Here is a 57,671-nt window from a genome sequence, read left to right on the forward strand (position 1 = left end):
ACAGGGGAGGGGGCCCACGAGTGGGCCCACCCCCACCCGAAGGCGGGAAGTCAGGGTGGTGGTTACAGCGGGGTGGGCCCCCAACGGCGCGGCCACCACATCGGCCCCGGCTGCCACCAGCCGATCGGCGAAGAGGCCAGGAGCCAGCAACCAGCCGGCGACGGCCACCCGAGCGGCGCCCTCCCCCCGCAACCGGGCGACCTCCTCCGCAACGGCGGGCTCCGCGGTGGCGGCCCACGCCACCGGCACGGACCGCCGCAGGAGGCGACCGAGCCACCGTGCCATGGCGTGGGCCTCGGCGCGGGCGCCGGGGTCGGAGGATCCGGCGGCGGCGAGCAGCACGGCGTCGTCGTCCTGGACGCCGGCCTCGGCGAGCCGGTCGACGAGTGCGGGCAGCAGCGCGGGGTCGGCCCCCAGCGCGGGGGCGACGGTCACATCGCCGGCCCGCCCCGCGGCAGCGACCTGCGCGGGGATGTCGACCCGCACGTGGTAGCCGGAGGCGAGAAAGGCAGGCACGAGGGTGACGGGGCCCGGCAGCCGGGCGAGGGCTTCCGCGATGGTCGGCCCCCGTACGTCGGCGTAGGCGACGGCGACCGGCTGCCCGAGCCGGGCGGCGACCCCGTCGGCCAGTTCCCTGACGGTGCGGACGCCGGCGAGGTGCCGGGTGCCGTGGGCGACGAGCAGCACGGTCATATGTCGCCCTCGCAGACGGCAGCGGGGTCGAGGGCGATGCGGTAGCCACGTTTGGTGACGGTCTGTACGACCGAGGAGGCCCCCAGCGAGGTGCGCAGCCGGGCGACGGCGGCTTCGACGGCGTGCTCGTCGGTGCCGCCGCCGGGCAGGTACGGCAGCAGGTCGGCGCAGGACATCACCTGTCCGGGGTGGCGGGCGAGGGCGCGCAGTACGGCCATGGGCCCGGGGCTGACGGGCCGCAGTTCGCCGTCGAGCAGCGCGGCCCAGCCGCGTACTTCCAGCGTGTGCCCGGCGGCGGGCAGGGTGGGCGCGGAGGCGGGGAGCCGTTCGCCGAGCAGCCGGACGAGGGCGCCGACCCGGAAGCGGTCGGGCCAGTAGGCGGGGATGTCCCGTGCGAGCAGGGGCGCGGCGGTGACGGGGCCGACGCAGGCGACCTGGGTGCGGCCGCGCAGTGCCCGGGTCAGCTCTTCGGTGCGGCCGCCTTCCTCGGCGCGGGCGTACAGCCCGGCGGCGGCCAGCGCGCTGGTGAAGGTGACGGCGTCCACGCCGCCGCCCAGCACGGCGTCGATGAGCCGGTCGAGGGGGCCGGGGTCGAGGGGGCCCGTCCAGCGGTAGACGGGCACCGGTACGACCTCGGCACCGGCGCCGCGCAGCGCGTCGATGAAGTCGCGCAGCGGCTCGCCGTGCAGTTGGACGGCGACGCGCAGTCCGTCGAGGTCGTCGCGGGCCAGCAGCCGTTCGAGGACCTCGGTGGAGGATTCGGAGGCCGGGGACCAGGCTTCGCGCAGCCCTGCGGCGCGCAGCGCACCGCACGCCTTGGGGCCGCGGGCCAGCAGTTCGCTCCGGCCGAGGGCGCTGCGCAGGGCTTCGCCCTCGCCCCAGCCGTCGGCGGCCTCCATCCAGCCTCGGAAGCCGATGCCGGTGGTGGCGACGGCCACGTCGGGTGGGCGGGCCACCAGCTGTTTGGTGGCGTCGCGCAGCTCTTCGTCGTCGGCGAGCGGGACGATGCGCAGCGCGGGCGCGTGGACGACCTCGGCGCCGCGGCGTTCCAGCAGCGCGCCCAGTTCCTCGGCCCGGCGCGCGGCCGTGACCGCCACGGTGAACCCCGCCAGCGGGGGGACGGGTCCCGTGCGGTTCCGCGACGGGTCAGGTGCCGACACCGCGTCTCCTTCCAGTGCTCTCCCGGATGCTGCCTGGTGTTCATCCTCCCCCGACCAGCGTTTCCACCGTGTTTCGCCGGGTCGAGACCTCGATCACCGGGCCGGTCAGCCGCACGTCGTGGACGGGGAGCCGGACGTTTTCGGCGTCCAGGCAGCGGCCGGTGGCCAGCTCGAAGGTCTCCTTGCCGAGGGGGCCGGTGACGACGGGGACGCCGTCCCGGTCGCCGACGATGCCGTGGCAGATGACGGGTGCCCCGCTGAAGGGGTCGAGATTCCCGACGGCGTGCACCTCGCCGGTGTGCAGCCGGAACAGGGCGACGGCGCTGCCGTCGGGCAGCAGTGCGGCGCGGCCCTGTTCGACGGGGAGCGCGTCCAGCGGGCAGACGGCGGACCAGTCGGCCGTGGGGCTGGTGGTCATGGTGGTCGTGGTGTTCATGGTGCTGGTGGCGGTCATGGTGGTCACCTTTCTGCCGGCGGGGGCGGGGGTCTTCATCGGGCGCCCGCCCCGTCGGCGGCGGGCAGCTGCGGCATACCGAGGGACACCGGGCCCGGCACCGGTACCGGCTGTTCCCGCTCGACGGCGAAGGAGATCGCCGGGTCGGGGGTGTCGGGGGCGTTGACGAAGGAGGTGAAGCGGGCCAGTTTCGCCGGGTCCTCCAGGACGCCGCGCCACTCGTCGCGGTAGTCGGCGACGTGCCGTTCCATGGCGGCGTCGAGTTCGGCGCAGATGCCGAGCGAGTCGTCCATGACGACGGCCCGCAGGTGGTCGAGGCCGCCTTCGAGGGCTTCGAGCCAGGCGGCGGTGCGCTGCAGGCGGTCGGCGGTGCGCACGTAGAACATCAGGAAGCGGTCGATGGTGCGCACCAGCGTGTCGTGGTCGAGGTCGCAGGCGAGGAGTTCGGCGTGCCGGGGGGTGAAGCCGCCGTTGCCGCCGACGTACAGGTTCCAGCCCTGCTCGGTGGCGATGATGCCGAAGTCCTTGCTGCGGGCCTCCGCGCACTCGCGGGCGCAGCCGGAGACGCCCGCCTTGAGTTTGTGCGGGGCGCGCAGTCCGCGGTAGCGCAGTTCCAGTTCGATGGCGAGGCCGACGGAGTCCTGGACGCCGTAGCGGCACCAGGTGGAGCCGACGCAGGACTTCACCGTGCGGACGGCCTTGCCGTAGGCGTGCCCCGACTCGAAGCCCGCGTCGGTGAGCCGGCGCCAGATGGCGGGGAGCTGTTCGAGGCGGGCGCCGAGCAGGTCGATGCGCTGACCCCCGGTGATCTTGGTGTAGAGGCCGAAGTCGCGGGCGACCTCGCCCAGCACGATGAGGCGGGCCGGGGTGATCTCGCCGCCGGGGACGCGGGGCACGACGGAGTAGGTGCCGTTGCGCTGCATGTTGGCCAGGTGGCGGTCGTTGGTGTCCTGGAGGCTGCCGCGTTCGCCGTCGAGGATGTGGGTGGCGCTGTCGCGGGAGGCGAGGATCGCGGCGACGGCGGGTTTGCACACGTCGCAGCCGCGCCCGCGCCCGTGTTCGGCCACCAGCTGCGAGAAGGTGGTGATGCCGGTGGCCGCGACGATCTCGAACAGTTCGGCCCTGGAGTGGTCGAAGTGCTCGCACAGCGCCTTGGACTGCTCGACGCCGGCTGCTTCGAGGATGTGTTTGAGGGCGGGGACGCAGGAGCCGCAGCCGGTTCCGGCTTTGGTGCAGGACTTGAGCGCGGGCACGTCGGCGCAGCCTTGTTCGGTGACGGCCTCGGTCAACGCGCCCTTGGTGACGGCGTGGCAGCTGCAGATCTGCGCGCTGTCCGGCAGCCCGGCCACCCCTCCCCCGGCCCCCGCGCCGCCCGCGGACTCGGGGGCCAGCAGGGTGGCCGGGTCGGCGGGCAGTGCGCTGCCGACCAGCGGGCGCAGCAGCGGGTAGCCGGAGGTGTCGCCGACGAGGATGCCGCCGAGCAGCGTCCTGGCGTCGTCGGAGACGACGAGTTTGCCGTAGGTGGCGGCGACCGGGTCGTTGAGGACGACTTCCAGCGCGCCGGGCGTGGTGGCGTGCGCGTCGCCGAAGGAGGCCACGCCGACGCCGAGCAGTTTGAGCTGGGTGGCGGTGTCGGCGCCGGGGAAGCCGGCCTCGCCGCCCAGCAGCCGGTCGGCGACCGTCTCGGCCATGGCGTATCCGGGTGCGACCAGTCCGAGGGTCCGCCCCTCGATGCAGGCGACCTCGCCGACGGCCCAGACGCGGGGGTCGGTGACCGAGCGGCAGGTCTCGTCCACGACGACTCCGCCGCGCTCCCCCACCTCCAGTCCCGCGTCCCTGGCGAGTTCGTCGCGGGGGCGCACTCCGGCGGCGAAGACCACCAGGTCGGTCTCCAGGAAGGTGCCGTCGGTAAGCTCCACGCCACTGGCGGCGCCGGTCTCCGGGTCGGTGAGCACCTGCTGGGTGCCGGTGCCGGTGTGCACGGTCACGCCCAGCTCGCCCACCATGCGGCCGAGCAGCGCGCCGCCGCCCTCGTCGAGCTGGACGGCCATCAGGTGCGGGGCCATCTCCACCACATGGGTGGTCAGCCCCAGCAGCCGCAGCGCGTTGGCGGCCTCCAGTCCGAGCAGTCCGCCGCCGACGACGACACCGCGCCCGGTGGTGGACTTGTCGGCCGCGGCGCGGATGGCGGCGATGTCGTCCAGGGTGCGGTAGACGAGGCAGCCGGGTGCTGTGGCGCCGGGCAGCGGCGGGACGAACGGCCGGGAGCCGGTGGCCAGGACGAGTGCGTCGTAGGGCACCCGGTCGCCGGAGGCGGTGAGCACGGTGCGCCCGGCGCGGTCGAGTGCGCACGCCGGGTCGCCCAGCCGCAGTCCGACCCGCCCGGGGTCGTGCTCGGGCAGCCGCAGGGCGCTCTCGTCGGCACCGTCGAAGCAGGAGGAGAGGGCCACCCGGTCGTAGGCGGGGCGGGGTTCCTCCGCGAGCACGGTGATCTGCCACTGCCGGTCCGCGTCGCGGGAGTCGAGGGCTTCGACCAGCCGGTGGCCGACCATGCCGTGGCCGACGACGACGAGTCGGCGCAAGGCCGCGGACCCGGTTCCGGTTTCAGGGCGTGCGTGGGTCATGGGAGTCACCTCGGGGCGGTCGTGGCGGGAGTGTCACGGCTGGAGAGCGGGTCGGTCTCGGCGAGCCAGGCGGCGAGCTTCTCGACGGCGCCGCGGCAGCCGCCGCAGCCGGTGGTGGCGCGGGTGGCGTCGGCCAGTTCGCGGGCCGATCGGGCGCCGTCGTACCAGGCGGAGCGCAGGGCGCCCTTGGTGACGCTGTTGCAGCGGCACACCATCGCGTGGTCGGGCAGCGCCTCGCCGGTCTCGCCGCCCCCTTCGGGCGGCAGTGCCCGGCCGAGCATCAGGGCCAGCCGGTCGGAGGGGGCGGGGGCGCCCTTGTCGTAGAGCTGGACGAGTCCGGCGGCCGCGTCGGGCACCCCGAGCAGGATGGCGCCGGTGACCCGGTCGCCGTGCAGCACCAGCTTGGCGTAGCGCTCGCGGGTCGGGTCCTCCAGCCGCAAAACCTCGGGGCCGCCGTCGGCCGGGGCGTGCCCGGCCAGGCCGTCGTCCGTCACGAACGGGTCGCCCAGGCAGGCCAGTTCGATACCGGCCGCCTTGAGCCGGGTCACCCGCGGGGTGCCCAGGTAGCGGGCGTACGGGTCCTCGCCGGTGAGCCGCGCGGCCAGGACGCCCGCCTGTTCCCAGCCGGGCTGTATGAGCCCGGGTTCGGCGTCGGCGCAGTCGCCGAGGGCGTGGATGTCCGGGTCGGAGGTGGTGAGGGTGTCGTCGACGGCGATCCCGGCCGGGCCCACGTCGAGCCCGCACTCCTCGGCGAGGGCGGTGTCGGCCCGTGCGCCGGTGCACAGCAGCAGCCCGGCGGCGGGCAGTACGCTGCCGTCGTCCAGGTGCAGCCCCTTGCCCGGCTCCCAGCGCACCGCCGTGACGCCCAGCCGCTGTTCGACGCCGGTACGGTGCAGTGCGCGGCCCAGCACCCGCCCGGCGGGCGCGTCCAGTTGCCGGTCCATCACATGCGGCGCTGGGTGCACGACGGTCACGGCGACGCCGCGTGCCACCAGCGCGCGGGCCGCCTCCAGGCCGAGGACGCCGCCGCCGAGCACGGCGATGCGCGCGCCGACGGCCCGGGCCCGGTCGGCGAGGCGGCGCAGCCGGCGCGCGTCGGCGAGCGTACGCAGCGCGGTGACGCCCCGCGCCGACGCGCCGCTGTCGCCGTCCGCGCCGTCTTCCCGCAGGCCGGGCAGCGGGGGTACGGCGGTGCGGGCGCCGGTGGCCAGCACAAGCCTGTCGTAGGGGAGTTGCCGCCCGTCGGCGGTGGCGACGGTGCGGGCCGCGCGGTCGATGCCGACGACGGTGGTGCCGGTGGCGAGCGGGCTCGCGCCGCAGCGTTCCGGCGCCAGGTCGGCCTCGGTCAGCGAGCCGGACAGCAGCCCCGGGAGCAGTACCCGGTTGTAGCCGCCGACGGGTTCGGCGCCCAGTACGGTCATCCGCACCCGCCTGCTGGTCGGGTCGCGTCGCAGCGTCTCCTCGTGCAGCCGTGCGCCGACCATGCCGTTGCCGACGACCACGACGTTCAGCGCGCGGTTCACGCGGCCTCCTCCCGGCTCGCGGTGCCGCGCCCGTCGGCGCGCTCCAGCCGTACGGCGCTCAGCTTGAACTCCGGCATCCGGCTCACCGGGTCGAGCGCGGGGTTGGTCAGCGCGTTGGCGGCGCCGTCGCCCGGGAAGTGGAAGGGCAGGAAGACGGTGTCGGGGCGCAGGCTCGGTACGCAGCGGGTGCGGGCGAGGGTGGCCCCGCGCCGCGAGACGATCCGGGCGGTGTCCCCGTCGCCGAGCCCGGCGCGGCGGGCCGTGTCGGGGTGCACCTCGACGTACGGCTCGGGTGCGGCGGCCAGCAGTTCGGGCACCCGGCGGGTCTGCGCGCCGGACTGGTAGTGCTGCAACTGCCGCCCGGTGGTGGCGTACAGCGGGTACTCGGCGTCGGGCAGCTCGGCCGCATCCCGGTGCTCGACGGGCAGGAAGCGGGCGCGCCCGTCGGGGTGCGCGAACCGGTCGAGGAAGAGCCGCGGCGTGCCGCGGGTGCCCGCTTCGCTGTCCGCGCCCTCGGGTACGGGCCAGTAGACGGCCTCGCCCGCGTCCAGGTGTTCGGGGGCGGCGCCCGCGTAGTCGGCGGTGCCGCCCGCCGAGGCGCGGCGCAGTTCGTCGAAGACCGCACCCGGGTCGGCGGGGAACTCGTGCGCGGACCGGCCCAGCCGCAGGGCGAGGCCGCGCAGCACGTCCAGGTCGGTGCGTACGCCCGGCGGCGGGGTCCGGGCGGCGCGGCGGCGCAGGACGCGGCCCTCCAGGTTGGTCATGGTGCCGGACTCCTCGGCCCACATGGTCACCGGGAGGACGACATCGGCGAGTTCGGCGGTCTCCGAGCGGAAGAAGTCGGCGACGACCAGCAGTTCCAGGGCGTGCAGCCGCTGCACGGCGCGGCGCGCCCGCGGTGCCGAGACCGCCGGGTTGGAGCCCATCACCAGCAGTGCCGCGGGGCCTTCGGGGGTGCCGAGCGCGTCCAGCAGCTCCCAGGCGCTGCGTCCGGCGCCGGGCAGCGACTCGGGCGTGACGCCCCAGATCCGGGCGATGTGGGCACGGGCCGCCGGGTCCTCGATGTGCCGGTAGCCGGGCAGTTGGTCGGCCTTCTGGCCGTGTTCGCGACCGCCCTGCCCGTTGCCCTGGCCGGTCAGGCAGCCGTATCCGGAACCGGGGGTGCCGGGCAGACCGAGCGCGAGGGCCAGGTCGATCCAGGCGGAGACGGTGTCCACGCCCTTGCTGTGCTGTTCGGCGCCGCGCCCGGTGAGGATGTGGGCGCGGCGGGCGCGGGCCAGGGCGGCGGCGGCGCGGCGCAGTTCGGCGGCGGCCACCCCGGTCAGCCGCTCGGTACGCTCCGGCCACCAGCGCGCGGCGCACTGCCGTACGCCTTCCCAGCCCACCGTGCGCTCCCGTCGGTAGGCGGTGCGCTGCGGCGTGTCCAGATGGCCCTCCACCAGTGCGACGTGCAGCAGCCCCAGCGCCAGTGCCAGATCCGTCCCCGGCGCCGGCTGCAGATGGATGCCTCCGCCGTCCAGCGCGGCCTGCGCGGTGGCCGTGCGGCGCGGGTCGACGACGATCAGCCGCGCGGGGTCGAAGTGGCCCATCAGCGGTGGCATGGTCTCGGCCGGGTTGGCGCCGACGAGCACCACGGCCTCGGAGTCGTCCAGGTCGGTGACGGGGAAGGGCAGCCCCCGGTCGAGTCCGAACGCCCTGTTCCCGGCCGCCGCGGCCGACGACATGCAGAACCGGCCGTTGTAGTCGATCTGCGAGGTGCCGAGCGCGATCCGGGCGAACTTGCCGAGCGCGTACGCCTTCTCGTTCGTCAGCCCCCCGCTGCCGAAGACCGCCACGGCGTCCGCGCCCCGCGCCTGGCGCAGCGCGCCGAAGCGTTGGGCCACCAGGTCCAGGGCCTCGTCCCAGCCCGCCGCGCGGAGCGGTGCGCCCTTGGCGTCCCGTACGAGGGGGGTGGTGAGGCGCTCGGGCGAGTCCAGCAGCTGCGCGGAGGTCCAGCCCTTCTGGCAGAGGCCGCCCCGGTTGGTGGGGAACTCGCGCGGGGCGAGAGTCAGTCCGCCCGCCGCGGGGCCGGGTGCGGCCTGCGGGGTGAGGGTCATGGCGCACTGGAGGGCGCAGTACGGGCAGTGGGTGGCGGTGCCGGAGGCGGAGGCGGTCGCAGCCAGAAGGTCGGCGGCGGCCCGGGTCACGTCAGGCCCTCCGCTCGGCGACGGCCGGCTCGGGCTCGGGCTGCGGTCGGGGCTCCGGTCGGCGCGCTCCGGCCGTCCGGTCGGGGCGCTCCGCCGCGGGCCGCCGTACGTACCCGGCCCAGGTCACAGCCAGGCACAGCAGATAGAAGGCGAGGAAGCCGACGATGGCAGCACTCGCGCCGCCCGTGTGCCGGTACGACTCGCGGAAGGCGAGGTTGATCGCCACGCCGCCCAGCGCGCCCACCGCTCCGGAGACGGCGATGACGGCACCGGAGAGCCTGCGCCCCTGGTTGCGGGCCTCGGCCGGGTCGGCGCCCGCCTCCACGGCGCTCTCGGCCCGCGCCGCGTAGAGGGCGGGGATCATCTTGTACGTCGACCCGTTGCCCAGCCCGGTGACGACGAACACCACGACGAAGACGGCGACGAAGGCGGCGAACGACCCCGCTGCCGAGGCGGCCAGCACTCCCCCGGCGCCCACCGCCAGCGCGAGGAACGACCAGGCGGTCACCCGGGCCCCGCCGAACCTGTCGGCCATCCGGCCGCCCAGCGGCCGGGAGAGCGAGCCCAGCAGCGGTCCCAGGAAGGTGAGCGCCGCGGCCTGCGCCGGGCTCTTGCCGAACTCGTTCTGCAGCACCAGACCGAAGGCGAAGCCGAAGCCGATGAAGGAGCCGAACGTCCCGATGTACAGCAGCGAGATGGTCCAGCAGTGGCGGTCGCGCACGGCGCTGCGGTAGGCGCCGTAGTCGGTGCGGTTGGTGGCCAGGTTGTCCATCCGCCGGTGCGCCAGTCCGGCGGCCAGCAGCAGGGCCGGGACGAACAGCAGCGGCAGCAACTCCGGGTGCGCGGCCCCGGCGGTGGCCAGCACCGCCAGTCCGATCAGCTGCACCGTGGCGACCCCGAGGTTGCCGCCCCCGGCGTTCAGCCCGAGCGCCCAGCCCTTCTCCCGCTCGGGAAAGAAGCCGTTGATGTTGACCATGGACGAGGCGAAGTTGCCCCCTCCCAGCCCGGAGACCGCCGCGCACAGCAGCAGCGCCCACAGGGGCGTCTCCGGCCGCCGCATCAAGACGGCCGCCAGCACCACCGGTACCAGCAGCGCCAGCGCGGACATCGTCGTCCAGGTGCGCCCTCCGAACCGGGTGACGGCGAAGCCGTACGGCAGCCGGAGTACGGCGCCCACCAGGGAGACCAGCGAGACCAGCAGGAACTTCTGGTCCGGGGTGAGGGTGAAGCCCGCCTCGGGCGTCATGAACAGCACCAGCACCGACCACAGGCTCCACACCGCGAACCCGATGTGCTCGGCGAACACGGACAGCCACAGATTCCGCCGCGCCGTACGCCGCCCCTCGTTTGCCCAGAAGCCCGGGTCCTCGGGCTCCCATCGGGTGATCCACCGTGCGCTCACGTCGCCTCCTGTCCGCTGGAAGGAAGACCGACGCTAGGAGCCCGCTGTTACCGCCTCCGTGTCCGCGCGTAACGCGCAGGAAAGGGAGTGCTCACTGCGGCGCGGAGTCCGATGTGAGAACCGCGGCCCGCGCCCGCAGCGCGGTGAGCCCGGCAGCGACCACCGGCTGCCCGGCGCTGCCGCGCCGCACTGCGGTCAGCACCCGCCGGGCCGGTGGTGTGCCGCCGCGCAGCGGAACCCGGGCGACATCCGGGAGGCCGGCGACCGAAACCAGCCTGGGCACCAGACACACACCGAGCCCGTGCCCGATCATCTCCAGCACCACGGGCCACTCGTCCGAGTGGTGCACCCGGCGCGGTGAGAACCCCGCCGCCCCGCACAGGGTCTGGATCAGCCGGTCCTGGTCGTGGTGGGGCATGATCCAGTCGTCCTCGGCGGCAGCCGCCAGGTCGACCGGTCCCGAACCGGCCAGCGGATGACCGCTCGGCACCACCAGATCCAGGAAGTCGTCCATCAGCGGACGCTGCTCGAAGCGCGGATCGTCGGCGGTCGGGCTGTCGGGGTGCGGGGTGAGCACGGCGATGTCCGCCTGGTCGGCCAGCAGCCGCTGATAGCTGAGCCGGGTGTCCGACTCGTGGATGCGGGCGTGGACGGGCGGGTCGGCGTCCCGCAGCTCGCGGGTCGTCGGCACCAGCAGGGAGGCCATGGCGGTGGCGAACCCCTCCAGACGGAGCGTGCGGTCGCTGCCGCCCCCTTGTGCGGCCAGCTCGCCCCGCGCCCTCTCCCACTGGGTGTGCAGCACGTCCGCGTGGCGCAGCAGCACCCGTCCTGCGGGGGTGAAACGCAGGATGCGCCCCTCCTGCCGCAGCAGTTCGGCGTCCACCTGCTGGGCCAGCTGACGCAGCTGCTGGGAGACGGCCGACGGGGACAGATGCAGCGCCCGGGCGGTGGCCGCCACGGTGCCCTCGGAGTGCAGTACGCGCAGGGTGTGCAGGAGCCGCAGATCAATCATGCGGCCATTCAAAACGATGGTGTGCACAAAGATGCGATGGACGTGCATGTTCGCCACAGCTGACGCTGTCCGTATGGGCAAACTCCGTGACGTCGGCGGCGGCCGGTGCGCCACCTGTGGCTGGCCGCTGCACGACCCGTACGAGATCGTCTCCCGCCACCCCGTCGCCGCGGGCACCGTCGTCTACGCGCGCTGCGCCTGCGGCACCCTCCGCGTCTGGCTCCAGCAGCACCGGGGCGGCGACCGGCTGGTCGTCGGCGCCGGCAGCACCGCACAGGACACGGCGGCCCCAGCGGAGGAGCCAGGTGGCCGCGTCGGCTGAACCCGCGCCCGGACCCGTCCCGGGTGTGGTGCCCGCGCCGCTGCTGGTCCTCGGCGCCGTCGTCAGCGTCCAGACCGGGCAGGCCCTCGGCAAGGGCCTGTTCGACGCCGTGGGCGGCCCGCTCGGCGCGGTGGCGCTGCGCCTGGGGCTGGCCGCGCTCCTCCTGCTGGCGCTCTGGCGCCCCCGTCTGCCCACCGACCGCCGCTCCCTGCTGCTCGTCCTCGCCCTGGGCACGGCCATCGCCGGGATGAACCTCTCCTATCTGGCCATGGACCATCTGCAGTTCGGCGTCGCCATGACGATCCAGCTCTCCGGCCCGCTCGCCGTCGCCCTGCTGACCTCCCGCCGCTGGTCCAACGCCGCGTGGGGCCTGCTGGCGGCGGCCGGAACGGCCCTGTTCGCCCTCCCGGGGACGGGAGGGCAGCCGCTCTCCCCGGTGGGCACGGCCTGGGCGGTGGCCTCCGCGATCTCCATGGGCGCGTACCTGCTGCTGAGCAAGCGCACCAGCACCACGCTGAGCGGCAGCGGCCCGCTGGCCCTCGCCGTGTGCTGGGCCGCCGTGCTGACGCTGCCGTTCGGGCTGGCGCAGGCCGGGACCCGGCTCGCCGAGCCCCCCACCCTGCTGGCGGGACTGGGCGTGGCGCTCCTGTCGGCCGCGGCCCCCTACTCCCTCGAACTGGCGGCGCTGCGCCGCCTCCCCGCCCGCGTCGTGGGCGTGCTCCAGTCCCTGGAACCGGTCGCCGCCGGCTGCGCGGGGCTCGTCCTGCTCGGCGAACACCTCACCACGCTCCAGTGGCTGGCCATCTGCTGCATCGCCCTCGCCTCGACCGGAGCGGTCCTCGGGCACTGGGCCGGTGGGCGGAACCCGAGGTTGAGCGAACCATGCCGTAGCACCCCGCCATAATGGATGAGGATCTTTTCGCGCGTACGCTCCCGGTGTCGCTGAGGAAGAGAGCTACCGAGCCGCTGCTCAGCGCCACCAGCAGCGCACTAACCGGTTGTGGTCAGTCGTGCGCGACAAAGTTTTACGGACCTGAATACGAGGGCGATCAGCAGTCATCGTCGACGCGTCCCAACGGCACGTCGGCCGAGCCGCCGTTGTTTGTACGACGCTCGGGCAGATCCAGCATCCCGATCTTCGCCAGATGTGACGTCGATGTGTCCGTGTAACCAGCCGCTGACACGCTGCGGAATCTGGCCGCCCAGCCGAGCCGATCGAGCAGGTTTCCGGGACGGCGGCGCGTTCACGCTCCCGCGACGCCGGAGCCCGAGTGGATGCCTGTCAAGCGTTGCTCAGTGCCTCCTGCAAGTCGGATGTGAACGACTGCCATGACGCAAGCTGTTTGACAGGTCCTTCTCGATCCAGCATCTGTAGGAGTCGTGCGCGATTCTCCGAGAAGCGCGCCTGGAGCTTCTTCAGACTGCGGCCCTTCTCTTCGCTGGCAACGGCGAGCGCTTGCTTCAGCAGAGCCTTGGGGTCCGCCACCGATTCGACCCGAGCCGCTTTCGGCAAGTTGAGTACCACTTTGCCGTTGGGATTCCCCGCCACCTCACGGATCGCGGCGTGATCGAGCACGAGCCACGCTTCCAGCATCCGCACAGGGATCACCGGTACGTGTGCCAGATGCGGGCTCACCTGGGCCACCGCTTCCGCGATCTCTCTGCGGCGGTGATCCGCAGGGTGGCCGTCCGCATCGCGGTGGATGACGACGAGGTCGTAAGCGTGCCCGCCATCGCTGAGACGCTGTGCGGCTCGTAGCTTGTCCTTGACCGAGTGACCGGGTTTGCTGGGCAGGCGGTTGAGGTCGGGAACCGTCACGAGAACCTCCCTGCCCGTCTCCGCGGCGATCGCCTCGATGTGGAACCGCAGGCCCGTGTCACTGGATCCCTCGCAAAGGTAGAGGGCGCGAACGGTCACGAGTCGCTCCCCTCGAGGGTCAGCCGGGCCTGTGGCGGAGTCGTGAGGTACGCCAGGATGTCGGCCTTGGTGCCATACCCCTTCTCGGCACCTCCGGCGCGCCAAGTGTCGGCCAGCGGGCGCAGCCGCAGACTGCGTGCCGTCCTGCCGCCTGCCTCGGGGACGGTCGAGGTGTCGGCGATCAGCAGATCCGCCGCGCCGACCAGCTCCACGACCCCCGGCGAGTGGGTGTTGATGAGAACCTGCCGGAACGGGTTGTCCTCCTCGTCGACCTGCTCGGTGGCGTCCACCGCCAGGTCACGCACCAGGCTCACCATGGCGAAGAGGTTGGCCGGGTGAATGCCGTTCTCCGGTTCCTCCATGCACATCAGACCGCCTGACTTCGGGTCCTCCAGGAGGACGCACAGGGCCAGGAAGCGCAAGGTTCCCTCGGACAAGCTGCGGGCGGGCAGCACCATGCCGTCGATCTCGTGAAGCTTGATGGTCAGCAACTGGCGCGTGTCGTCGGCATCCACGTCCAGCGTGCGGACATGCAGACCCGACAGGTCCGAGAGACGCCCCGCCACTCGCGAGTAGACCCGAGCGGGGTCGTCCGGCGACTTCCCGCGGGCGATCCGGTCCAGGCACCGCGGCAGATGACGGCCGTCGGGCTGCATCTCGTCGGGATCCGTGAAGCGGTCGGCGGTGCGCAGCGCGGAGGGTTCAAGCGCCAGCCGCCGCCAGGACTGCATCTCGCGCCGCGCCGCCAGGATCGTCGGATCGTCATTCTCGTTGATCGTGGACAGCATGGTCCGCGGGGCCCGGCTCGCGGGTGCGGGACGCGGCTGACCTCTGCGGCCCCCGTCGGCATGGATACGGACGACGGCATCACCCGTGTCGAACGTCGTGGAGATGTAGGGAGCGGTTGACCGGCGCCCGCGGACCACGGCATTTCGGAAGCCTTTGACGCTGTGCGAGAACCGTAGATGTGATCCGGCGTCGCGCGGTCTGATCTGGCTCAGGTTCTCGGACCGCAATGTCAGCCTGCCACCCCGCTCCCCACCGCGCGGCGGCTGGTACCCGAGCCGGAGCTCGTAGCGGAGGAACGTGGACGTCGGCTCGGCCAGTCGGCCGAAGTCGTCCTCCACCTCACTTGGGACGATCATCTCCGCGGCGAACGTCATCATGTGCTCGCCTGCCGCGTAACCGTTCCAGAACAGGTCGCGCGCATCGCCGTGCAGCTCGCCGTGGGTTCCGCGGACTGCCTGGGCAGCCTCGATCATTGAGTGGTCGGCGAGCAGACTCAGGAACTGGATCGCGTCGAAGACGTTCGACTTTCCGGTGCCGTTCTCTCCCGCGATGCAGGTGAACGGGCCGAACTCGACCCTCAGATCCAGAAGGTTCTTGAAGCCACTGACTTCAAGGCGTGTCAGCATGTGTCCCCCTTGATCATCCGGCCCCGGCGTCACCCTGGCGCAGCGGTGCCGACTGTGTTCGGGCCGGTACGCACAGGAATCATAGGGCTCAAGCCGTGACGGTCGTGCGCGTCGGCCGACGATGGTCAGCGATCCGGGCTGTCGGACCCGAGAGCTGGCAGGATGTATCCGACGGAACAGTGGATCGTGAATGTTGATGATGTACAGAGGAGAGGTCGCCGCTGTGCCTCCGACCGGTGGAGCTGATGCAGGGACGTCCTCGCTGGACAGGGCCGGGCTCATCTCTCACCTGCGCAAGCAGGTTCTGGCGATGGAGGACGACCTCCGTGAGCGCAGCGACAACGTGGAGCGGTTTCGCGCCCGCCTGAGGAGTACGTACGAGCAGACGAGGGCGTCCTTCCGCACGTCGGGCACGTACGGAGCGTGGCGGAGGAAGCGCATCACGCAGGCCGCGGTCGCGTGGGTACTGGGCACGGTGTTCGTACGCTTCTGCGAGGACAACAGACTCATCAGCCGACCATTTCTCGCAGGGCCTGGTCAGCGTCTGGTGGAGGCGGAAGAGCGACACGAGGCCTATCGCACGCAGTACGCGAAGAAGAACGACCGGGACTGGTTGCTGGAAGCGTTCACGCACGTTGCTCGTTCCCACAAGGCGATGGCCCGCATCTTCGACATGGAGAACAGTCCGCTCGGGGAGCTGTCGCCCTCGCCTGAAGCCGCGGCCGCGCTGGTTGCGTTCTGGCGACGGTGCCGAAGTGATGGATCCATCCGTTTCGACTTCACCGACCCTGAACTGGACACCCATTTTCTGGTTGATCTGTACTCCAGTATCAACGAGACCGCGCGGAAGAGCTACGCGCTGGTCCAGACCCCTGAGTTCATCGCGGACTTCGTTCTCGACCTCACAGTGGACCCGGCTATCGCAGAGTTCGGCCTTCAGGGTTTCCGCAGCATCGATCCGATATGCGGTTCGGGAACCTTCCCACTCGGAGTATTTCGACGGCTACTGACCGCATGGCGATTGAAGGAACCAGAAACCAAGGACCACGAGCTGATCTTGCGATCGCTGGAATCTGTCCACGGCTGCGACCTCAATCCGCTTGCTGTCAGCATCACGCGCTTCAGGCTGCTGATCGCCGCTGGCCGGGAGAGTGGCGAGAAAACACTGGATCATTTCCCTGACCACACCATCAATGTAGCAGTGGGCGACGCCTTGCTGGAGGGAGCCGGCACTCCCAGGAAGACGCCGCCCCTTTTCGCCGAGATGAATGATCACAGAGTCGGAACAACCGGGGATGTCGATGAATTCTCCGAACGCTGCAGCCTTTTGAGCCGAGGCTCATATCACGCCGTACTGGGGGAACCGCCCTATAACACAGTACGCGACAAGGCGATGAGTGCGGCATACCGCGAGGCTTACGTCTCACTCGCAGGTGTGGCCCCTCTTTCCGGCCCCTTTATCGAGCGCATGTTCCAGCTCGCAGCACGGAAAGCCAAGAGTCAACCCGGCGGCTACGTCGGAGTATACACGTCAAGTTCGTTCACGAGACGTAATTTCGGCAAAAAGCTTATCGAGGAGTTCTTTCCACGCGTCGGACTCACACATGTCATCGACACCTCAGGGGTTTTTGTACCAAGCCATCGGACCCCGACCCTGATCTTGGTGGGCCGCAATGACCCAACCATGCGTGATCTACCGGTGCGATCGGTTCTTGGCGTGCACGGAGAACCGAAGCAGCCAGCGGAGCCAGCCCAAGGAAACGTATGGAGATCGATCCTCGACCAAGTGGACCGCCCCGGAACCACCTCTGAATGGGTAAGTGTCCAGGACGAGCCCCGGCAACGTTTCTACCGCTTCCCCTGGACTCTGACGGGCGGCGGGGGGGCGGACCTCATGGACATGCTCTCCAGGGCTCCGCGCCAGTTGGCAGACGTTCTCGCCGCCCCGGTCGGTGTAGTTGCCGATCCAGGACAGCAAGACATCTTCGCTCTCGGCCAGTCCTGGTTCACCAGGCATCCGGACTCGGCCGCACTGGCCCGAGGCATGGTCGCGGGCAACACCGTGCGGGACTGGCGTGCGGACGTGGCGACAGAAGTCTTGGTCCCCTATGACGCGGACGGCTCGCCACTTCCACTGGACCTCACCACCGCGTGGGGGCGCCATCTCTGGACGATGAGGCAGGTGCTGCGGGCAGGACTCGGGTCACACCAGCCGTCGCGAACCGGGCATTGGTGGGCCTGGAGACGCTGGCCCCGCCTCGGCATCCAGGTGCCGACGATCACGCTGGCGTATGTGGCCACGCACAACCACTTCGCGCTGGAGCAAGATGGGAAAGTGTTCAGCCGGACCGCTCCTGTGCTGCGACTGTCCTCAACCGCGGACGAAGAGCAATACGTCAGCCTGCTGGGGATCCTCAACTCGTCGACGGCCTGTTTCTGGCTCAAGCACGTCAACTCCAGCACAGGAGCCGACGGTCTCGGCATCCCGCTCCCGGGCGAGGAATGGACACGGCCCTACACTTTCGCGGCTGCCTCCTTCCCACGGCTTCCGCTGCCCGCCAGCACTCCACTCACCCATGCACGGGCGCTGCACTCCTTGGGCCGCCTTCTCGACGCCCATACCCCGAGCGCCGTGTGCACGAGTGAACGCCCGCCCAGCAGGGAGGGCCTGGATGCGGCGAAGACTGCCGACGAAGAACTGCGTCAGCAAATGACCGCCCATCAGGAGGAACTGGACTGGGAGGTGTACAACTCCTACGGTCTGCTCTCCGCCGAGGAACACGCGCGTCTGACCATGCCTCCTGGTTCCGCTCTGCCTCCACTGCGACCAGGTGAGCGTGCCTTTGAAATCGTGCACGCACGAAAAGTGCTCGCCGGTGAAGCAGCAGAATCCTGGTTCACGCGAAACAGCACGACACCCCTCACCGAGATCCCGCCGCACTGGCCAGCCACCTATCGGAAAGTCGTGCGGGCCAGGATTGGCGCCATCGAATCACACTCGGCTATCGCCCTCGTCGAGCGCCCGGAGTACAAGCGTCGGTGGGCATCGGAGACGTGGGAAAGCCGCGAAGAACAAGCGCTGCGCTCCTGGTTGCTCGACCGTTGTGAGGACGAACGACTATGGTTCGACCGCCGGCACGGCGCTGTCCGCCCGCGTCCCCAGACGGCCGACCAACTCGCTCAGAAGCTCGCCGACGACGCCGACCTGTGTTCCGTCGCCGCACTCTATGCGGCAGACCATCTGGGAAGGCCGAAGGCAACTCTCAGCAACGTGCTGACTGCATTGCTGGCCACCGAGCACGTGCCCTGTGTCTCGGCGCTGCGGTACAACGAGTCGGGGCTGCGCAAGCGCGCCCAGTGGGAACAAGTCTGGGAACTCCAGCGGAACGAGGACAGAACAGGCGAGGCCCTTGGAATTCCTGTCCCGCCCAAGTTCACCATGCTGGACTTCCGGAGATCTGCTTACTGGTCACATCGAGGCAGCCTTGACATCCCCCGCGAACGTTTCCTGTCCTACCCCGAAGACGCCACCGAAGAGGGCGGTCTACTCCTTGGCTGGTCCGGCTGGAACGAGACGGATCGTGTTCGCGTCCTACTGGATCTGATCAGTGCGCTCGACCAACGGCCCAACCGGACCGTATACCAGCTCACTCCCCTTCTCGCCGGCCTCCAGGAACTTCTCCCCTGGGTCCGTCAGTGGGAAGCTCACCATGACACGGGGCTGCATTCCAGTCACGCCGAGGAATTCCAGAACCGTCTGGACGACCTGCGCACCTCTTACGGACTCAGCAGGCACGACGTGGCGGCCTGGCGGCCACGCAGAGAGTCTTCAACGCCGTGACACAAGAGCGTCGTTTCACCCGGCGACGTCGTGGACGGTCGGCTCTATCTCCGGGTTCCTTACGACGAGAGGTACGAGGCAAGGCAACAGCTCCGCGCACAATGGGACGCATCCATCTGCCTCTGGTATGTCGACGCGGAATGGGTCACCCGTGAGCGGGGCAGTCGGTGGCTCCCCTGAGCCGGCTGCCCCTGCTGGGCCCCAGTTCCGGCCGCATACCGCGACGCCCCCGGCCCGGCCTCGCAACCATTACGATCTGAGCCGGGGATATGGCTGCCGAGCAGCCGAAATCAGCACAGATCGGCACAGATACGAAGCGGGGATGGCGCATGCGGGAGGGCCGGTGGGTCACGGTCACCGAATCCGAGTTCCAGCACGAGCGCCGGGGGCTGGAGACCATCAGGGAGAAGCTCCCCGACAACGACCCGTGGCGGGCCTGGTCGAACTTCACCTTCACCGCCCACAGCGGCCATGTCCGGGAAGTGGATCTCCTCGTGGTCGCCCCGGGCGGGGTCTATCTGATCGAGCTGAAGGACTGGCACGGCTCGCTCGAGTCCCGTAACGGCACCTGGCTTCAGACGCAGCCCAGCGGACGGCAGGTCACGCACGGCAACCCGCTTCACCTGGCCAACAAGAAGGCCAAGGAACTCGCGGCCCTTCTCGCACAGGAAGGCGAGCGGGTGTGGGTGTCGGAAGCGGTCTGCTTCACCGACTCCTCGCTGAAGAACCGGCTGCCCGCCCACGACCAGCACGGCCTCCACACCGTCCACCAGCTCGCCCGGATGCTGGCGGAGCCCCCGCACGACGAGCGCCGTCGCATCGACAGGTCGCGGTCGCGCCGGATCAAGTCGGCCCTGGAGCGAGTGGGTATCGCGCGCAGCGACGCCGAGTACAAGGTCGGCCCCTATCTGCTGCACCGGAAGTCGTTCGACTCGGGACCGACCTGGGCGGACTATCTGGCCCGGCACAGCGAGCTGCCGGAGGCCGCCCGGGTCCGCGTCTACCTGCGGGAGCGCGGCTCCGACGCCGAGCTGCGGGCCTCGGTCGAGCGGGCAGCGCGGCGCGAGGCCGCGGTGCTGAGGCGCTTCCGGCACCCCGGTGTCGTCCAGCTAAAGCAGTACGACCCGTCCGGGCACTCGGCAGGACCTGCGTTGATCTTCGACTTCGATCCGCGGACGCTGCGCCTCGACGAGTATCTGGCGCAGTACGGCGAGAAGCTGGACATCCTCAGCCGCATGGCACTGGTCCGGCAGCTCGCCGAGACCGTGCGTTCAGCGCACGGCCGCCGGATCTACCACCGCACCCTCGCGGCCCGCGCCATCCATGTGATGCCCCGCCCCCGAGGCCGGGCGGCGGGCACGGACGGAAACGGGAACGGAAAGGGGAACGGGAACGGGCACAGCGAGGAGGCGGCCTGGCTCAACCCGTATCTGCAGATCTCGGACTGGCAGGTCGCCGTCCAGCGCGGCCCGGGCTCCGGCGCACCGAGCGGCGGTGAGCGGTTCGCACCCACCACGCTCTCGCGCGCGGGCGCCCATCTCGCGGAGGGCGCGGACCCGTATCTCGCCCCCGAACTGACTGCCCTGAAGGCCGACCCCGTCGCACTGGACATCTACGGTCTCGGCGTCCTCACCTATCTGCTGGCCACCGGCAAGGCCCCGGCCGCCAGCCAAGCCGAACTGCTGGCCCGTTACGAGGCGGGCGAGGGTCTGCGGCCGAGTGCCGTGGTCGACGGCCTCTCGGAGTACATCGACGAGCTGGTGCAGGCGGCCACCGCCTACCACGTCGACGACCGCCTGGACTCGGTGGACGACTTCCTGGAAATGCTGGAGGTCGTCGAGGCGGTACTAACCGAACCCGCCCCCGCGGAACCCGTACGGCCGGCCGAGCCCGAGAAGGACCCGCTCGAAGCAGTCGCGGGCGATGTGCTGGCAGGCCGCTGGGAGGTACGGCGCCGCCTCGGTACGGGGTCGACCAGCCGCGCCTTCCTCGTACGGGACCTGCGGGCGGGCCCTGACGTGCGTTTCTCCAAGACCCTCGCGGTGCTGAAGGTCGCCAACTCGGACAGCAAAGTCGAAATGCTCACCCGCGAGGCCGAGATCATGGGACGCCTGCGCCCCGACTCGCGGATCATCCGCCTCGTCGAGCCGGAGCCGCAGCGCATCGGCCCCCGCACCGTCCTGGTCATGGAGTACGTCGGGAACGAGCGCGAGGCCGACGGCGAACCGGCCGCGCCTGGCGAGCACAGGAGCAGGCGGCGCGAGGAGACCGTCGCCCGCCAGCTCCGGGAGTTCGGCCGGCTGTCCGTGGACCAGCTCGAGGCGTACGGCGACTATCTGTTCGGCGCGGTGGACTTCCTCGAGGGCGAGGGCGTGTGGCACCGGGACATCAAGCCTGACAACATCGCGATCCGTATCCGCCCGAACCGCACCCGCGAGCTGGTGCTCATCGACTTCTCGCTGGCCGGTTACCCAGTGCAGGAGACCAGTGCCGGGACGGAGGGCTATCTGGACCCGTTCATCGGCACCCTCACCGAGCGCTCGGTCTACGACGGACACGCCGAGCGGTACGCCCTGGCCGTCACCCTGCACGAGATGGCCTCGCGCGAACTTCCCGTCTGGGGCGACGGCAGGGTCTCGCCGCGCCAGACCGACCCCGAGAAGGAGCCGTATCCGAAGATCGCGGCCGATGCCTTCGACCCGGCGGTACGCGACGGCCTCGTCGAGTTCTTCCGCAAGGCCCTGCACCGCGACGCGGCTCAGCGCTTTCCCGATCTCAAGCCGATGCGGGACGCCTGGAAGAAGATCTTCCTGGCCATGGACGAGGCGAAGCCCTCGTCGCGCCGCTCCCGTCAGCCCGCTGCCGCGCCGGGCGGCGCGGGCAGCACCGGGCAGGCGCCGGCCGAGGCCCGGGAAGCTCCGATCCCGGCCGCCGAGGAGGAGAGCGCCGAGCAGCAGCGCGACCGGCTGGCGGCCGAGGCCGATCGCTCGACCCCCATCTCGGCCTCCGGCCTCAGCCCCGCCGCCCAGTCCTTCGTCTACGGGCTGCACGTCAACGACGTCGGTGGGCTGCTCGACTACAGCCGCCATCAGCTCGTCAACGCACCCGGCCTGGGCGCCAAGACCCGTAAGGAAGTCCTCCGGCGTATCAAGGAGTGGCGGCAGCGGCTCGCCGAGCAGCCCGCCGCCCCGCTCACCCCCGAGGGACGCAAGGCCGCGAAGGAGGAGCTGTCGGTCGCGGAGGAGGCGCTCGCGACCGCGATGGCGGAAAACGGCGACGCGGAAGGCCTGCCCGAACGCGCCCTGCGCAGGGTCACCCTGGACACGCTCGCGACCATCTTCGTACCGGAGCTGAAGAAGGACGGGGCGAACCGCAACGAGTGCGAGATGGTGCGGCTGCTGCTCCGGCTCCCCGATGAGCGGGGCGCCCTGCCCGACATCGGCGTCTGGCCCAAGCAGAAGGACGTGGCGAGAGCGCTGGGGCTGTCGGCGGGCCGTATCCCGCAGATGCTGAAGACTCAGCGCACCCGGTGGAAGAAGCACCCGGCGGTGCAGGTGCTGCGTGCCGAGATCCTCAGCCTGCTGCGGAATCTGGGCCGGGTCGCCTCCGCGGCCGAGATCGCCGATGCCCTGGCGGTACGGCGCGGCACCCAGCTCCCCAAGCGCGAGCAGCGCCGGGCGCTGGCTCTGGCCGCCGTACGCGCGGTGGTCGAGGTCGAGCAACTCGTACCGGACGAGGCCGAGTTCCAGCACGCGCCGAACCGTGACGCGGCCGACGAGGGCATGGGGGCGGGGCTCCTGGCTCTCGAGGTCGGGCCCGACGACGCGCCGGACACCCCGTCCGGGCCGGGTCTGCTCCACTACGCCCAGAAGCTGGGCAGGGTCGCCGACCGGCTGGCGAAGCTCGACACCCTGCCGACCGCGGCCACGGTGCTGGCCGAGCTGGGTGCCATCACGCCTCCGAGCACGGCCGTGGAGTGGGACGAGCGGCGTATCGTCGAGATCGCCGCGGCCGCCTCGCGCCGGGCCGCCGCGACGCCCCGTCTGGAGATCTACCCCCGCGATCTGCCACTGGTGCGGGCGCTGCGTCTCACCCAGGCCGGCCTGGTGCCGCGCATCCCCGGCATGCCGGACGAGCGGCAGCCGGGGCTGACGCCCAAGGACATCCACGAACGGGTACGGGCACGCTTCCCCGAGCTGCTGAACGAAGGGGGCGGTCACGCGCTGCCGACGGACGGGCCGCTGACGCGGGCGCTGCGGGACGCCGGGTTCGACCTGGAGCTGAAGACCCGCGAGGGCCATGGGACTCTGCGCTACATCCCGCGCCAGCGGGACGGCGGCACCTCCTATCTGTCATCCGACGCCGCCCGCCAGGCAACCGGACTCCTCATCGCCCACCGCTACTCCGACGACCCGCAGCTCGCGGGCGCGGCGGTGGCAGAGGAACGGCTGCTGGCCTCAGCCCACCGGGACGGCTTCCGGGTGCTGACGGTACGGACAGGGCTGGCGAGCCACGCGGTGCGCGAGCTGACGACTGACCGCTTCGGTGCGGAAGTCGTCTCGGTGACCGACCTCTTCCTGCAAGCCCTGCACGAGCAGGTGGACCCGAGGCCAAAGCCGACGTGGGAGACGATCCTGCGCGCGGACGCGGCAGAGCCGGGTTCGAGGGCGGCGATGCGATTCGGTGAGTACGCGCGGACGAGTTGGGGTGCGGTGGAGCCCCGGCTGAGGGAGCTGGTGTCGCGGACGCGAGGGACGTCTGCTTCCCCTGTGCTGCTGACGGACGCGGGGGCGTTCGCACGGTACGACGCGATGGCGGTCCTGGAACGGCTCGCCGACGCGGCGCGGGACGGGGGGCGCGGACTGTGGCTGCTGTGCCCGCAGAGCGACCCGGCGCGACCGCCGAGACTGGGCTCGGTGGCTGTGCCGTACCAGTCCGGGCTGGGAGAATGGGTCGAGCTGCCCGAGTCGTGGGTGGCCAACGCGCACCGGGCCGAGTCGTCGGCGACGGGTGCGGGTGCGGGTTTGCCGGGGGACGACTAGCGGCGGGACGGGAGCCGCCGGGGCAGTGGCAATGGGCATTTGGGGACAACGGGGCACATGGGAGATGTGACGACGTGATTGACGCTGCCGCGCTGCGGAACGATCTGATCAAGCAGGTCAAGGCGATCGAGGTGGATCTCGCCAAACAGGTCAAGGACGGGGAGTCGATCCTCAAACCGCTGCGGCAGGAGTTCGAGAAGGCGAGCAAGGCGGATCCGGCGACTCCGAGGTGGAGTGCCTGGCTGGACGCGCGGTTGGGTTCGGGGGCGGCTGAGGGTGAGTTGTCGGCGGACCGCGTGGAGCGGGTGCGGGCGGCGGACTCGGTCGCGGGCCGGCTGCGTGCGGAGTACGACGAGGCACGCAAGCTGGGGCGTACGGCGGCGACGTGGAACGCGTGGCTGGACGAACGGGTCACGCAGGTCGCGGTGGCGTGGGTACTGGGCACGGTGTTCGTCCGCTTCTGCGAGGACAACCGGCTGATCGCCGAGCCGTATCTGACGGGACCGGACGCGGAGCGCCGGGACCTGGCGGAGGCCCGGTACGCGCAGTACGTGGAGGAGGACCCGGACCCGACGTACCGGGGCTGGCTGGAGCGGGCCTTCGAGGAACTCGGCGCGGGCCAGGCGGGGAAACTGCTCTTCGACAAGCGGCGCAATCCCCTGTACCAGATCCCGTTGTCGCACGACGCGGCTCGGTCGCTGGTGGAGTTCTGGCGCGAGCGCGGCGAGGGGGGCGAGGGCGAGGATGCGGACCGGCTGGTCCATGACTTCACCGATCCGCTGGACGAGAACGACCCCACGAAGGGATGGGACACCCGCTTCCTGGGCGACCTGTACCAGTGGCTTTCGGAGTCAGCACGCGAAACCTATGCTCTGCTTCAGACGCCGGAGTTCGTTGAAGAGTTCATCCTCGACCGGACAATGGACCCGGTGGTGCGGGAGTTGGGCGGCAAGTTCGGCGAACTGAAGATGATCGACCCGACGTGCGGCTCGGGCCACTTTGTGCTGGGCGCGTTTCGGAGGATGGTGCGGCTCTTCGCCGAGCGGGAGCCGGGGCGGGACGTGCACGAGCGAGTGCGGGACGCGCTGAATGCGGTTCACGGGGTAGACATCAACCCCTTCGCAGTAGCCATCGCACGATTTCGTCTACTCATGGCTGGTATGGCCGCCGGGAATGTACGGACATTCGCCGAAGCCAATATGTACGACTGGCCAATTCATTTGGCAGTCGGTGACGCGCTCATCCAGGACCGTCAGCTCGAACTTGAGCTCATCGGCGAGACATCAGGAAAACGCGTTGTCGACTTTTCCTATGCCACCGAAGACGTTCAAGAATACCCACATATTCTTGAACGCGGACGCTACGACGTGGTAGTGGGAAACCCGCCCTACATCCAAGTCACAGATTCATGCCTGAACTCACTTTACCGGGAACTATATGCGTCCTGCGCGGGAACGTACGCACTATCGGTTCCATTTGCCGAACGTTTTTTCCAGCTAGGAAAATCGGGCACCCCGGACGGGCGCGGATACGGCATGGTCGGTCAGATCACGTCGAATTCATTCATGAAGCGCGAATTCGGGACCAAGCTGATCGAAGAGTATTTTGCACACAAGATCGAATTGACGGAGGTAATTGACAGTTCCGGAGCCTACATCCCCGGGCACGGAACCCCAACGGTGATCCTGATCGGTCGGAGGCGCTCTGGAGCCACACGCACCGGGAGTATTCGAACCGTACGCAGCATTCAGAGTGAGCCCAGTACGCCTCAGAAGGGTGAGGATGGCCTGGTTTGGAATGCAATCGTCGAGCAAATCGACAGGCCAGGATCTATGAGCCAGTGGGTTTCAGTGGACGACCTTGCGCGCGACCGGTACTTCGGTAAGCAGCCGTGGATCTTGGCAGATGGCGGACTTGAAATGACAGAGCAGCTGAACAGCGCATCAAATCAGCGACTACATCAAGTGGTAGACGGCATCGGACGCACAACGAAGTCCGGTGCGGACGACATCTTCTTTTTGCCTGACATCTCCACGGCCAAACGTAAAAATTTGGGAAATGCAGTCCGCAGTCTAATTACCGGAGCATGCGTTCGCGATTTCGAAATCACTGACGTAGTAACACTCTGCAATCCTTATTCTGACATCACAAACGAAACGGCGGTACCAGATACCTCCCCGCTCGTCTCCCGTCACCTATGGCCCGCACGTTCAATCCTGCGAAAGCGGAAACTCTTTGGAAAAACAATTACTGCTCACGGGCGCCCTTGGTATGCACACCTGGAAAATTACCCCAAGAAGCTGGTAGATCCGACGGGCATTACGTTTCCCTTCGTTGCCACCCACAACCATTTTGTCTTGGATCGCAAAGCACGGCTTTTCGGAAGCACTGCTCCGGTGATCAAATTGCCGAGGGAGTCGAGCGAGGATGACTTTCTCAATTTGCTTGGACTACTGAATAGTTCCACAGCATGCTTTTGGCTTAAGCAAGTAAGTCACAACAAAGGGCGACCTGGCGCTGAGCAGGCTGGAGCTGATGAGCCCTGGGAGCATCGTTTTGAGTTCACGGGAACAAAGCTCGGAGATTTCCCCCTTCCCGCCTCTTACCCCACCGAACTAGCGATTGAAATAGATTCATTTGCTCAACGCTTGACTGCCATCAGTCCTGCCGCTTTGATCGCACCCGACAGGCCTACAGTAACTGCGGATGCGCTCCGCACAGCCAAGACTGAATGGACACGCGCCCGCCGCACTTTGGTCGCTCTTCAAGAAGAGCTGGACTGGAGCATCTATGCCACCTATAGCCTCACCAAGGATGAGCTTGTCGCGCCTCGCCTCGAGATGCCGGATATAGACCCTGCTGAACGGGCATTTGCGATCGTCCTGGCTCGCAGAGCGGCACGAGGCGAAGTCAGCACGTCGTGGTTTAGTCACCACAACCACCGGCTCACGCCCATCACCGAACTCCCCGATCACTGGTCCGACGCCTACAAGGCCGTAGTCCAAAAGCGCATCGAAACCATCGAGACCTCCCGCGCCATTGGCATGGTGGAGCGCCCCGAGTACAAGCGTCGCTGGGCGACCGAGGGGTGGGATGTCCTCCAAGAGCGCGCGCTCAAGTCATGGTTGCTGGACCGGATGGAGAAGCGTGAGCTGTGGTTCTCGGACGGCCAGCCGACCATCCTCACCCGCGACCAGCTCACCACCGCCCTCTCTCTCGATGAGGACTTCGTGTCCGTCGCGGAGCTGTACGCCCCGCGTACAGAACTGGCAACCGTCGTCGCCGACCTCCTCGCCGAGGAGCACGTGCCGTTCCTCCCCGCGCTCCGTTACAAGCCCAGCGGCCTGAAGAAGCGCGAGGACTGGGAGTACGTCTGGAATCTCCAGCGCAAGGAGGATGCCGCTCCGGACGAGCCCGCCAAGCGGAAGATCCGGGACACCATCCCCGTGCCGCCGAAGTACACCTCAGCCGACTTCCTCAAGCCCTCCTACTGGCGGGCCCGGGGCAAGCTGGACGTACCCAAGGAGCGGTTCATCTCGTATGCGACCGGGGCGATCTCGGGAACGCCGAAGCTGTTCGGCTGGGCGGGCTGGGACCACCGGGAGCAGGCTCAGGCGCTCGCCACGTACTTCACCAACCATGAGGGGCTGTCCTCTGAGGAGATGACGCCACTCCTCGCGGGTCTGCTCGAACTTCAGCCCTGGCTCGACCAGTGGCACGACGAGTTCGACCCGCTCTACGGGAGTTCCCCTGCGGCCTTCTTCGCGGGCTATCGCGCGACCCAGCAAGGTGAACACGGCCTGACCGACGACGATTTGCGGGCCTGGCGGCCCGCCCCGGCCACTCGGGGCCGGCGCTCGGCCAAGAGCTGAGCAGCTATCCCCATGTGTCCTCCCCGCTCCCGCGCGGGGAGGACACACCGGCGTCCCGCACCGTCAGCGGTGCGGCAGCATCGATCCGCAACTCGAAGCTGTCGTCCAGTACCAGCACGGCAGTGCACTCAGCACCCGACGCCGAACGCTCGCTGCCCACGCTTCGAACCGTCCGCCAAGTGCCCCACGCGTGCACGCACTGACCTACGCGGACCGCTGCCGCAGCGATCTCGGTCCCATCGCGTTCCGGAACAAGGTCCGGGGCCTTCACCTCCGCCCAGACCGTTTTCCCGATCCCGCACGCGCGTCGCTCGAAGCCCCAACGAGCAGCCAGCGACTCCACAAGCAGCAGTCCGCGCCCGCCCGTCTCGTCATCACCAGGCGTCCGCACGACGGGTTCCCCTTCACCCGCGTCACTGACCTCCAGGCGGAGCAGACCGTCTCCGTTCAGCCACGCGATCCGTACGCCCACCAACCGGTCACGCGGCACACGCACTCGCATGGCGTTGGTCACCAGCTCCGAGAGGACCAACTCCCCCGTCTCCGCCGCCCGCCCCAGACCCCAGTCACCGAGCACGGAATGCAGTAGCGCACGCGCCCTGGGGACGCTGCTTCGCTGCCGAGGCAGTCGGAATTTCACTTCGTGAGGGGCACCCATAACAGCTCCCATCGGTCCGGCGAGCAGCCCGAACTCCCGGATGAGAGTGGGAGCTTGCTCAGTCGTCCAATACGTCTCTCTACGCACACGGCCGCTTGAACACATACAGCATTCAGTTGAAAGCTCTGCGTCACTGACGCTAAGCTGCACCCCGCGCGTGGCAACGTCAAGTCATAGGCCATGTCAATTGACACAGCGGCGGAAGTTGGTCACTCCTGACACCTTCCGGACCGAAGATGACCGGGTCATGGCCGAGGTTTCCAAGCCGGTGATCGAGCGATAGGAGCAGCAATGGGCAACGGCAACAGCACGCTGCTGATGTCTCGCGTAACCTTCGGCCGGGCCTTGCGTCGCCTGCGCCGCGAAGGCAAGCGCTACACGATTGCAGAGGTTGCAGCCGCGCTCGGCTGTGACGTCTCTTTGATCAGTCGCATCGAGAACGGCAAGCGTGTGTGCTCCCAGGAGCACTTCGCCCAGCTCATGGATCTCTACGAAGTGCCCCCGGATCAGCGTGACGAACTCGCCGAGTTGCACGCTGCCGCTCGGGAACGACGGCAGCCATGGTGGGCTCGATACAGCGAGGTCATCAGCGCGCAGTACGAACGCTTCCTCGGCTTCGAAGCCGTAGCCTCGACCGTCTATGAGTACCAAGTCGGCATCGTGCCGGGACTGTTGCAGAGCGAGGCGTACGCGCAGTCCGTCACCGGCGTGGGTTTCGCTTCACTGGGACCAGATCAGATCGAGGCGCTTGTCGAGGTGCGCAGCCAGCGCCAGCGGAACTGCCTGCACGAAACCGCTTCCCCGCTTGAGTGCCACTACGTGATCGCGCAGGCCGCGCTCGACTTCCAGGTGGGAGGCAGGCGCACCCACCTGGAGCAGTTGGAGCACCTACTGGAGATCTCGACGCACCCGAGCGTTGATCTCCGCGTCGTCCCTTACGAGAAGGGTGAACAAGCCGCTCAAATCTCAGCGTTCATGATTCTTCAGTTTCCAGACGAGGACGTTCCCGACGTGGCCTTCGGTGAGTCGGTCGCTGGTAGCTTGACTATGGACGACCCACGAGACCTACGCCGCCTACACCGACTCTTCCGCAGCCTTACCGATGCGGCCCTCTCCCCGGAGGAGAGCCGAGACATCATCGCTCAGACGAGGAACAGGGACAGCTGACTGATGGAGAAGATAGACCTCTACTCGATCGACCCCGCCACGCTCTCCTGGCAGAAGAGCAGCTTCACCGCCAACAACGGCCAGTGCTTCGAGCTGGCGGCCCTCCCCAACGGCGGGGTGGCTGTCCGCGACTCGAAGAACCCCTCCGGCCCGCACCTGTGCTTCACCTCCGGCGAGTGGAACGCGTTCAAGGCCGGAATGGCCGCCGGAGACTTCGACAACCTGTAGACCTTCAGCCCTCCCCTCAGGCATTCCCCCACCCGACCCGCCCCGCACACCGGCCCCCCTTCGCAAAGCAAATCGTTCCGATCGTGACGGATCACGGCCGCACCCTCCCGTTCGATCAGTCACTACCTGTGATCTCCAAACACAAGGAAGCAACGACGCCGTGAGTGCCATCCATGACGCCTCTGTGACCACTGCGCTCCAGTGGCGCAAGTCCAGTTACAGCGGAGCCAACAGCAACTGCGTCGAGGTTGCCGACGGCTTCCCAGGTGCCGTGCCTGTGCGGGACAGCAAGAATACGGATGGTCCCGCTCTGGTCTTCGGGGCCGACGCATACAGCACGTTTCTTGCTGCCATCCGAAGCGACTCCCTGTAGCCAGAGCAACCACCGACGTTCCGGGCCTCTGCACGGGAACCCGCAGGAGCCCGGCCGTTTCGTCGCGGCCGGGCTCGCTCGCCCCGGGGCGGTTCGCGGGGCGGGCCTCGCCTGGGCAGCTACCGGGGGTCCCACTAGGAATCCTCAGGACCCCGGCGCCCGGTCACGGGCCCCGGCCCGCCCCGCACACCCATTCCCTCCCCCATGCGAACCGTTACGATCGTGGACGGGCCGCAGCCGTCCGCATGACGACTGACGACAACGCACCGGGGGCGCACGGAAACCATCCGTAATCGTCGCTGCCCCGGGCCAGGGGGAGCACCCTGCTGTTCAGGCCCGCGCGCTCGTGCGCACCGTGCACACAGGACGCAGGAACCAGGAGAAGCGAGACACAGATGGCCCCGAACGCCACCGGTACGGCACCTCTCCTCCGTGACGTCATCGACATCAAGACGTCGATCTCCACCTCCGACTTCGTGCTGAAGCTCGCCGAGGCGGTCACCGAGGAAGGCGCGGCGCGCGCGCTGCGGGACTACGTCGTCACCGAACGCCTCCTGGAGAACTTCGACGAGGCGCTCAGCCTGATCAAGGCGTCCCTCGACGGGCACACCTCCAAGGCCGCCTATCTGCACGGCTCCTTCGGTTCCGGTAAGTCCCACTTCATGGCGGTTCTGCACGCCCTCCTCCGGGGCGACCCGTCCGTCCGCAGCCGTGGGGACTTCGACCCGGTGCTGGCCAAGCACGAGTGGCTGGGCACCGACGGGAAGCGGTTCCTCCTCGTGCCGTACCACATGCTCGGCGCGAAGTCCCTGGAGCAGCGCGTCCTGGGCGGGTACGTCAGCCACGTCAAGGCCCTGCACCCGGACGCCCCGACTCCGCAGGTGTACCGGACCGACTCCCTCTTCGAGGACATCCGCTCCCACCGCCGGCGCGTCGGAGACGAAGCCTTCATCGCCGGGCTCGCCGACGCCCCCACTCCCGGCGGCGCCGAGGAGGATGACGACGACGAGTGGGGCGAGCCGTTCACCTGGACGCCGGAATTTCTCGACGCCGCGCTCGACGCCGAGGAGCTGGACGGCGGTGAGGTGAACCTCAACCTCGTCAACCCCAGCACCCCGGCGGAGCTGCGCGCGAAGCTCGTGCACGACGCGAGCGTCACCTGGTTCCCCGGCTTCGCCCGGCACGCCGCCGAGGACGAGCACGGGTTCATCTCTCTCGACGCGGGCCTCGCCGTCATCGCCGAGCACGCGAAGTCGCTCAGCTATGACGGGCTGATCCTCTTCCTCGACGAGCTGATCCTGTGGCTGGCGAACCGCATCCACGACCAGAAGTTCGTCTCCCGCGAGACGGACAAGATCACCAACTTCGTGGAGGGGGCCGACTCCCGTCGCGCCATCCCGATCGTCTCCTTCATCGCCCGCCAGCGGGACCTGCGGGAACTCGTCGGTGAGGAGACCTCCGGCGCGGCCGAGACCGCGATCCAGGACAGTCTGAACCTGGCCTCCGGCCGCTTCGACAAGATCACGCTGGAGGACCGCAACCTCCCCCAGATCGCCCACGCGCGCCTCCTCACTCCCAAGGACGCGGAGGCTGCCGCGAAGCTGGACGAGGCGTTCACGAAGATCAAGCGGGTGGGACCGCAGGTCTGGGACGTGTTGCTCGGCTCGGACGAGGCGACGACCGGAGCCGACGAGGAGTCGTTCCGGCTGACGTACCCCTTCTCCCCGGCCTTCATGGACACGCTCGTCCACATCTCCTCCGCCCTGCAGCGCTCCCGCACCGGTCTGAAACTCATGGGCCAGCTGCTCGCCGACCACCGGGACGACGCCACGCTGGAGAACCTGATCCCGCTCGGCGATCTCTACCCCGTCATCGCCGACGGCGGCGACAAGCCGTTCGTGGACAGCCTGAAGGTGGAGTTCAAGGTCGCGGACAAGCTGTACCGGACCAAGCTGCGGCCACACCTTCTCGCCACGTACGAGATCACCGAGGAGGACGTCGAGCGCTACCAGCACCGCCGCGCGACCATCACCGACCAGCAGCTCCTCAAACGCTGCGAGGGCTTTGTCGGCGACAACCGGCTGATGTGCACGCTGCTGCTGTCCGCTCTCGCCCCCGGGGTGCCGGCCCTGCGCGATCTCACCATCCGGCGGCTCGCCGCGCTCAACCACGGCTCGGTGCTCTCCCCCATCCCCGGGGCGGAGGTCGGGATGATCAAGGCGAAGGTCGACGAGTGGGCCACGCACTTCGTGGAGATCAAGGCGACCGGCACCAAGCTCAACCCGGGAGTGCGGCTCGAACTGGCCGGAGTGGACGTCGACTCCGTCATCGCCAACGCGAACGTGAACAACAACCGCTCCAACCGCCAGGCCTTGGCCAGGCGACTCCTGGGCAAGGAACTGGGCCTGGAGGGGAACGGGCGGTTGGGCAGCGCGGATGATCTGACCCTCGTCTGGCGCGGCTCGAACCGCACGGCGGAGGTCGTCATCGACGATATCAACGACCATGAGAACCTGCCCGACCACGAATTCGCCCCGAGCCAGGAAGGGCTGTGGCGGCTGGTCATCGACCTGCCGTACCAGGAGAGCGAACACGGTTCCGTCGAGGCGGTCAACCGGCTGCGCACGCTGCGAGAGCAGTCCGGTACCGGAACCCGCACGGTGGGCTGGATCCCCGCCTATCTCTCGGCCCCCCGTTACAAGGACTTCCAGAAGCTGGTCGTCATCGACTACGCGCTCGCCGACCAGCGGCGCTTCGACACCCACTACGCCCAGCACCTCAACGCCGACAACCGCGCGCGGGCCAGGGTGCTCCTCGAAGAGCAGCGGGAGTCCCTGATCAAGACGGTGACGGCCGCGTTCAAGCAGGCGTACGGCTGTGCGGAGAAGAAGGCGTCCGATGTCGATGTGTCCTTCGAGGACCACTTCGAGTCGCTGCGGGACGTTCCCGATCTGAAGGTCTCCATCGGGCAGACGCTGTCCGACGGGGCCCGGCACATCGTGAAGAAGCTGCTGGCGCAGCAGTTCCCCGCGCACCCCGACTTCGACCCCGACGGCAAGAACGAAGCGGTCACGCCCGCGCAGGCCCGTACCGTGTTCGGGCATATTCGAGCGGCGGCGGAATCCGCCGAGCGGCAGGTCGAGGTGCCCTCCAAGGACCGGCCCCTGATGCGGCGGATCGCCGCACCCCTCGGACTCGGCCAGCAGGGGGAGGTCTATTTCCGGCCCTCCAGCCGCTGGGTGGACCACTTCAATCTGCAGGCCCGCGCCGGTGGCGGTCCGGGCGACCTGAGCGTGGTCAAGCTGGCCGAGTGGATCGACCGGCCCGAGCCGATGGGACTGGACACCTTCCTCACCAACCTGGTCATCGCCTCCTACGCGGAGATGGACGACCGGGTGTGGGTGCGGGCCGGCTCGCTGCTCGACCCCGCGCCCGAACTCTCCGCCATCAAGCCCCAGGACGGCCTGCGCTCCCAGCCGCTGCCGGACGAGGCGGTCTGGGAGGAGGCCGGGCGCCGGTTCTGGGACATCTTCGGAGAGCAGCCCCCGAAGTTGCGCCGCAGCCGACTGGTCAGCCACTTCGCCCGGCAGATCACCAGCAAGGCCCGCGAGTACGAGCCGCATGTGGACACGCTCGTCGAGGAGTTGGAGAAGCACGCGAAACTGCTCGGTCTGGACGGGGCTGACGAGTCCGCGTCGGGCAGGCTGACGCTCGCCCGCCGCTCGCGCGACCTTCTCAAGGAGCTGCGTGACCTCTCCGAGAGCACCGCGGGAGGTTCGGCGGCGGCCAAGCAGGTCATCACCACCTTCGCCGCCTTCGACCTGGGCGACGTCTCCGCCGGCCGCTACGGGGCATCGGTCAAGCAGGCCAAGGCCGTCGCCGACGCGCTGGTCGTCGCGGCCTGGGACATGCTGAAACTCGCGCCCAACTACGGGCCACAGGGCGAGGCGGTGCTGGAGGCGCTGCGCGGCGCGGCACGCGCGGATCAGCGCACGATGCGGCTCGAGGACGCCTTGCGCGACGCGCGGAAGTCCATCGTCTCCGTCATCGAGCGCAGCCAGGCGGCAGCCCGGCCCCAGCCGCCTGCGGCCACCCCCGCGACCCCACCTGCCACCGCGCTCCCGCTCACCACGCCCGACGCGGTGAGTCTCAACAACGGCACCGCCCAGCCGCCGGTGTCCACCAGCCACCCGCTCCCCGGTCCCCGTGCCGCCCGCCGCTCAGGCGGTGGACGGGCCAAGGCATCCCAGGTAATCGCACAGCTTCGGGCCGAACTGGACGAACTGACGACCGCCGAACCCGACGCGACAATCGAGATCAGCTGGCGGGTCGTGGAATGAGCGGAACGAGGCGTGTGCGGTGACGACCACGACGACGAGCACGAGCGCGGAGGCCACCACCAGTGCGGTACGGCTCAACGCCGCCACCATCGCCCAGTACCTCGCGTCCCAGCCCGGCCTGAGCCCGGGCAAGCGCCGGGCCGTGCTGCTGCGCGCTGCGCCGCGCTGGGACGGCCCGGCCGAGCTGGCTTGGGGCGAGCACCGGCAGGCGTCGGTGGCCACCGCGCCCTCGCGGCTGGCCGCGTACGAGCTGGTGCTGGCGCACCGGGCGCCGGCGGCGCCCGGCCCGGATGTGCTGGTGGTGCTCACCGACCGCGAAGAGGCCGAACTGGGCCCCGACCTCCTTGCCAAGGTGCACCGACACCGGGTCAACGCGGTGGACACCTGGGACGTCGTCCGGGAATCCTTCGGCGCGGTCAGTACCGACGGCCGACTGGTCGACGAGAACTGGGCCGCCGAGGCGCTGCTGGACGCCACCCCGCCGGGCGGCTGGCCGCGGCTTCGTGGCGGGGTGCTCTCCCGGGACAAGGCACTGAGCGAACTCACGCTCCGCAGGTTCGGCATCGGCCGGTACGACCCGGACCGGGACCAGCCACACGCCCTGTCCGCGAGCGGAGACGAAATCGATATCCACACGCTGCTGCAGTGGTCGCTGGCGTCCGGCGGCCCGGACCGCTATCTGGCGCTGCGCGCGCCCGAGCGCCACGGTATCGCCGCGTTCCTCGGCTCCTCGGATCAGGCGGGTCAGGCCGGACGGACACTGCTCGCCCTGGTCGAGGCCGAGCACGGGCCGGACGCCGTCGCCTTCGGGCTGGTCTGCGCCGCACTGTGGGTGCATGCCGACGCGGCGGCGGACGCGAAGAACTACCGGGCCCGGGGGCGGGCCGAGCGCTGGTTCGGGGAGGAGCCACCCGCCCAGGGAGAGGCCCTGGACGCCCTTGTGGCGGCCTTCGGCCGCTCCTGCGAGGAATTCGTCTCAGGGCTGCTGTTGACGGGACGGTCGGCCTACGACGAGTCGGCGGCGGCTGCGCGGCGCCTGTCCGGTTCCGTACACGACCGCGCGGCCTCCCTGGCGCGGCAGTTCGGCGCCGAAGAGGCCGCCCGTACGAGCCCCCTGCTGGCCGCGGGACTCGAGGCCCGTTTCACCGCCGTCGGCGAAGCGCTCCTGACCGGCCGGCAGGACCGGATCGCGCAGGCGGTGGCAGCACTCGACGACCACCGGCTCGCGCCTGAACCCGATACCCGGCCCCGCATCGAACGTGCGCGCATGGCGCAGCGGCTCACCAGATGGCTCGCGGCCCGGCCGGAGGTGGAGGACGAGGCGGAGAGCCACAGCGTGCGGGATGCCGTCAGCCAGCATGTCTCCGACTCTGGCTGGGTGGACCTCGCGCTCGACCACATCGAGTCCGGCGGGGACCCCGACGCGACGCTGAGATCCGCCTACGACGCCCTGGGTGCCTCCGTACGCGCCCGCCGTCGGGATATCGACCGGCACTTCGCCAGGTCCCTCGCGGCATGGACGGCGGGCGGCAGGCCCCCGGAGGACATGCTGACGGTGGAGACCTTCCTGCCCAAGGTCGTCGCCCCTGTCGTGAAGGCAGGTGAGCGCCGGGTGCTGCTGGTGGTCCTCGACGGGATGAGTGCCGCCATCGCCGCCCAGCTCGGCGAGGAACTGTGCGAGCACTGGGTGGAGTACGACCCGCTGCCCAAGGCGAAGGGCATTCCGGTACGACGGGCGATGGCCGCCGCGCTGCCCACCGTGACGGCCGTGTCGCGAACTTCTCTGTTCGCCGCCCGACTCATGACCGGCACCCAGGTGGACGAGAAGCGACTCTTCCCTGAGCACCGCTTCTGGGGCGAGGAGGAGGCCGCTGTCTTCCACAAGGACGACCTGCGTGGCGACACCAGCGGCGCCCCCCTCGGGCCCGAGCTGCACGAAGCGCTGAACAGTGACCGTACGCATGTCGCCGTGGTGCTCAACACCATCGACGACCGGCTTGCCACGGAGCAGAAGCTCGGAGACGGCGCCTGGCGGCTCGGGGACATAGGGCGGCTGCAAGACCTGCTGCGCTTCGCCGCCGCCCAGGGCCGGGCGGTGATCCTCACCAGCGACCACGGCCATGTCATCGACCGGCACGGGGTGCGGGTCGAGGCCGGCTCCGACCGTGTGGAATCCGCCCGGCACCGGTCCGGTGGGGGTCCGCTCGCCGAGACGGAGATTGCTCTGGCGGGACCGCGTGTGGTCGCGCCGGAGCCCGGAGGGGAGATCGTCGCACTGTGGGACGCCGACTCCCGCTACACCTCGCGGAAGGCCGGCTACCACGGCGGGGCTTCTCTGGCCGAGGTCGCCATCCCGGTGCTCGCCTTCCTCCCCTTCGGGGCCGTACCGCCGAGCGGCTGGCGCGAGCTGGGCAGCCAGCAGCCGCCGTGGTGGTCGCTCGCCCCGGCCACTTCGGAGCCGGTACCCGCGCCGTCTGCCCCGATCGGTGCCCCGGCTGCGCCCGCGAAGAAGCCCTCGAAGCGGGCGACCGAGTTGGCCAGGAGCCATGACTCGCTCTTCGACATGGCGCTGGCTCCTTCGGAGGGAGAGGATGCTCTGCTCTCCGCAAAGCCGGTCTCACCGGACGACGCACTCGTGGACGGCCTGATGGCGTCCGAGATTTTCCAAGCTCAGGTGGGACTGCTGGCCCGCAGACCCCGTCAGTCGGAGCTGGCCAGGGTGGAGAGGGCCGTACGGGCTCTGCTGGAGGCCGGCGGCACGCTTCCGATCACGGCTCTGGCGCAGCGCATCGACCTGCCCGCCACGCGGGCAGCCTCCGGCTTCGCCGCTGTGCTGCGGCAGTTGCTGAACCACGACGGAGTGCAGGTCCTGGAGACACTGCCGGACGGCAGGACCGTCCGGTTGCACCCCGGTCTGCTGCGGGACCAGTTCGAACTCACATAACTGGTCCCGCAGCGAGCGGCCGACGTCAGGTGAGCTGCCGCAGGAGCCCGACGAATTGGCGCAGCTCGTCACCGCGCCTCTTCGAGAGCGGCTCGGGGTCGAAGTGCGCGATCATGTTGCGGATCGTCCGCACCCGGTCCAGCTGGTGCACGAACTGGACCCGGTCCACTCCCGTCCAGCCGAGTGCCTGCCAATTCTGATCGGCGAGCGGGCGGAGTGCCGGGTTCTGCTGATGACCGTCCAGGAGCTTCACGTAGCCGTTGAACATCAGATCGGTTATCTGGCCGGTCTTCTTGTTGTTCGGTTGCAGTGCCCGAATGTTGTCCGGATCAAGGGCCGCACCCAGGCACTTGCGGAGCCGGAACTCGATCTCCCCCACAACGAAGAACGGCCATGCCGTGGCGTCGAAGCGCTCCGTGATGTCCGCACCGGTCACGATGCCGGTGAACTGTCCGCTGTTGTCGCGAACCAACACGTAGCCGTACTCACTGATGATGGGCAACAGGGAGAAGAAATCCTGGCGGGAGTCGGCGATGGGCGGATCGTCCACTATGGCGTTCGCCAGCACCGTGGCCGCGTTGGTCTCGTACATCTTGGCCACCGAGCTCCAGGTGACCACGCCGTGCAGGGTCGTTATGCCGTCGACGACGGGCACCTGGGAGTAGTTCTTGGTGCGCATGAGATACGTGGCCTGTGTGACCGTCGCGTTGGACGGCACACAGTCCACTCCGCCGTGCGCGGCGGGAAGATCGCCGATTCTGAAGGACTGCTGGGGCAGCGCTCCGGGCGTCAGCCCGTCCTCTTCCCCGTCTCCTTCCTGCGGTTCCGGCTCCTCCTCCGGCTCGGCCACGGATTCAAGGGGCACGACGTGCACATGCGCCCGGCCGTTGCAGTTCGCGAAGTAGGGAACGGTCGAAAGCCCGACGTCCTTCAACGTCTGCGTGATGAACAGCACGGACTGGTCGTTTCTCACACGCGTGCCGAACAGCGCGAGAAGCTCGGCAACCGGGATCATCTCGCCCCGGAGCTCGCGAAGCTGCTCCTCAGACGGTGCCTGGGACATGTCTCACTCACCAGCCCGCCGTGTCACGGAAGACGGTGCGCTTGCCCATGGCGGACCTCACCAGCTCGAGCAGCTGCTCGGCGCGGTTCTCGTAGAAGCGCTCAAAATCCCCTTCGTGCAAGGCCGACGGATCGATGAGATGTGTGGCGAGGACATCGTCGAACCACTCCGGCCGCATCCCCGACTCCAGCGCGAGCGACTTGAGATAGACGGCGGGAGATCCCACGAGGCTGCGGCTCACTCGGGCGGACAACGGCGTCTTGTTGACGATGGAGTCTGCCTTCTTCGACGCCTGACCGGGAACGTGCTTGGCGACCCACCCCTTGGGGAAAATCTGTCGCACGTCCACGTTGTACTCGAGCATACGGCCCGCGGTCAGGGGCGCCTCGGTGAAGTACCAGTCCACCGCACCCTGCTTGACCAGCAACGCGTAAATTCCCTTGTACGCCGCGCTGTTGCGGGTGGTAAGGCCATCCAGCCGATCGTCCAGGAAGGCGGCTTCGGTGATCGTGTCCGGGACAGACCCTTCCTCACCACGGATCCAGCCGATGAGCTGCTCCACGTCGCGTGTGAAGCGGCTCTCGGTCGATCCGCCGTACATCTCCCCGAGCACGCCGCACCAGTACCACTGAGAGATCCGCTCATCCGCGCCGGACCTGTCCAGCTCCTCTCCGAGCACAGCGCGGACGGCGGCCAGCGGTACCAGCTGGGTTCGGTACGGGAGGTCGCCGGTGCGGACGATGCACTGCTGCTCCAGGAACTCCCCCACCCACTTGAACGCCTCCGCCACTCGCGGCGCGAGACGCCGGAAGTCCGCCAGGGGCAGGCGCAGCAAATCGCGGCGCTTACAGGCCACCGAGCTGCGCTGGCCGGCCTGCTTCTCCTCCCAGGTGCGGACCAGGGCTACCGCCTGCAAGAAGTCGCTGCTGCTCAGGCCGTCCTCGACACCAGCCTCCATGCGGCCGAAGACGGGGTAGGAGGCAGTGAGGTCCTTTTTGATCTGTTCCCACTCGACCGGGAGCCGGTAGTAGTCGCCGCACTCAGCGACATGTTCCTGATTGCCCGCATAGGTGGCTGTGAGCAGCTCGAAGACGTTGAGTGACACACCACCGGTGTTCACGCGTTCGAATACGGCGCAGACGGCGTCCATCGTCGTGGAAGCCGAAAGCTTGATCATCGGGACCTGGAACTGCTGTACATGGTTGAGAACAAGCTGCTGGAAGTCGCTCCAGACGCTCCAGTTCGCCGAATCGACCTTCACAAACTCCTGGAGCCATTGGTTCACACGGTGTGGGTCAAACGCGATGTGGAGCGGGAAGTAACCTTCCGCGCACTCCTGCTCGATCGTGCTCAGGTCGAGGACGACCTTGCGGGCGAAGTCAGCCCTGAGGATCCGGTCCTCAGGGACGGAGACAACCGCGTCGTCACGGTCGACAGGCGCACCGATGGCCTGGGCGATGTCGATGTAGTACCAGCGCTTGAGAGGCTTGTTTCGCCCGTCAACGGTCTCGACCGGACGGTTCCGATACAGTGCCTGGTACAGGGAGGTCAAGCGCTGTTGCCCGTCGAGAAGCAGTAGCTCAGGCACGACCCCCTCCGCTCCCTCGGCCCCGTTGAGCGTCCGAGGCTTGAACTGGGCGGTGCCCCCGGTCTGCAGCGCCATCACGACGCCCAGCGGGTAATCGAGCGTGACAGTCGCGATCAGAGCCCTGATGCGTTCGTCGTCCCATTTCCAATCACGCTGGAAATCGGGTAGTTGCAAGTCTCCGGATGCGACGGACCTGAGTGCCACGCCCAGGTTGAGGCTGTCGAGCGCCACGCCGAGTCTTCTCCCCGCTTGGAAGTGAACGGTGAACATGCGATTGCATCAAGTGACCAACCATGCGTCAAGTGCGGGATAAGGAAGCCGCTACCGCCTGCTCCAGTGCGAGACTGATGGCGTGAATACAGATAGCCCCGGCAGAAGCGGCCCCGTCAGTGCTGCCCGGCGCCGTGACGTGATCGACGCCCTCCGGCGTGGGGCCGTCCCCGAAAGCGGGCTGGATCTCCTCGCAACCGGTCTACAGCGGTTCGAGCAGGCTCTGGACACAGAACTCGATGCCGTCGCGTCGGGGGCGTCCGTCTTCAAGGCCGTCAGAGGCGAGTACGGATCCGGCAAGACGTTCTTCACCCGATGGCTCGGCGAGCGCGCCAAGCGCCGTAACTTCGCTGTGGCCGAGATTCAGATCTCCGAGAACGAGACGCCCCTGCACAAGCTGGAGACCGTCTACCGACGCCTCACCGAACGGCTGGCCACCCCCGGCTTTCCGCCGAGCGCCCTGCGGCCCGTGGTGGACGCGTGGTCCTACGCGCTGGAAGAGGACGCCCTGGCCGCTGGAGCCGCGGAGGAGGAGCTGCCGGGCGAGGTCGACCGGCTGATGACGGCCAGACTCGCGGAAGTCTCCCGGCAGGCGCCCTCGTTCGCCATCGCGCTTCGGGGATACCGGAACGCTCTGGCGGCGGGTGACGAAGCCACCGCGTCAGCAGTCATGGCCTGGCTGGGCGGACAGCCCCATGTGGCCGCGGCCGCCCGCAAGACCGCCGGGGTACGGGGGGATCTGGACCACTTCGGCGCGCTGGGCTTTCTGCAGGGGCTCCTCACCGTGCTGCGCGATTCCGGGCACGCGGGGCTCTTCGTCGTCCTGGACGAGGTGGAAACACTTCAGCGGATCCGCTCCGACGCACGGGACAAGGCGTTGAACGCGCTGCGCCAGCTCATCGACGAGGTGCACTCCGGGCGCTTCCCCGGCCTCTATCTGCTGATCACGGGGACCCCCGCGTTCTATGACGGCCCGCAGGGTGTCCAGCGGCTGGCGCCCCTGGCGCAGCGGCTGGCCACCGACTTCACCACCGACCCCCGCTTCGACAACCCGCGAGCGGTGCAACTGCGCCTTTCAGGCTTCACTTTCGACTCGCTCATCGGCCTGGGGCTGACCATCCGTGACCTGTACGCGAGCGGATCGTCGAGCCCGGAGCGCATCAAGAAGGTCACGGACGACGCGTACATCGCCGACCTGGCCAAAGCCGTGGGCGGGGCGCTGGGCGGAAAGGTCGGGGTCGCACCCCGGCTGTTCCTGAAGAAGCTCGTCGGGGACGTCCTGGACCGCGTCGATCAGTTCGAGGACTTCGACCCGCGCGAGCACTACGCCCTGACCGTGAACACGGCGGAGCTGAGCAAGGTCGAGCGCAACGCCATGGCGGCTGGAAGCGCCGACGACATCGCGGTGGAGCTTCCGTGACGGACACGGTCGAGGGGCGCCCGGACCCCGTGGACCAACTGCACCGAGGTCTCGTGCACCACATCGTGAATTCCCTGGGATGGCCGCGTCTGCGCCCACTCCAGGAAGAAGCGATCGCACCGCTGTTGGACGGCTCGGACGCTGTACTGCTCGCGCCTACGGCAGGCGGTAAGACCGAGGCCGCGTGCTTCCCCTTGCTGTCGAGAATGGAGCAGCAGAGCTGGACCGGCACCTCGGTGCTGTACGTATGCCCCCTCAAGGCGCTGCTGAACAACCTGCTCCCCCGGCTGGAGACGTACACCTCATGGCTCGGTCGCACGGCCGCGCTCTGGCACGGCGATATCCCGCACACGCGCCGCAAACGGATCCTGCGGGAGCGGCCGGACGTCCTGCTGACCACCCCGGAGTCGCTGGAGGCGATGCTGGTCAGCGCGAACGTCGACCACCGGGCCTTCTTCTCCGGGGTGCGAGCAATCGTCGTCGACGAGGTGCACGCCTTCGCGGGCGACGACCGGGGCTGGCATCTGCTGGCCGTACTGGAGCGGCTGGAACGCGTCGTCGGCCGGCCGGTCCAGCGGGTCGGCCTCTCCGCGACGGTGGGGAACCCGCAGGAGCTGCTGACCTGGTTGCAGGGGTCCGGGGCGGGCGAGCGTACAGCCCGGGTCGTCGCCCCGCATCTGGGTGAGAAGACCCTGGTTCTTCCTCCGCCTGGCGAGATCGAACTGGACTACGTGGGTTCGCTGACCAACGCGGCGACGGTGATCGCAGCCCTGCACCGGGGCGAGAAGCGGCTGGTCTTCTGCGAGTCGCGCCGGCAGGTCGAGAAGCTCGGCGAGATGCTGCGCACGAAGGGCGTGACCACCTTTCTGTCCCATGCCTCCCTGTCCGTGGACGAACGGCGCCGCGCGGAGGCAGCCTTCACCGAGGCCCGGGACTGTGTGATCGTCTCCACGAGCACGCTGGAGCTCGGCATCGACGTCGGTGACCTGGACCGGGTCATCCAGATCGACGCACCCGCCACCGTCGCCTCATTCCTGCAGCGCCTCGGCCGCACCGGACGGCGCCCCGGCTCCACGCGGAACTGCCTCTTCCTGGCGGTGGACGAGGCGGGTCTGCTGTCAGCCGCCGCCCTCCTCCTGCTCTGGTCCCGCGGCTGGGTCGAACCGGTCGTCGCGCCCCTGGAGCCGCGGCACATCGCGGCCCAGCAAATCCTTGCACTGTGTCTTCAGGAGCACCGGGTCGGTGACCAGCTGTGGCGTGAGTGGTGGGGCGGGCTCGGTCCGTTCAGCGCTTCAGCGGAGCCGGTCGTACGTCACCTGATCGATGAGGGTTACGTCGACCTCGATGACGGGCTGATGTTCATCGGCCCGGAAGCCGAACGCCGCTTCGGCTTCCGCCACTTCATGGACCTTACCGCGGTGTTCACGGCCGCACCCGAGTTCACCGTGCTGTCCGGCCGCACCCAGATCGGCACGACGGACCCCGCCCTGCTCACCGATGAGGTGGTCGGACCCCGACGGCTGCTGCTCGCCGGCCGCAGCTGGCAGGTCACCTACATCGACTGGTCACGGCGTCGCTGTTTCGTCGAACCGGTGGAGGGCGGCGGCAGGGCCCGCTGGGGCGGGATGGGCTTCGCCCGCGCCGCCTCGTACGAGCTGTCACGGGCGGCCCGGGACGTACTGCTCGGTGCTACGCCACCGGTCAGCCTCACCCGACGCGCCGAAGGCGCTCTCGCGCAGGCTCGCGATGCGTCGGCCGAGCTGGTGCACCCCGCTGGCACAGTGATCACGCGTGGCGGGCGCGACACGAACGTCCGCTGGTGGACCTGGGCTGGATACCGAGCCAATGCCACCCTGGCCGCCACGCTCACCTCCCTCGCCGACCCGCTCCAGCGTCCTACGGATGCGTATGTCAGGCTGCGCGAGGACATCACCCCCCAGGAGTGGAAGCAGGCTGCGGCCGAGGGCGCCGAGCACCTGTGCCTGCCCGCGGTAGACCCCCGTGCTCTAACGGGTCTGAAGTTCAGCGCAGCCCTTCCGCAGCGTCTGGCAGAGGCGACGCTCGCCTCCCGACTGGCCGACCTCGATGGAGCAGCGGCGGCGCTCCGCGAGCCCGTGACATTCACGACCTATAGCGTGAGCGATGGTGGGTGACCAGCCTTCAGGCGACGCTGCACGAGCGTCCGAGCTGGAGAATGTGTGTAACTCTGCCGGTTCCACAACAGCAGGAAGCCCGTGCCGGCCCACCGAAGGCAGAAGCAAACTTCCGCCCTTATCCCTCTTAATGCCTCAATCGAAGGAAGTCGGGATATGTGGTGGCGCCGGCACCGGTCCCCCTGGAAGTGATGGGGTGGCCGCGGGACTATCTGCAGCGGTGGTGTGCGCACACCCTGGCCCAGGCCCTCGTAGTGTGGTGACCCACCGTGCAGGCTGCCACTCGTGCTGGTCGAGGCCGGCCCCCTCGGGGCCCACGTGACGCCGACCGGGCTCGCGTCGGTAACACCCTTCTGGGTCACCGGTCCGGTCGGCGGAGCACGAACCGTGTGCTCGGAGTGCCGCGGGAGCCATGACCGTGCGCGCCTGCTGGGCTGGAATGCAGGATGCAGCACCGACCGATGACTTCCGGCGCCGGCCCGGGTCGGTACCCACAGGAGAGTGGTACACACCGACCAGGAGACCCATCATGCAGCAGCCGCAGAAGATCAAGACGTTCCTCTGGTACGACGGGAAGGCCAAGGAGGCGGCGGAGTTCTACGTCTCCCTCTTCGACAACTCCCGTATCCGGGGCGTCACCCACTACACCGAGTCGTCCCCCGGCGAGACCGGATCGGTGATGACGGTCGACTTCGAGCTGGCCGGAGTGCAGTTCGTGGCGCTCAACGGCGGTCCCGAGTTCTCCTTCACCGAAGCCATGTCGCTCCAGGTGGACTGCGACTCGCAGGAGGAGGTGGACACCCTCTGGGCGAAGCTGTCGGCCGACGGCGGCGAGGAAGGGCCGTGCGGCTGGCTCAAGGACAAGTACGGGGTGTCCTGGCAGATCGTGCCGCGCCGGCTGTTCGAGCTGCTCGACGAGACGGCGCCGAAGCAGGCGGACGCCGTCGTCCAGGCGATGCTCGGCATGCACAAGCTCGACATCGCCGGCCTGGAGGCCGCCGCCAAGGCGTGAGGGCTCCACCCCCGCCCCTTGCCGCGGCCCCTCGCTCCGTGTGCCCACCCCGCGGTGCCGGGTACGGCCGTTTCACGCGTGCGGCCCGCTGGTGCGCGCCCTCCCCCGGACCGCGGCCGGGAGGCGTACGGCCCGGGGGACGGCCGGGCACAAACGGGCGAGCCGTCACGGACGGTTGCTTGCCGCCACCCAGCGTTCGAGTGCGGCCCGGGCCGCGCCCGAGTCGATGGACTCGGCGGCCCGCTCCATGCCCGCCGCGATCTGCTCGTGCAGCGAGGCGGAGCTCGGCGAGAGCGCCGCCAGCGCGGCGGCGGAGTTGAGCAGCACGGCGTCCCGCACGGGGCCGTGCTCCCCCTCCAGCAGCCGCCGCGCCACATCGGCGTTGTAGGCGGCGTCCGCGCCGCGCAGCGCCTGGACGGGCACCAGCTCGATCCCCACGTCGCGCGGGTCGAAGCTCTCCTCCCGTACGGCGCCGTCCCGCACGACCCACACGGTGGACGTCGCCGTCGTCGTCAGTTCATCCAGCCCGTCGTCCCCGCGGAAGACCAGCGCCGAGGAGCCCCGCGCCGCCAGCACTCCCGCGATGATCGGCGCCATCCGGGCGTCGGCCACTCCCGTCGCCTGCGCGGCGACCCGGGCCGGGTTGGTGAGCGGGCCGAGGAAGTTGAAGGGGGTGGGAACGCCCAACTCCTTGCGGGCGACGCCCACATGCCGCAGCGCGGGGTGGAACTTGACCGCGAAGCAGAAGGTGATGCCCGCCTCCTCCGCCATCTCGGCGACCCGTCCGGGCGACAGCTCCAGGTTGACGCCCAGCTTCTCCAGGACGTCCGAGGCGCCGCTGGCGCTGCTCGCCGCGCGGTTGCCGTGCTTGACGACCTTGACGCCGGTACCGGCCACCACGATCGCCGACATGGTGGAGATGTTGACGGTCTTCGCCCGGTCGCCGCCCGTACCGACGATGTCGACGGCCGGGCCGGGAACCTCGATGGTCCGGGCGTGCTCGTACATCGCCTGCACCAGGCCGGAGATCTCCTCGACGGTCTCGCCCTTGGCCCGCAGCGCCACGGCGAAGCCGGCGATCTGCACATCGCTGGCCTCGCCCCGCATGATCCGGTCCATCGCCCAGGCGGTGGCGTCCGCGCTCAGGTCCTCCCCGGCCAGCAGCGTGCTCAGTACGTCGGGCCAGGTACGCGCCGCCATGGTGTCGCCTCCGGCGGGGGTAGCAGCGCTCATGGTGACCACTTCCTGGCAATAGACCGACGCGTTGGTGCGGCCACCCTACCGAGTCCGCCGACCGGGCCGAGCCACTGTTCGGCCCGTGAACAGGCTCCCTCCGGCGCCGGGCACACAGCCGGGAGGGGCCCACGGGCAGTGCCCGTGGACCCCTCCCGATGTGGCGGATCCAGCTGTGCGAACCGGTCGGTGACGCGGGCGTCAGTGGTGCCCGTGTCCGCTCTCGATCTCCTGGTACTCCTCGCGGGTGGGCTTGGGGATCTGTCCCGACTCCCCGAAGTAGCCCTTGGAGAGCCTGGCCCGCAGCTTCTGCCCGCGGGAGACCTTCCGCTCGACGCCGTTCTCGTCCGTCAGCGGACCGATCTCCACCGGCTGGTACTGGTCGTGCGCGGTGAGCGTGTGCAGGTGCTCCTGCGACAGCGGCTCGTGGATCTCGACGAACTCACCGTGCGGCAGCCGCTTGATGGTGCCGGTCTCCCGGCCGTGCAGCACCTTCTCCCTGTCCTTGCGCTGCAGCCCCAGGCAGATGCGCCTGGTGATCCAGAAGACCAGGACGGGCAGGACGAAGAACGCGATGCGTACGAACCAGGTGATCGCGTTGATCGACAAGTGGAAGTGCGTCGCCCACAGGTCGTTGCCGCCGCCGACGAGGAGCACGAAGTACCAGGTGATCCACGCCGCACCGAATCCGGTACGCGTCGGCGCGTTGCGCGGCCGGTCCGCGATGTGGTGCTCGCGCTTGTCGCCGGTCACCCATGCCTCGATGAAGGGGTACATGGCGATGACGACGAGCACCAGCGGGAAGACGATCACGAGCGGGATGGCCACACCGAGCGCCAGCGTATGACCCCACAGGTTGATCTCCCAGCCAGGCATCACCCGGATCAGGCCCTCGGAGAAGCCCATGTACCAGTCGGGCTGGGCGTTGGTCGACACCTGGTCCGGCCGGTAGGGCCCGAGCACCCAGATCGGGTTGATGGTGAACAGCGCCGCGATGGCCGCGATCACACCGAAGACCAGGAAGAAGAAGCCTCCGGCCTTGGCCATGTAGACCGGCAGCAGCGGCATACCGACCACATTGGTGTTCTTGCGGCCGGGACCGGCGAACTGGGTGTGCTTGTGGTAGAAGACCAGGATCAGGTGTGCCACCAGCAGCCCGAGCATGATGCCCGGCAGCAGCAGGATGTGGATCGAGTAGAACCTGGCCACGAAGTCGTCGCCGGGGAACTCCCCGCCGAACAGGAACATCGCCAGATAGGTGCCCACGATCGGCACGGACAGGATCGCGCCCTCCATGAACCGGACACCGGTACCGGAGAGCAGGTCGTCCGGGAGCGAGTAGCCGGTGAAGCCGGTGAACATGCCCAGCACGAAGAGCAGGAACCCGAAGACCCAGTTGACCTCGCGCGGCTTGCGGAACGCCCCCGTGAAGAAGACGCGCATCATGTGCACGAACATCGCCGCGAGGAAGATCAGCGCCGCCCAGTGGTGGATCTGCCGCACGAGCAGACCACCGCGTACGTCGAAGCTGATGTCCAGTGTCGAGGCGAACGCCTCCGACATCCGCACACCGTGCATCGGCGTGTAGGAACCGTGGTACTCCACCTCGGCCATCGACGGGTGGAAGAACAGCGTCAGATAGACGCCGGTCAGGATGATGATGATGAAGCTGTAGAGCGCGACCTCACCCAGCATGAAGGACCAGTGGTCCGGGAAGATCTTGCGCATGTTGGCCTTGGCCAGGCTGTAGAGGCCCAGCCGTCCGTCGGCCCAGTCGGCGACCCGCTCGCCCGCGGGTGCCTTCTTCTTGCCCTCGGCAGCCGCGCTGCCCGGGGTATCGGTTCCAGTACTCATCCGCGCTCCCAGAAGGCCGGACCGACGGGCTCCGCGAAGTCGCCCTGCGCTTCGAGGTAGCCGTCCTTGTTGACGCTGATGTTGAGCTGCGGCAGCGGATGGCCGGCGGGTCCGAAGAGCACGCGCGCACCGTCGGCGAGGTCGAACGTCGACTGGTGGCACGGGCACAGGACGTGGTGGGTCTGCTGCTCGTAGAGGCTGACGGGGCAGCCGACGTGCGTGCAGATCTTGGAGAAGGCGACGATGCCCTCGTGCGACCAGTCCAGCTCGCGCTTGTCCTTGATGTCGTTCGGCTCCAGCCGGACGATCATCAAAGCCGCCTTGGCGATCTCCTTCTGGAAGTCGTGGTCGTCCTCCTCCAGGCCCTCGGGCTTGGCGAAGGTGAGCGACCCGACGGCGATGTCCTCGGGACGCAGCGGCTCGTTGGTGTTCTCGTTGACGAGCAGCTTGCCCTTGGCCCAGGCGGTGTGCCGCAGCTTGTCCTTCGGCAGCGGGCCCAGGTCGCGCAGCAGGACGACGCCGGAGAGCGGCACCAGGGCCACGGCACCGAACATCGTGTTGCGGATGAGCTTCCGGCGACCGAGGGCCGACTCCTTGGCGCCCTGCTTGAAGTCGGAGATGACCTTCTCGCGGACCTCCGGAGGGGCGGCGATGGGGTGCCGCTCGTCGACCATCTCCTCGTCGGACATCAGGGTGCGCGCCCAGTGGACGGCACCGGCGCCGATGCAGAAGAGGGCGACACCGAGGGTGAGGCCGAGCGCCAGGTTCAGCGCGCTGACGCGCCCGAGCGGCCAGACATAGACGATCTTGTCGATCGGGAAGGCCACGAAGGAGGCGATGAAGCCCACCGTGGCCAGCATGGACAGCGTGAAGAGGAAGGCGACGGTGCGCTCGGAGCGCTTGGCCGCCCGCTCGTCGATGTCCTGGATGCGGTGCTCGTGCGGCGGCAGTCCCGGATCCGCGAAGGGATCGGACTTGGCCACCTGAGCCCCGTGGGCTTCTTCCTGCGCGGCAGGCAGGTTCTCGTCTGACACGTTCTCGTCTGGTCCAGTCTGGCTACTCATGACTTCTTGGCCTTTGCAGTCCGAGCGGCGACCCAGACGGCGACAGCGATCAGCGCGCCGAGGCCGAAGATCCAGGCGAACATGCCCTCGGCGACGGGGCCGAAGCCACCGAGCTTGAACCCGCCCGGGCTCTCCGACTTCTCGCCGTTGACCTCCTTCACGTACGCGACGATGTCCCGCTTGTCCTTCTCGGGAAGCGCACCGTCGGTGAAGGACGGCATGTTCTGGGGGCCGGTCTGCATGGCCTCGTAGATGTGCTTTTCGGAGACACCGCTGAGGTCGGGCGCGAACTTGCCGTGTGTGAGGGCGCCGCCCTCACCGGTGAAGTTGTGGCACTGCGCACAGTTGGTGCGGAAGAGTTCCCCACCCCTGGCCACGTCCGCACCGCTCGGGTCGTACATGTCCTTGGTGGGTGTGCTCGGGCCGGAGCCGAGCGAGGCGACGTACGCGGCGAGCTGGTTGATCTCGTCCTGGTCGTAGACCTTCGGCTTCTTGGGCACCTGGGCGCCGGGCTGCTGGGCCGGCATCCGGCCGGTGCCGACCTGGAAGTCCACCGCCGCGGCCCCGACACCGACCAGGCTGGGACCGTCGCTGGTCCCCTGGCCGCCGGTTCCGTGGCAGCTGGAGCACCCGGTGGCGTAGAGCTTCTTGCCCTCCTCGATGGCGAGGGACTTACTCGACTCCTGCTCGGCCTTGGCCTCACCCGCGGGAGCGAACGCGGTGTACAGCCCCCCGGTGGCCGCCAGCGCGAAGAGTAGAACGACAAGCGCCGCCAGCGGATGGCGCCGTCGTGCGGAGAGCTTTTTCACGGATTACCCCGGTGTCAGGATCTTCTCGTCGATGCTGTGTCTGTCCGTCTGTTCCGTAGTCCGCCTGTGCGGTACGGCGCGCGGCGGTGCCGCGTACGTCCGGTTACCGGATCAGGTAGATCGTGGCGAAGAGGCCGATCCAGACGACATCGACGAAGTGCCAGTAGTAGGACACGACGATGGCGGCGGTGGCCTGGTGGTGAGTGAACCGCCTGGCCGCATAGGTGCGCCCCAGGACGAACAGGAAGGCGATGAGACCGCCTGTCACGTGCATCCCGTGGAAACCGGTGGTCAGGTAGAACACCGATCCGTACGGACTCGAGGAGAGTGAGGTGCCCTCCTTGACCAGCTCCGTGTACTCGAAGACCTGGCCGCCGATAAAGATCGCACCCATGATGAAGGTGACGATGAACCACGCGCGGAGCTTCTTCACGTCCCCGCGCTCGGCAGCGAAGACGCCGAGCTGACAGGTGAGCGAGGAGAGCACCAGGATCGTGGTGTTCGTCGCCGCGAAGGGAAGGTTCAGCTCAGACGCATGCTCCTTCCAGTACTCGGCGCCGGTCACCGACCTCAGGGTGAAGTACATCGCGAAGAGGGCCGCGAAGAACATCAGCTCGGAACTCAGCCAGATGATGGTTCCGACGCTGGTGAGGTTCGGCCGGTTGACCGATGGGTGCGCGTGCCCGGTTTCTACTGCTGTTGCTGTCGCCACGACCGACATTATGTCGGTCGCTTATCCCGGCCTCACTTCGGGGGGTCCCGTTCGGTGTGTCCGTACCCGACGCCCGCCCCGTGTCCAGCGAAGACGGCACGCGCGTACCCGTCCTACGGACCCGTACCGGTGCGTGCTGACCGGTGTTGACGGTGCGTCGAAGGGAGTAGCATCCGAGCGGCGCCACCGTGGAAAGCGGCTCCGAGCCGCCCGGTGCGTCAGCGGTTCACCCGATACGGACGCGGAGGAACGATGCAGCCGACCGCCACGGTGCTGGTCTACAGCGACAACGCCACCACCCGCGAGCAGGTGCGGCTCGCCGGGGGGCGCCGACCCGCCACCGACGTGCCCGAGGTCCGGTACGTGGAGTGCGCGACCCTGCCCGCCGTGCTCGCCACCCTGGAGGAGCTGCACGTGGACGCGTGCGTGCTGGACGGGGAGAGCGCCCCGGCCGGTGGCATGGGCGTGTGCCGGCAGATCAAGGACGAGATCTTCGACTGCCCGCCGGTGCTGCTGCTGATCGGCAGGCCGCAGGACGCCTGGCTGGCGACCTGGAGCCGGGCCGAGGCGACCGTCTCGCACCCGGTGGACCCGGTGGCGCTGGCCGACGCGCTGGCCGGGCTGCTGCGGGACCGCACCGCCGACAGGAGCCTCGCCACGACCTGAGCACCGGGTCGGGGCCGAGCAGACAGTGCCGCGCCCGGCTGTCCTCCGAACGGGGGACAGCCGGGCGCGTCGCCGTTGTCACGCCTTTCTCGTCACATCGGGGACGGGTCACACCTGGGGGCGGAGCCGCGCGACGTCCGCGGGGCCGCTGCCGACCGGCTCGTCCTTGTGGACGGCGCTGCCGGCGCGCCACTTCTTCCACTCCAGATTCCAGTCCCCGAAGCCGTTGCCGAAGGGGGCCATCTTCTCGCCCGCTGTGTTGACGTGCTGGACGATGTCGCCCTGGCGGACGTTCTTGAAGAACCACTTGGCGTTGGCGCTGCTCATGCCGGTGCAGCCGTGACTGGTGTTGGAGACGCCCTGGGAGCTGACCGACCAGGGGGCGCCGTGCACGTACTCGCCGCTGTTGGTGAGCCGGGTGGCCCAGTAGACCGGCAGGTCGTAGAAGTCCGAGGCGCCGATGCTGGCGCTCGTCATCCGCACGAAGGGCTCCTTGGTGAGAATCACCTTGATGCCGTTGCGGGTCTCGTAGCCCGCCTTGCCCGTGGTGACGGGTATGGAGCGGACGGTCTTGCCGTTCTTCTTGACGGTCATCACCAGTGAGGAGGCGTCCGTGATCGCTTCTATTCGGTCGCCGGTCTTCATCCGAACGGGTTCGGCTTTGCCGCCGTACAGCCCGTCGCGCACCTTGAGGCCCTGGAGCGAGGAGCGGAGGGTGATGGAGGCGTGGGCGGGCCAGTAGGAGCGGGGCCGGTAGTGCAGCTCCTTGCTGTTCACCCAGTGCCAGGCCCCCTCCACATGAGGCCTGGACCTCACCTTCAGTGCCCGCTCGACCAGCTCGCGCTGCTTGTGGCCCTTGATGGGCCGGCTCAGCTCCGCCGTGAGGGGCTGTCCGACGCCGTAGGTGCCGTTGTCCGGGCCCAGCTTGACCTTCAGGTGCTTGGAGGCGGGCTTGGTCTCGAAATGCATTGTGCGGCGCCCTGGAGCGCCCTCGTCGTTCTCCGTGCTGACCCGGAGGGTGTAGCGCGCTCCGGCGGCCAGCGGCCCGGTGCTGTGCCAGCGCTTGCCGTCGGCGGACATCTCGCCGGGCAGCGCGCGGCCCTTGGTGTCGGTGGCGAGGACGTCGGTGAGGGTGTCGCCGTGCTGGGCGGTGATCTCCAGCGGCTTCTCGGGGTCGACGTCCTTGCTGTCGGCGTCGGCGTTGACGGCGACCACGTCGGTGGCGTCGTAGGGGGCGGAGGCGAGCGAGCTGTCACCGGTGCTGCCGCTGCCGCAGGCGGCGAGCCCCACGGAGAGGGGCGCCAGCAGCAGGGCGCAGCTCTTGACCATCCGGCGCTTGTGCTTACGGGACAGGGTTCGGGGGGTGAGGACCCCCTGCGCTATCGCGGTGCGTGGGCTGTGACTCATGCGCCCAAAATATGAAGAATCGTCAATTCGGGCGCGCTGGGTGCGTACAAACGGGTCGGCCCCCCGGAGTGTCGGGGGGCCGATCCTTGCGTTTTTCGGTTGTCCGGTCTCGCTCGTCCGGTGCCGCGTTGGCTACTGGGTGCGGTTCTCACCGTGGTAGTACTCGAACACCCAGCCGAACAGGCCGATCAGCAGCAGCGGTGCCGAGACGTACACCAGCCACCAGCCGAGGGCCACGCCCCCGAAGGCGAAGGCGCCACCGAGGCCCAGCACGAGCGGCTGCCAGCTGTACGGGCTGAAGAAGCCCAGCTCACCGGCGTCGTCCGCGACATCGGCCTCCCGGTTGTCCTGAGCTCCGGTGTCGACCCGGCGCGCGGTGAACGCCAGGTAGTAGCCGATCATGATGGACAGACCGAAGGCCAGGAAGAGGCCCGTGGTACCCACCGGCTCCTTCGACCAGAGTCCGTAGGTGATGGCGACCGCCAGCAGGAAGACCGACAGCCACAGGAACATCTTGCCCTGGATCTTCACTTCCCGGCCTCCTTGCTGCCGGCGAGCGCCTTCTCTTCCCTGTCCACGTTCTCCAGCTCATCGAGCGCGGAGATCTCCGGGTGGTGCAGGTCGAAGGCCGGGGATTCGGAGCGGATACGGGGCAGGGTGAGGAAGTTGTGCCGCGGGGGCGGGCAGCTTGTCGCCCATTCGAGCGAACGGCCATAGCCCCACGGGTCGTCGACCTCGATCTTCTCGCCGTACTTGTGCGTCTTCCACACGTTGTAGAAGAACGGCAGCAGCGACATGCCCAGCAGGAACGAGCTGATGGTGGAGATGGTGTTCAGCGCGGTGAAGCCGTCGGCGTGCAGGTAGTCGGCGTACCGGCGCGGCATGCCCTCGGCGCCCAGCCAGTGCTGCACCAGGAAGGTGCCGTGGAAGCCGATGAACAGCGTCCAGAAGGTGATCTTGCCGAGCCGCTCGTCGAGCATCTTGCCGGTGAACTTCGGCCACCAGAAGTGGAAGCCGGCGAACATCGCGAAGACCACGGTGCCGAAGACGACGTAGTGGAAGTGGGCGACGACGAAGTACGAGTCGGAGACGTGGAAGTCCATCGGCGGCGAGGCCAGGATGACACCGGTCAGACCACCGAAGGTGAAGGTGATCAGGAAGCCGATGGTCCACAGCATCGGTGTCTCGAAGGACAACGACCCCTTCCACATCGTGCCGATCCAGTTGAAGAACTTCACACCTGTCGGTACGGCGATCAGGAAGGTCATGAACGAGAAGAACGGCAACAGCACGCCGCCCGTGACGTACATGTGGTGCGCCCAGACCGTCACCGACAGACCGGCGATGGCGATGGTCGCGCCGATCAGACCGATGTAGCCGAACATCGGCTTACGGCTGAAGACCGGGATGACCTCCGAGACGATGCCGAAGAACGGCAGCGCGATGATGTACACCTCTGGATGGCCGAAGAACCAGAAGAGATGTTGCCACAGCAGCGCCCCTCCGTTGGCCGAGTCGAAGATGTGCGCCCCGAACTTCCGGTCGGCCTCCAGGGCGAACAGCGCGGCGGCCAGCACCGGGAAGGCCAGCAGCACCAGCACACCGGTGAGCAGCACGTTCCAGGTGAAGATCGGCATGCGGAACATCGTCATACCGGGGGCGCGCATGCAGATGATCGTGGTGATGAAGTTGACCGAGCCGAGGATCGTGCCGAAGCCGGAGAGGGCCAGACCCATGATCCACATGTCGGCACCGACGCTCGGGGAGCGGACCGCGTCCGACAGCGGCGAGTAGGCGAACCACCCGAAGTCGGCCGCGCCCTGCGGGGTGAGGAAGCCACCCACCGCGATCAGCGAACCGAAGAGGTAGAGCCAGTAGGCGAACATGTTCAGCCGCGGGAAGGCCACATCCGGTGAACCGATCTGCAGCGGCATGATCCAGTTCGCGAAGCCGGCGAACAGCGGGGTGGCGAACATCAGCAGCATGACCGTGCCATGCATGGTGAACGCCTGGTTGAACTGCTCGTTCGACATGATCTGCATACCCGGGCGGGCGAGCTCGGCGCGCATGAAGAGCGCCATGACACCGCCGATGCAGAAGAAGACGAACGACGTGATCAGGTACAGGCTGCCGATCTTCTTGTGGTCCGTCGTCGTCATCCAGTCGACAACGACCTGGCCGGGCCGCTTACGGCGTCCAGGGGTTGTTGTCGCCTCAGCCGTTGCGGCGGCGGCACCCTGGGGTTCGTTGAGGATGCTCACGGGTTATTCGTCTCCGCATTCTTGGCGCCGCCCGTGGTGGCGGTACCCGCCGGGATGTAGCCGGTCTGGCCCTTCTTCGCCAGATCCTCCAGGTGCTTTTGGTAGCGCTCCGGGGAGACGACCTTCACGTTGAAGAGCATCCGGGAGTGGTCGACGCCGCACAGCTCGGCACACTTGCCCCTGAAGGTGCCCTCCTTGTTGGGAGTCACCTCGAAGCGGTTGACATGGCCCGGGATGACGTCCTGCTTCATCAGGAACGGCAGGACCCAGAAGGAGTGGATGACGTCGCGGGAGGTCAGGATGAACTGGACCTTCTCCCCCTTGGGCAGCCACAGGGTCGGACCCGGGTTGCCGTTCTGCGGGTTCTTGTCGGCCGGGGTACCGACCGTGTGGACGCCCTCGGCACCCTTGGGGAAGCCCTTGGCCATCCGGTCCGGGATGGCGCTCAGCTCCTTGTCCAGCGCCTTGTGCGTGTTGACGTCCGTGTTGGGATCGCCGTCCACGTCCTCGACGTAGTTGAAGCCCCAGCTCCACTGGTAACCAACGACGTTGATGACGTGCGTGGGCTTGTTGGAGGTCGCCAGAAGCTTTGTCTCGTCCCGGGCCGTGAAGTAGAACAACACCGAGATGATGATGATCGGAACCACGGTGTACAGGCCCTCGATGGGCATGTTGTACCGGGTCTGCGGGGGGATCTCGACCTTGGACCGGGAGCGCCGGTGGAAGATGACGCTCCACAGGATCAGACCCCACACCAGCACGCCTACGGCGAGCGCGGCCGCCCAGGAGCCCTGCCACAGAGAGAGGATCCGCGGCGCCTCGTCCGTGACCGGGGTGGGCATGCCGAGGCGGGGGAAGTCCTTTGATGTGCAACCGGTCGCGGTCGCCAGGACCAGGCCCGCGGCCAGCGCCTGCTGCAGCTTCCGCCGCATCGGGCGCCGCGACGAGCGGTCGGAGCCGTTGGGACTCACGTAGCGCCTTCCCGAGAGTCTCGCCCGCGTCGGTCGGGCGCGGCCCTCTTACGTGGTCGGGCGCCGGCCCAGGCGCGGGCAGGGGTTTGGATGTTTATGCGGACCAAACCCTAGCCGACGCCATTTGGGGTCGCGCGGGGAGGGGGCGTAACGCGCCGCGCGCCACCCTGATGGGGTGGAATGCCGCCAGGCCACGCCCGAACTGACGCTGTGCAGGCCGGTTCCCGGCCGGTTGCCGGTCGGCTCCCGGCCCGCTCCGGGGCGGCCTTGGCGCCCGGTTCGCGCGGTGCGGGTGCGGCGGTAGCGTACAAGTGTGTCCTATTTCGATGCCGCCTCCTCGCTCCCGCTCCACCCCGTCGCCCGGCAGGCGCTGCTGGCGTCGGTGGACGAGGGCTGGGCCGATCCCGCCCGCCCACACCGGGAGGGCCGACGCGCGCGGATGCTGCTGGACGCGGCGCGCGAGACCGCGGCCGAGGCCGTCGGATGCCGCCCGGACGAACTGCGGTTCACCTCTTCGGGTACCCAGGCGCTGCACACCGGGATCAGGGGGGTGCTGGCGGCGCGCCGCCGTGCCGGACGGCGGCTGGTCGTCTCGGCCGTCGAACACTCCGCCGTGCTGCACACCGCCGAGGCCCACGAGCGCTCCGGCGGCCTGGTGCGGGAGGTCGGCGTCGACCGCACGGGACGGGTGGAGGCACAGGAGTGGAAACAGGCGCTCGGCGAGGACTGCGCGCTGGCCTGTCTGCAGTCCGCCAACCATGAGGTCGGTACCGTCCAGCCGGTCGCGGAGGCCGCCGAGGCCTGCGCCGAGGCGGGCGTGCCGCTGCTGGTGGACGCGGCGCAGTCGCTGCCCTGGGGGCCCGTGGAGGGGCCGTGGTCGCTGCTGACCGGGAGCGCCCACAAGTGGGGCGGCCCGGCCGGGGTGGGGCTGCTCGCCGTCCGCAAGGGGGTGCGCTTCGCTCCGCCCGGGCCGGTGGACGAACGGGAGCGGGGGGCCGCGCCCGGGTTCGAGAACATCCCCGCCGTGGTCGCCGCCGCCGCCGCACTGCGGGCCGTACGGGCCGAGGCCGACGCGGAGGCCGCCCGGCTGCGGGCCCTCGTCGACCGGATCAGGGCCCGGGTGCCGGAGCTGGTGCCGGACACCGAGGTCGTCGGCGACCCCGTACGGCGGCTCCCGCACCTGGTGACCTTCTCCTGTCTGTACGTGGACGGCGAGGCCCTGCTGCACGCGCTGGACACCGCCGGCTACTCGGTGTCCAGCGGCTCGTCGTGCACCTCCAGCACGCTGACCCCGAGCCATGTGCTGCGGGCCATGGGCGTGCTGTCCGAGGGCAACGTGCGGGTGTCGCTGCCCCCGGGGACGGCCGAGAGCGAGGTGGACCGGTTCCTGGAGGCGCTGCCCGGGGCCGTCGAGGGTGTACGCGCACACCTGGGCATCGGCGCCCGGGCCGAGCCCGCCGACCGCGGCGCGGCGGAGGCGGAGGTCACCGTCGACGCGCGGGGCAAGCTGTGCCCGCTGCCCGTGATCGAGCTGGCCAAGGTGATCGAGGACGTGCCCGCCGGGGGCGTCGTCCGGGTGCTCGCCGACGACGAGGCCGCCCGGCTCGACATCCCGGCCTGGTGCGAGATGACGGGGCACGCCTTCGAAGGGGTGGAGGGCGTCGAGTACCGGGTGCGGCGCACGGCACCCCGTCGCGGGGCGTGACCGGGCGGGGCGTGACCGCGCGGGGCGCTCACAGAAAGGCTCCCGAGGGGATGTAAGGGGTCGGGGGGCGCAGGCCGCGGAAGCAGACGAAGCCCTCGGCGCGCAGCTCCAGCCCGGCCCGGAGCCCGACGTCCACGGCCCACTGCTGCTCGGCGGTGATGTCGTGCACCTCCACCGCGACGCCCTCCCCCACCCCGAGCAGCGCCGCGCTCAGCACCCGGGTGGCGAGCCGTCGCGAGGTGGCGCCCAGCAGGGCGACCTTGGCGCCGTCGGAGTCGTCGCCGATGTAGCAGTAGCCGCTGCCGGCCA

Annotated in this window: 39 protein-coding genes and 1 pseudogene (1 of these 40 running past the window's edge); 16 read left to right on the forward strand and 24 right to left on the reverse strand. The window is 69.1% G+C overall.

The features are described 5' to 3' along the window. The 8 genes from JW613_RS32915 to JW613_RS32950 form a co-directional block, all read right to left on the reverse strand. A partial coding sequence (locus JW613_RS32915; protein ID WP_209214530.1) for a sirohydrochlorin chelatase occupies positions 1–693 on the reverse strand: 693 nt, incomplete at its 3' end. Then, positions 690–1,853 (reverse strand): uroporphyrinogen-III synthase, encoded by a 1,164-nt coding sequence (locus JW613_RS32920; protein WP_209214531.1) that lies wholly within the window; start codon positions 1,851–1,853, stop codon positions 690–692. The genes JW613_RS32920 and JW613_RS32915, both read right to left, overlap by 4 nt. 40 nt (positions 1,854–1,893) lie before the next feature. After that, positions 1,894–2,307, reverse strand: a complete 414-nt coding sequence (nirD, locus tag JW613_RS32925; protein WP_245226710.1) for a nitrite reductase small subunit NirD — start codon at positions 2,305–2,307, stop codon at positions 1,894–1,896. Between the two features lie 35 nt (positions 2,308–2,342). Then, a complete protein-coding gene (gene nirB / locus JW613_RS32930; RefSeq protein ID WP_209214532.1) occupies positions 2,343–4,931 on the reverse strand; it encodes a nitrite reductase large subunit NirB in 2,589 nt (862 codons plus the stop codon). A 5-nt stretch (positions 4,932–4,936) separates the two neighbouring features. Continuing rightward, entirely contained in the window at positions 4,937–6,454 is a 1,518-nt protein-coding gene (locus tag JW613_RS32935; RefSeq protein ID WP_307866134.1) for an FAD-dependent oxidoreductase, read from the reverse strand. Beyond that, entirely contained in the window at positions 6,451–8,550 is a 2,100-nt protein-coding gene (locus tag JW613_RS32940; protein WP_209214566.1) for a molybdopterin oxidoreductase family protein, read from the reverse strand. Before JW613_RS32940 ends, JW613_RS32935 begins: the two co-directional genes overlap by 4 nt. Positions 8,551–8,641: 91 nt before the next feature. Then, positions 8,642–10,042: a nitrate/nitrite transporter gene (locus JW613_RS32945; protein ID WP_209214533.1), complete on the reverse strand. Its 1,401-nt coding sequence runs from the start codon at positions 10,040–10,042 to the stop codon at positions 8,642–8,644. Between the two features lie 91 nt (positions 10,043–10,133). Further along, positions 10,134–11,054, reverse strand: a complete 921-nt coding sequence (locus JW613_RS32950) for a LysR family transcriptional regulator (RefSeq protein WP_209214534.1) — start codon at positions 11,052–11,054, stop codon at positions 10,134–10,136. Positions 11,055–11,127: 73 nt separating this feature from the next. On the opposite strand from JW613_RS32950, the gene JW613_RS32955 reads away from it, so the two are divergent. Together JW613_RS32955 and JW613_RS32960 are read left to right on the forward strand one after the other, a co-directional pair. Further along, the gene (locus JW613_RS32955) at positions 11,128–11,376 is read left to right on the forward strand and encodes a hypothetical protein (protein ID WP_209214535.1); all 249 of its coding nucleotides are present in this window, start codon (positions 11,128–11,130) and stop codon (positions 11,374–11,376) included. Then, positions 11,360–12,280, forward strand: a complete 921-nt coding sequence (locus tag JW613_RS32960; RefSeq protein WP_209214536.1) for an EamA family transporter — start codon at positions 11,360–11,362, stop codon at positions 12,278–12,280. Before JW613_RS32955 ends, JW613_RS32960 begins: the two co-directional genes overlap by 17 nt. A 378-nt stretch (positions 12,281–12,658) precedes the next feature. Here the strand turns inward: JW613_RS32960 and JW613_RS32965 are convergent, their stop codons facing one another. After that, a complete protein-coding gene (locus JW613_RS32965) occupies positions 12,659–13,294 on the reverse strand; it encodes a hypothetical protein (protein WP_209214537.1) in 636 nt (211 codons plus the stop codon). Further along, a complete protein-coding gene (locus tag JW613_RS32970; RefSeq protein ID WP_245226712.1) occupies positions 13,291–14,991 on the reverse strand; it encodes an AAA family ATPase in 1,701 nt (566 codons plus the stop codon). Before JW613_RS32970 ends, JW613_RS32965 begins: the two co-directional genes overlap by 4 nt. Before the next feature lie 28 nt (positions 14,992–15,019). Between JW613_RS32970 and pglX (JW613_RS32975) the strand changes: the two genes are divergently transcribed. From pglX (JW613_RS32975) to pglX (JW613_RS32985), 4 genes are all read left to right on the forward strand, one after another. Further along, complete coding sequence (gene pglX / locus JW613_RS32975) at positions 15,020–18,550, forward strand: BREX-2 system adenine-specific DNA-methyltransferase PglX (protein WP_245226714.1); 3,531 nt, start codon at positions 15,020–15,022, stop codon at positions 18,548–18,550. Positions 18,551–18,580: 30 nt separating this feature from the next. Further along, positions 18,581–18,730, forward strand: coding sequence for a DUF5710 domain-containing protein (locus JW613_RS36990; RefSeq protein WP_372448033.1), 150 nt, complete (start codon positions 18,581–18,583; stop codon positions 18,728–18,730). A 149-nt stretch (positions 18,731–18,879) separates the two neighbouring features. Next, positions 18,880–23,592, forward strand: a complete 4,713-nt coding sequence (gene pglW, locus JW613_RS32980; RefSeq protein WP_209214539.1) for a BREX system serine/threonine kinase PglW — start codon at positions 18,880–18,882, stop codon at positions 23,590–23,592. Positions 23,593–23,666: 74 nt separating this feature from the next. After that, entirely contained in the window at positions 23,667–27,464 is a 3,798-nt protein-coding gene (pglX, locus tag JW613_RS32985) for a BREX-2 system adenine-specific DNA-methyltransferase PglX (protein WP_372448034.1), read from the forward strand. A gap of 4 nt (positions 27,465–27,468) precedes the next feature. On the opposite strand, the gene JW613_RS36695 is transcribed toward pglX (JW613_RS32985), so the two are convergent. Together JW613_RS36695 and JW613_RS36700 are read right to left on the reverse strand one after the other, a co-directional pair. Next, a complete protein-coding gene (locus JW613_RS36695) occupies positions 27,469–27,624 on the reverse strand; it encodes a hypothetical protein (protein ID WP_307866137.1) in 156 nt (51 codons plus the stop codon). Positions 27,625–27,783: 159 nt separating this feature from the next. Beyond that, positions 27,784–28,227 (reverse strand): annotated as a pseudogene (locus JW613_RS36700) (ATP-binding protein); the annotation flags it as partial. Between the two features lie 186 nt (positions 28,228–28,413). Here JW613_RS36700 and JW613_RS32995 point away from each other — a divergent pair. From JW613_RS32995 to pglZ, 5 genes are all read left to right on the forward strand, one after another. Beyond that, positions 28,414–29,289 carry a helix-turn-helix domain-containing protein gene (locus JW613_RS32995; RefSeq protein WP_209214542.1) on the forward strand — a complete coding sequence of 292 codons (876 nt, stop codon included), beginning with the start codon at positions 28,414–28,416 and terminating at the stop codon, positions 29,287–29,289. A gap of 3 nt (positions 29,290–29,292) precedes the next feature. Then, positions 29,293–29,517: a DUF397 domain-containing protein gene (locus tag JW613_RS33000; protein WP_209214543.1), complete on the forward strand. Its 225-nt coding sequence runs from the start codon at positions 29,293–29,295 to the stop codon at positions 29,515–29,517. A 184-nt stretch (positions 29,518–29,701) separates the two neighbouring features. After that, on the forward strand, positions 29,702–29,890 hold the full coding sequence (locus JW613_RS33005) for a DUF397 domain-containing protein (RefSeq protein ID WP_307866136.1): 189 nt from the start codon (positions 29,702–29,704) through the stop codon (positions 29,888–29,890). Positions 29,891–30,285: 395 nt separating this feature from the next. Next, complete coding sequence (gene pglY / locus JW613_RS33010) at positions 30,286–34,230, forward strand: BREX-2 system ATPase PglY (protein WP_209214544.1); 3,945 nt, start codon at positions 30,286–30,288, stop codon at positions 34,228–34,230. Positions 34,231–34,249: 19 nt separating this feature from the next. Further along, a complete protein-coding gene (gene pglZ / locus JW613_RS33015; protein ID WP_209214545.1) occupies positions 34,250–37,174 on the forward strand; it encodes a BREX-2 system phosphatase PglZ in 2,925 nt (974 codons plus the stop codon). A gap of 25 nt (positions 37,175–37,199) precedes the next feature. Here pglZ and JW613_RS33020 read toward each other — a convergent pair whose 3' ends face one another. Beyond that, positions 37,200–38,237: a CBS domain-containing protein gene (locus JW613_RS33020; RefSeq protein WP_209214546.1), complete on the reverse strand. Its 1,038-nt coding sequence runs from the start codon at positions 38,235–38,237 to the stop codon at positions 37,200–37,202. 7 nt (positions 38,238–38,244) lie between these two features. Then, the gene (locus JW613_RS33025; RefSeq protein WP_307866135.1) at positions 38,245–40,056 is read right to left on the reverse strand and encodes a GmrSD restriction endonuclease domain-containing protein; all 1,812 of its coding nucleotides are present in this window, start codon (positions 40,054–40,056) and stop codon (positions 38,245–38,247) included. 121 nt (positions 40,057–40,177) lie between these two features. Here JW613_RS33025 and brxD point away from each other — a divergent pair, with 121 nt between their 5' ends. The 3 genes from brxD to JW613_RS33040 all read left to right on the forward strand — a co-directional run bounded on the left by brxD (position 40,178) and on the right by JW613_RS33040 (position 44,680). Then, complete coding sequence (brxD, locus tag JW613_RS33030; protein WP_209214548.1) at positions 40,178–41,515, forward strand: BREX system ATP-binding protein BrxD; 1,338 nt, start codon at positions 40,178–40,180, stop codon at positions 41,513–41,515. Beyond that, positions 41,512–43,668 carry a DEAD/DEAH box helicase gene (locus JW613_RS33035; protein ID WP_209214549.1) on the forward strand — a complete coding sequence of 719 codons (2,157 nt, stop codon included), beginning with the start codon at positions 41,512–41,514 and terminating at the stop codon, positions 43,666–43,668. The genes brxD and JW613_RS33035 overlap by 4 nt, the downstream gene beginning before the upstream one ends. 529 nt (positions 43,669–44,197) lie before the next feature. After that, positions 44,198–44,680, forward strand: coding sequence for a VOC family protein (locus tag JW613_RS33040; RefSeq protein WP_209214550.1), 483 nt, complete (start codon positions 44,198–44,200; stop codon positions 44,678–44,680). 165 nt (positions 44,681–44,845) lie between these two features. On the opposite strand, the gene trpD is transcribed toward JW613_RS33040, so the two are convergent. The 5 genes from trpD to ctaE form a co-directional block, all read right to left on the reverse strand. Then, positions 44,846–45,913, reverse strand: a complete 1,068-nt coding sequence (gene trpD, locus JW613_RS33045) for an anthranilate phosphoribosyltransferase (RefSeq protein WP_209214551.1) — start codon at positions 45,911–45,913, stop codon at positions 44,846–44,848. Positions 45,914–46,114: 201 nt separating this feature from the next. Beyond that, positions 46,115–47,767 (reverse strand): cytochrome bc1 complex cytochrome b subunit, encoded by a 1,653-nt coding sequence (qcrB, locus tag JW613_RS33050; RefSeq protein WP_209214552.1) that lies wholly within the window; start codon positions 47,765–47,767, stop codon positions 46,115–46,117. After that, positions 47,764–48,831: a cytochrome bc1 complex Rieske iron-sulfur subunit gene (gene qcrA, locus JW613_RS33055; RefSeq protein WP_209214553.1), complete on the reverse strand. Its 1,068-nt coding sequence runs from the start codon at positions 48,829–48,831 to the stop codon at positions 47,764–47,766. The genes qcrB and qcrA overlap by 4 nt, the downstream gene beginning before the upstream one ends. Beyond that, a complete protein-coding gene (qcrC, locus tag JW613_RS33060) occupies positions 48,828–49,640 on the reverse strand; it encodes a cytochrome bc1 complex diheme cytochrome c subunit (protein ID WP_209214554.1) in 813 nt (270 codons plus the stop codon). The genes qcrA and qcrC overlap by 4 nt, the downstream gene beginning before the upstream one ends. Before the next feature lie 103 nt (positions 49,641–49,743). Then, positions 49,744–50,361 (reverse strand): aa3-type cytochrome oxidase subunit III, encoded by a 618-nt coding sequence (gene ctaE / locus JW613_RS33065; RefSeq protein WP_099880018.1) that lies wholly within the window; start codon positions 50,359–50,361, stop codon positions 49,744–49,746. Positions 50,362–50,604: 243 nt separating this feature from the next. Here ctaE and JW613_RS33070 point away from each other — a divergent pair, with 243 nt between their 5' ends. After that, positions 50,605–51,018 (forward strand): hypothetical protein, encoded by a 414-nt coding sequence (locus JW613_RS33070; protein WP_209214555.1) that lies wholly within the window; start codon positions 50,605–50,607, stop codon positions 51,016–51,018. Between the two features lie 108 nt (positions 51,019–51,126). Here JW613_RS33070 and JW613_RS33075 read toward each other — a convergent pair whose 3' ends face one another. The 4 genes from JW613_RS33075 to ctaC all read right to left on the reverse strand — a co-directional run bounded on the left by JW613_RS33075 (position 51,127) and on the right by ctaC (position 55,657). After that, entirely contained in the window at positions 51,127–52,425 is a 1,299-nt protein-coding gene (locus JW613_RS33075; protein WP_209214556.1) for a L,D-transpeptidase, read from the reverse strand. A 132-nt stretch (positions 52,426–52,557) separates the two neighbouring features. Next, positions 52,558–52,956 (reverse strand): cytochrome c oxidase subunit 4, encoded by a 399-nt coding sequence (locus tag JW613_RS33080; RefSeq protein ID WP_099880022.1) that lies wholly within the window; start codon positions 52,954–52,956, stop codon positions 52,558–52,560. Next, a complete protein-coding gene (ctaD, locus tag JW613_RS33085; RefSeq protein WP_099880024.1) occupies positions 52,953–54,686 on the reverse strand; it encodes an aa3-type cytochrome oxidase subunit I in 1,734 nt (577 codons plus the stop codon). Before ctaD ends, JW613_RS33080 begins: the two co-directional genes overlap by 4 nt. Beyond that, positions 54,683–55,657 carry an aa3-type cytochrome oxidase subunit II gene (ctaC, locus tag JW613_RS33090; protein ID WP_209214557.1) on the reverse strand — a complete coding sequence of 325 codons (975 nt, stop codon included), beginning with the start codon at positions 55,655–55,657 and terminating at the stop codon, positions 54,683–54,685. Before ctaC ends, ctaD begins: the two co-directional genes overlap by 4 nt. A 313-nt stretch (positions 55,658–55,970) precedes the next feature. Between ctaC and JW613_RS33095 the strand changes: the two genes are divergently transcribed. Continuing rightward, positions 55,971–57,362 carry a cysteine desulfurase/sulfurtransferase TusA family protein gene (locus JW613_RS33095; RefSeq protein ID WP_209214558.1) on the forward strand — a complete coding sequence of 464 codons (1,392 nt, stop codon included), beginning with the start codon at positions 55,971–55,973 and terminating at the stop codon, positions 57,360–57,362. A gap of 28 nt (positions 57,363–57,390) precedes the next feature. On the opposite strand, the gene JW613_RS33100 is transcribed toward JW613_RS33095, so the two are convergent. After that, positions 57,391–57,671: the 3' portion of a GNAT family N-acetyltransferase gene (locus JW613_RS33100; RefSeq protein ID WP_209214559.1), read on the reverse strand. 610 nt of this gene lie beyond the right edge of the window; the window shows 281 of its 891 coding nt (coding positions 611–891); the start codon falls outside the window, past its right edge; the stop codon is at positions 57,391–57,393.

Source organism: Streptomyces smyrnaeus (genome assembly GCF_017676345.1).
GTDB classification, from domain to species: Bacteria; Actinomycetota; Actinomycetes; order Streptomycetales; family Streptomycetaceae; genus Streptomyces; species Streptomyces smyrnaeus.

What these genes read in the sequence shown, in the direction of transcription:
- JW613_RS32950 (WP_209214534.1), bottom strand. Translation starts at nt 11,054, where the DNA reads ATGATTGATCTGCGGCTCCTGCACACCCTGCGCGTACTGCACTCCGAG.
- JW613_RS33020 (WP_209214546.1), bottom strand. Translation starts at nt 38,237, where the DNA reads ATGTCCCAGGCACCGTCTGAGGAGCAGCTTCGCGAGCTCCGGGGCGAG.
- JW613_RS33000 (WP_209214543.1), top strand. Translation starts at nt 29,293, where the DNA reads ATGGAGAAGATAGACCTCTACTCGATCGACCCCGCCACGCTCTCCTGG.
- nirD (WP_245226710.1), bottom strand. Translation starts at nt 2,307, where the DNA reads ATGACCGCCACCAGCACCATGAACACCACGACCACCATGACCACCAGC.
- JW613_RS32940 (WP_209214566.1), bottom strand. Translation starts at nt 8,550, where the DNA reads ATGACCCTCACCCCGCAGGCCGCACCCGGCCCCGCGGCGGGCGGACTG.
- pglX (WP_245226714.1), top strand. Translation starts at nt 15,020, where the DNA reads ATGGAGGACGACCTCCGTGAGCGCAGCGACAACGTGGAGCGGTTTCGC.
- JW613_RS32970 (WP_245226712.1), bottom strand. Translation starts at nt 14,991, where the DNA reads ATGAGCCCGGCCCTGTCCAGCGAGGACGTCCCTGCATCAGCTCCACCG.
- pglW (WP_209214539.1), top strand. Translation starts at nt 18,880, where the DNA reads ATGCGGGAGGGCCGGTGGGTCACGGTCACCGAATCCGAGTTCCAGCAC.
- qcrB (WP_209214552.1), bottom strand. Translation starts at nt 47,767, where the DNA reads ATGAGTACTGGAACCGATACCCCGGGCAGCGCGGCTGCCGAGGGCAAG.
- JW613_RS32955 (WP_209214535.1), top strand. Translation starts at nt 11,128, where the DNA reads ATGGGCAAACTCCGTGACGTCGGCGGCGGCCGGTGCGCCACCTGTGGC.
- qcrA (WP_209214553.1), bottom strand. Translation starts at nt 48,831, where the DNA reads ATGAGTAGCCAGACTGGACCAGACGAGAACGTGTCAGACGAGAACCTG.
- JW613_RS33040 (WP_209214550.1), top strand. Translation starts at nt 44,198, where the DNA reads ATGCAGCAGCCGCAGAAGATCAAGACGTTCCTCTGGTACGACGGGAAG.
- JW613_RS33075 (WP_209214556.1), bottom strand. Translation starts at nt 52,425, where the DNA reads ATGAGTCACAGCCCACGCACCGCGATAGCGCAGGGGGTCCTCACCCCC.
- trpD (WP_209214551.1), bottom strand. Translation starts at nt 45,913, where the DNA reads ATGAGCGCTGCTACCCCCGCCGGAGGCGACACCATGGCGGCGCGTACC.
- JW613_RS32995 (WP_209214542.1), top strand. Translation starts at nt 28,414, where the DNA reads ATGGGCAACGGCAACAGCACGCTGCTGATGTCTCGCGTAACCTTCGGC.
- ctaE (WP_099880018.1), bottom strand. Translation starts at nt 50,361, where the DNA reads ATGTCGGTCGTGGCGACAGCAACAGCAGTAGAAACCGGGCACGCGCAC.
- nirB (WP_209214532.1), bottom strand. Translation starts at nt 4,931, where the DNA reads ATGACCCACGCACGCCCTGAAACCGGAACCGGGTCCGCGGCCTTGCGC.
- pglY (WP_209214544.1), top strand. Translation starts at nt 30,286, where the DNA reads ATGGCCCCGAACGCCACCGGTACGGCACCTCTCCTCCGTGACGTCATC.
- JW613_RS33070 (WP_209214555.1), top strand. Translation starts at nt 50,605, where the DNA reads ATGCAGCCGACCGCCACGGTGCTGGTCTACAGCGACAACGCCACCACC.